Here is a 47654-nt window from a genome sequence, read left to right as displayed (position 1 = left end):
GGTGGGAACGCCGCAACAAGTGGCCGATCGGATTGAGGAGCACGCCCGAATTTCCGGCACCAGTGGCTACATGCTCAACCCGCTGATCAGCCCAGGCAGCCTCGAAGACTTTGTTGAACTGGTCATTCCTGAACTGCAAAAGCGTGGCTTGTATCGTACTGAACCACAGAGCGGTACTTTCCRTTCGCGGTTACGGGACGATGGCGCTAACCATTTACCGGATTCTGCCTACGGCGCCTCATTCCGCTTCGATGAAGGTTTTTAGGATGGAGGTGCCTGTCCCGTTGAATACAGACGCCTTCCTTTGACGTAGCTCCGTTGTAATCAATCGACTCGGTGTTGCTTGCTCAGTGACTGAGGCTTGTCCGTATTCTCACGGGCAAGTTCAATGCACTTCAATGCCAATATGGTTGTCGGGTCGACCAGTGCGACTTCATGATTTTTGATCATGTAGGATTCGCTATGATCGAGCACCAGCGGTAGCTCTGTACATCCCAGGATGAGCACATCTGCGCCCAGTTCACATAAGTGCTCTGCGGCGGTCAGAAGCTGGTCTTTGCATATGCCCTCTGTGAAACCTGCCTTGATGCCGTGCTCTCCGTAAATTGCCTCCATAACCAACGCTTGGTAATCCACACCAGGGGCAATTATTTGAAGCCCTGCTTGCCGAGCTGCCTCGTGATAAACCTGACTTTTGATGGTGCCGGAGGTCGCTAGCAGCCCGACTGTTTTGCCGACGCCGTATCGCTGCACGATAGCCTCTACCGTCTCGGTCAGCATGTTCACGATAGGCACACGTAGGTGCGCCTGGATGCGTTCGACGAAGGCATGAGCCGTATTGCACGGAATCGCTATGGCATTGGCTCCAGCACTCTCGAGTCGTTTGCATGTTGCGTACATCGCCATCGTCGGGTCGGTTTCGTCATACAGCAGGTTGGCTGTGCGATCAGGTATCTGGGGGTTTTGTTCGACCACCATTTTGATGTGCTCTTGATCTCGACCTGCCGGTGTATGCGCAACGACCTTGCCCATGAAGTCGACGGTTGCCGCAGGCCCGACTCCGCCCACGATCCCAAGTTTGAAAGGCGGACGGGTCGACTGGCCTTTCTCCAAGGTGGCGAAAGCGGCATAAATCTCGTTGATATCCAGAACAGTGATGCCACGCCGTTGAAGATCACCGCAGACCAACGACAGCTCAGTCATGCCAGGCAGGATGATTGTGGCCCCTTGATCCTGAAGCGAGAGGCAGGCCTGATAAACGCACTCCAGCGGTACCCCGTCAAGGTGTCCATCCTTGATGCCGTTGACTCCGTACATGGCGTCCATCAACCCGGATTGCTCGTTATCGTTTGGATAAACGATCTTGAAATCAGTGCCGAAATAGCGCTCAAACAACCCGGAGTGCCTGACATAGTCGGACGCGATGATGCCCAGTGTTGTACCGGGGGCAGCGACATGATCCACGTGCTTGCGTAACGACGCCATCATATCCAGAACGGGTATCCCAATTTCCTCCTGGATCTCCTCCCGAAAGGTGTGACTGGCGAAACAAGGTAGTAAGACTGCATTGACTTCGCTGGCCTCAAACGTCTGGCAAACCTGAAATACGTAGAACTTTCGGGAGGTCATGCTGGCGCCCCGATCCAGGGGCATCAGGACGTCTTTGAAGGGGTGTTGCTCAAAGAGGAAGTGATAGCGACCTTGATCCTCCAGAACAGCTCTGGACTTCACCAACTTGTAGAAAAGATCGCCGCCGGCCAGTGAGCCAAGCCCACCGACGATACCTAGTTTGCGTGCAAACGATGACCCACTGGACGGCTTCGATTTACCTTTCATGTTTAGGTTCTCAGGCGGTGGCTACAGTATGAATTGGGAGCGGAGACTCAGTGCCGGGCGCGTCTTCAGCTTCTTCATGTGGTTCTGATTTGGCAACCACAGCCGTCGCGATGCTATTGCCAACCACGTTGGTGGCAGTCCTGGCCATATCGAGGAATTGGTCGATGCCAAGGATCAACAAAATACCGGCTTCGGGAAGATTGAACATGGGTAGCGTAGCCGCCACCACAACCACCGACGCTCGGGCTACACCCGCCATTCCCTTGCTGGTGATCATCAGCGTCAGCAAGATGAGCAGTTGCTGTGTGAAGTTCAAGTCGACGTTGTAGGCCTGTGCAATGAACATGATGGCGAACGCTTGATACATCATCGAGCCATCAAGGTTGAACGAGTACCCCAACGGTAGAACGAAGCTGGATACGCGCTTCGGCGCACCAAACTTCTCCAGTGCCTCCATGGTTTTCGGATATGCGGACTCGCTACTGGCAGTGGAAAATGCCAACAGAACAGGTTCGCGGATGAGCTTGCCCAAGGTAAACACTGAGCGCCCCAGGAACAGGTAGCCGGCAGCGAACAACACGCACCACAGAATCACGATGCCCAAGTAGAACTCGGCAATCAGCTTTCCGTAATCGACTATCAAGCCAAGACCTTGAGTGGTGATCGCCGATGCGATGGCTGCGAAAACGCCGATTGGCGCGAAGGCCATGACGAAGTCCGTGACCTTGAACATCACCTTGGCCAGCTCTTCGATGCCATCGACAATCGTTGTGTAACCGGCTCGCTTCACACCCGCCAAGGCAAACCCGAAGAACAACGAGAACACCACGATTTGCAGGATTTCGTTGTTGGCCATTGCTTCAGCAATGCTGCGGGGAAACACGTGACTGATGAAAACCTTGAGGCTGAAATCCCCGGTGTTCACCACGGGGCTCGCCGCATGCTGGACGACCTCCATGTTCAGTCCTGCGCCGGGTTGGAACAGGTTCACCAGGCCCATGCCGATTGCCAGCGATATCACCGAAGCGGTTACGAACCAGGCCATGGCTCGCAGGCCTATGCGCCCAACGGAGCGGGAGTTTCCCATGCTGGCAATGCCGCCGACCAAGGTGGCGAACACCAGAGGCGCGATGATCATCTTGATCATGCGTAAAAATATGTCGGTGACCATCGAGAAGTAAGACGCGATCTCTTTGGCGCTTTGTTCGCTCCCTGCGAAGTGGTGGCACGCCCAACCGACAAGCACGCCTAAGGCAATGCCAATTGCGATCCGACGCGGAAGTTTATTTTTCTTCACGGAGCTTTCCTCAAGTGGTTTTTTTGCTTTTTTTACTTGGCAGGAGACAAGTGTCATTCGGTCGAAGCTCTGTGGCCTCGCACCAACGTTTTCGATTCTAGGGGCGGGCTTCGAAGGGCGTGATGAGTAATCCCGATAGCCTCATGCGCATTTGGAATAGTTTTCGAAACTGCTGCTTTTTCCTGATTAGGTCGCAGTAAACTGCTCATTCGGGGCATGAGGTGTCGGTATGCAAATCAAATGGCTGGATGATCTTCTGGCGGTCGCGGAGTGGAAGAATTTTTCTCGGGCTGCGGAGGTTCGCTGTGTGACCCAGTCGGCTTTGTCGAGGCGTATAAAGTCACTCGAAGAATGGGTCGGTGCGGAGTTGGTGGATCGTGGCACCTATCCTGTCCAACTGACCTCTGCTGGCCGCACATTTTGTGAAGAAAGTCGCGAGGCATTGGCGGGGTTAATGAGGCTGCGCTCAAGCCTTCGCGAGGTAGAGCGGATGCCTGGGCGATCCATCCAGGTCACTGCAGGCCACAGTTTGTCGATGACATTCCTGCCGAAATGGCTGAAGCAATTTCAGCAGCACAATGAGCAATTCAATGCACGGGTCGTTGCCGCCAACATCCACGACGCGGTCATATCTCTGGAGGAGGGTAGTTGTGATCTGATGATTGTCTATCATCACCCCTTGGCGCCCATTCTTCTCGATTCGGAAAAGTTCGGGAGTTTGACCTTGGGTCATGACGCGTTTATTCCTGTGTGCGCACCTAACGGCGATGGGAATCCGCTGTATCCCTTACCGGGTACCTCCAGCAAAACAGTTCCTCACCTCGCTTATACAGCTACGACTTTTCTAGGTCGTGTTGCCGACATCGTCATAAAGAATGGCCCGACTGCATGCAGTTTGGAGCGGTGCTACGAGGCGGATATGACGATGCTACTGATGCGAATGGCAGTCGAGGGTTATGGGGTGGCATGGTTGCCACAAAGCGCTGTCATAGACGAGCTTCAGCGAGGACAGTTGGTAAAAGCAGGTGGTGATGAATGGAGCACGCGACTGGAGATACGCTCCTACTGCTCTATCACGAATGAGAACCCTACGATGCGCAACTTATGGAAAACCCTCGAAGGAGCTTCCCGCGATCTTCATGGCAAAACAGCCAGTTGATCAAAGCTCCAAAGCTCGAAAAGCATCTCTCAAGTATGGGTAATGATATCTGTGCATCGGGTCATTCTGAATCGTCATCACCCCCTATTTTTTGCATGATAGTCTCGCCGCACTTTTGAGTTGGCACTGATCGTTCACACGATGACGGCCACAGTGAGGAGCGCTCATGCCCCGAGTTTCCCATCAAGCATTACGCCGTTCGTTTCGCGAGCTGCTGGCATCCAGTAACTGTTTTCAGACCGCTTCAGTGTTTGATCCGATGTCAGCACGCATTGCCGCCGATCTCGGATTTGAAGTGGGTATTCTGGGGGGATCAGTTGCATCCCTGCAGGTTCTGGCTGCACCAGACTTCGCACTCATTACCCTGTCTGAATTTGTCGAACAAGCGGCCAGAATAGGCCGTGTGGCGCAGTTGCCTGTCATAGCTGATGCCGATCACGGTTACGGAAATGCACTCAACGTCATGCGAACTGTCCAGGAGTTGGAGCGCGCAGGAATAGCGGCGCTCACGATTGAGGACACCCTCCTTCCGGCTCAATTCGGGTGTAAATCTACAGACCTCATCAGCACTGAAGAGGGTGTAGGCAAAGTGCGTGCCGCACTGGAAGCACGCATTGATCCAGAGCTTTCGATTATTGCTCGAACCAACGCATCAGCTTTACCGGTGCATGAGGTCATTTACCGAACGCACGCTTATCAACAGGCCGGCGCGGATAGCATTTGTATTGTTGGCATACAAGATTTTGCGCACCTCGAACAGATAGCAGAGCACATCACGATTCCACTGATGTTGGTCACTTACGGAAGTCCAAGACTCAACGACAACGAACGGCTAGCCAAGCTAGGTGTACGAATCATTGTTGCAGGTCATGGTGCTTATTTCGCCTCCATTAAAGCGACCTATGACTGCCTTCGTGAACAACGCCAGCTCACTCGCAGCACATCAAACTTAAGCGCTACCGAGCTGGCCTTTACCTACACGTTGCCGGAAACATATTTGAATTGGGCCAGGGACTTCATGGATGTTCAGGAGTGATGAAAATCTCCTGATCAGCTCCCGTTGCTCTGCCTACAGGTTTCCTCCTGCTTGAATCCGCAAGCATGATTTGCGTGCCGAGAAGAGCACTCGCACTCATGCGGTTTGGTCACCCTCGGTTGCGTATTCAGCAGTTTGCTTCCGGAGCGATCTGGAAGCTTTTTTCTTCTCAACAAAGCGCTCGAAGCCCTAAGTATTTTCGCCTTGCTCATTGGCTCTGAGCATGGGGGCGAAGTATTTTTCGAGCCGGAAAAACTTATGAGCGCTTCTAGCCAGTAGCTGTCTGTCTTAAAGAGTAGTCATCGATTGTGGATTCACTGATGGGTGCACCGATTGGTTTTAGCTGTCAGCGAGCGTTGTTACGCTCCGGAGATCTTCCAATGTTCGGGTCACAATCTGGGGCAGTTTCTATGCAAATCCTGATGCTTGAACACAATGGCTGGGTTCCCAATAACCCACGCCTACCTGTACTCATATACCTCAACGCGATTGTAAGTCGGCGCATCGATTTGGCTTCACAGTTTGAGGAAACCTTCAGCGCTAATGGCTGGCCACCGCAATGGCGTAACGGGGTATACGGCTATCACCATTATCATACTGAAGGGCACGAGGTGCTTGGTATCGCCAGCGGCCACGCTCGCTTGATGCTAGGCGGCCCTGATGGCTTTGTAGTTGAAGTCAGGGCAGGTGATGCGTTGCTACTACCTGCTGGTACAGGCCACTGCAACTTGGACTCCAGCGACGACTTTCTCGTGGTTGGCGCTTATCCGCCGGGACAGCACGCAGACATATGTCGTGAGGCACCAGGCAAGTCGCAACTGACGAGCATCAACGTGCTGCCGTTTCCAGATCAAGACCCGGTGCAAGGCGTGCATGGCGCCGTATGTAAGTATTGGGTCGGCCACCACATACAGTAAAACCGTGCGCATTGAGGCCAGGTCGAGCAGGGCTGATAACGCAGCCATTGGCTGCGATTAGCGGATACCTGCTTGGGAGTGTTTTGTAGGTTAATCGGACAACAACACTCAATGCTTAACCGCTTTTAGGTTTGCGACCGCGCGAGTTTGGCTTTACCGGCACGCTTTTCCCGTACTCGCTCCACCACAACGCGAGTGCCTCCATCGTCGGCCCGAGCGCACGGGCCTTTGCCGTCATCTCATATTCGACGCGCGGGGGCACTTCCGCGAAGACTGTTCGCGACACTAGGCCATCGTTTTCGAGCTCGCGAAGTTGTGCCGTCAGCATATGTTGGGTGATGCCGCTGATCGCCTTGCGAAGTTCTCCGAAGCGATAGATTCGCTGGTTCAACAACCACATGATTTCCAGCTTCCACTTGCCTGAGAGGAGCGCAAATGCACGGCGCATTTCCTCGTGCATGTTGATCTGATCGTCTTCAATAGTCTGGTTTTCCATACTAAGCACCACTTTTTCATCCTACTTGTAGCTTTTCATATTAGGCGACATCTTTGACCTAAGTCGACGCATTAACGCTTGCTTAGGAACACCCCATGATTGAAATCTACATTTATTGGATCAGTACGACACTGCTGTCGTTGTTGTATCTGGCCTCGGCGACTCTGTACCTGGTTAAAAGGGAATGGGTTCGTCAAGCACTTGCCGACCTCGGCTATCCCGCCAACCTGATGCCGATTCTCATTGCAGTGAAGATCCTGGCGGTGGGCGCCATTCTGTTGCGCATCAACGTGCCGCTAAGCGACCTCGCCTATGCCGGCATGCTTTATCACCTGCTGCTCTCGGCGTTAGCGCACATCAATGTCCGCAAGCCTCGTGGTGCCCTGCCGGCAGCTATTTGCCTCGTGTTGCTGGTCGCTTCTTTCCTCACCCAAAACGCTGCTCGTGAAGTGCCGTCACTCTACGGCCAAGTAACAACGGCACATCTAGTAATCCCTAAATAGCTGGAGATCCACATGTCCCGACTCAATGGAAAAGTAGCCATCGTAACTGGCGCAGGCCGTGGCATCGGACGTGCGACGGCCAAGCTGTTTGAAGAAGAAGGAGCGAAAGTGGCCGTTGTTTCTCGCACGGCTGAAAATGTCGCGGGTGTCGTCGCCGAGATCCAGGCGGCGGGCGGCATCGCTTTCGGAGTGGTGTGTGATATCGCCGACCCGGATCAGATCAAAAGCGCGGTGGAAAAGGTCGTTGCTGAATATGGCCGGATCGACATCCTGGTGAACAATGCCTTCGACCCTTCGGCGGTCTTTTCGTCGGTACTCGAACTGTCGGCCGAGCAATTGCAACGCAATCTAGAGATGGGGCCCATTGCCTATCTACGGACGATGCAAGCCTGCTACCCACACCTGAAAGCCAGCGGGGAGGGTAGAGTCATCAACTTTGCATCGTTGGCCGGTGTCATCGGCTTGCAGGGTTACGCCCCTTACAACATGGCAAAGGAGGCGGTGCGTGCCCTGACCCGTTCGGCGGCGAGGGAGTGGGGCGCTGACAAGATAACGGTAAACAATGTCATGCCGGTCGCAGACACTTGGGGGGCAGCGGTCAATGCGCCCGCACCCACTAACGCACTTGGCCGTTATGGATCGCCCGAAGAGGATATTGCGCCGGTCGTGCTGTTCCTTGCCAGCAAGGATGCGCAGTTCATGACGGGTTATAGTCTGACACCAGACGGTGGCCAAATCATCGACAGCGCACGTTGACGGTCACGTCCAATTTTCGAGCGTATCCTCCACCGAAACCGCAAGACATGCCTTGGCGTGTCTTGCGGTTATTTCAAGCAATGCTTACCGATGCAACAGGCTCCCGCGATGCTGCGCGTGCAGCCAGGAAGGCAAGAACGGCCGCCACGCCTAGCAAAGTGGCGCTCAATTCGAAGGTCGCTTGATAGCCGCTCGAGTCGAAGACCAGCCCGCCAACAGTTGCGCCAGACGCAATAGCGAGTTGGATGATCGCCACCATTAAGCCGCCTCCCGCTTCAGCAGAGTCTGGCAACGTTCTTGCCAGCCATGTCCACCATCCCACGGGCGCTGCAGTCGCAACCAGTCCCCATGCGCCAAGCAAGACGGTCGTGGTGGCCGTCGAGCTACCGAATGAAACAAGCGCCAGTGCAATCATCGCCATAACGATCGGGATGACGATGAGGGTTCGATGCAGGCCATTTTTCAAGAGCGCTTCAATCAGGAAGGTTCCGGCAAGTCCCGCCAGGCCCAGAACGAGCAACATAAAAGACAGCATGGAGACACTGACGTGCGTGACCGTTTCAAGGAATGGGCGCAAATAGGTAAACAGCATGAACTGGCCCATGAAAAACACACTGACCGCCACCATGCCTAGCGCGACCGGTACGCTTTTCATCAACCTGAAGACGTTTCCAGTGCCTGAACCGCTTTGCGATTTCATCGGTGGAAGGCTTACAGACAGCCATACACAAGCGACTATCGCGACTGGGATGATGCACAAGAATGCACCGCGCCAGCCAATCAAGGCGCCGAGAAAACTGCCCAATGGTGCTGCAATCACAGTCGCCAAAGCGTTGCCGCCGTTGACGATTGCCATGGCGCGTGTGACTTGGTCATCAGGCATGAGGCGCATGGCGGTTGCCGCTGACAGTGACCAGAAGCCACCAATCGCAACACCGATCAGCGCGCGCCCGATCATGAATACCCCGTAGTTTGGTGCGAACGCGACCACTGTTCCGGAAAGGATCATCAACAGCGTCAGTGAAAGAAGTAGCGGTTTACGGTCAACCCGCGCCGCCACCAAAGGGATAAGAAGGCTGGTGAATAAGGCAAACAGCCCCGAAACGGAAATGCCCTGACCGGCTTGTCCTTCGGTGATATGCAGATCGGCGGCAATTGGTGTCAGCAGGCTGACGGGCATGAACTCCGATGCCACCAGCACTAAGGCGGCGAGCGACATGGCGAATACGGCACCCCATGATTTATGGGGCGCTGGAATGATGTGTTCAGTCATTGTTTGAATCCTGTATTGCGCGAAGCATCGCAGCCCAGAAAACGAGGCTACGAAGGACTCGGTGCCCAGTCAGGACACCGAGGAGGCTACTTCAGGTTGCTTTTGAAGAACGTGGCCAGCTTGGCGAATGGAATAAGGCTGACCCGGTCGTAGAGATCGACGTGGTTGGCGCCCTGAATGATGACCAGTTCTTTAGGCTCCGCTGCACGCTTGTAGGCATCTTCACTGTATTCACGAGAATGAGCCTCGGAGCCAGTGATAAAGAGAAGGGGACGTGGCGAAATAGTCTCGATGTCTTCGAATGGGTAGAAATTGTAGAACTTCGCATTGGTGGTCAGCGTCGGCATGGTGGAAGTCTGCGGCGATGCGCCGGCAGGGGTAACCTCGCCGCGAGAAGTGCGATAGAAGTCAAAAAACTCATCGCCTATGGCGTTGCCTGTCAGCTTCAACGGGGCACCGGCGGTGTACTTGGTAGCGCCGCCAGTGAATTCCACATAGCGTTGTTCTGCAGCTTCGGCGAGTGCCGTGCGTTTCTGCTCTGGGGTCGTCGAATTACCCAAACCTTTGCGATAGAGGTCGCCGTGGTTGTACATGCTGACCGTTGCGATTGCCTTCAGTCGAGGGTCGATCTTGGCCGCGCTGATGACGAAGGCGCCGCTGCCGCAAATGCCGATGATGCCGATGCGCTCACGGTTAACGAAAGGCCGTGTGCCCAGGAAATCCACCGCTGCGCTGAAGTCCTCAGCGTAAATGTCCGGCGACACAGCTTGACGGGGCTGCCCCTCGCTTTCACCCCAGAACGACAGATCAATCGCCAATGTCACGAAACCTTGCTCGGCGAGCTTCTGGGCATACAGGTTGGAGCTCTGTTCCTTCACCGCGCCCATTGGGTGCCCTACGATGATCGCGGGGTTCTTGGTCTTGGGATCCACCCCTTTAGGAATGTAGAGGTTCCCTACAACGTTCATCTTGTATTGGTTCTTAAAGGTGACCTTTTCTGCGATTACCTTTTCGCTTTTGTAGAAGTTGTCAGCACCGTTAGACATATCAGCTCCCATTGATGAAAAAGAGGCGATAAGCAGCCCCAGGGCAAGAAAGAGTCTGTTCATTCGATATTCCTTACTTTTGGATGGTGTTCATTTGCGCTCTGGAATCTGAGGCGCTTAATCAACCAATGTGGAGTTGTCGATCACGAAGCGGTACTTGACGTCACCCTTGAGCATTCGCTCGTAGGATTCATTTATCTGGTCTGCTCGAACCAGTTCGATTTCGGCGACGATGCTGTGCTCGGCGCAGAAATCCAGCATCTCCTGCGTTTCGGGGATGCCTCCGATCATCGAGCCGGCAATCGTTCGACGCTTCATGATCAGGTTGAATACGTTCGGCGATGGGTGTGGCGAGGCGGGCGCGCCGACCAGCGTCAGCGCACCATCACGCTTGAGCAGCACCAGAAACGCATCAAGATCGTGGGGGGCTGCGACGGTGTTGAGAATGAAGTCGAAACTCTTGGTATGTGCAGCCATTTCTTCAGGTTTGCGCGATACGACGACTTCATCGGCGCCTAACTCCTTTGCCGCCTCGCGCTTGGATTCAGAGGTGGTGAACGCCACGACGTGGGCGCCCATCGCATGAGCCAGCTTGATGCCCATGTGGCCCAGGCCACCGATGCCGACCACGCCTATTTTCTTGCCTGGGCCGGCGTTCCAGTGGCGCAGAGGTGAGTAGGTGGTTATGCCCGCGCACAGCAGCGGAGCGACGGCAGCCAGTTGTGCCTCGGGATGGCGGATGCGCAACACGTAGCGCTCATGCACCACGATGTTTTGCGAGTAGCCGCCCAGCGTCCAGCCGGGTGCGTCCGGTGTCGGGAAGTTGTAGGTGCCAACCATGTCGTCGCAGTAGTTTTCTAGGCCAGTCTCACAGTCGTCGCAGTGTTTGCAGCTGTCGACGATGCAGCCTACACCGACCAGATCGCCGACTTTAAAATCCGCTACATGTGCGCCCACCGCTGATACGTGGCCGACAATTTCGTGCCCCGGTACGCAGGGAAATTGCGTGCCTGCCCACTCGGCGCGTACTTGATGCAAATCCGAATGGCAGATGCCACAGAAGGCGATATCGATCTGAACATCATGGGCTGCAGGCGTTCGGCGGTTGATCTGCATTGACTCAAGGGGTTTGTCGCCCGCGTGAGCACCGTAGGCTTTGACAAGCATGGGAGCATCCTCGATGGGTTTGTTGGATGAACATTCTCCCGCTCTGCCCAGACCCTCTGTAGTGCATTGCGCTGGATTACTTGCCTGATTCTATGAGTCTCTGTTTTTTTGCAGGACGGTCGGTAGCTGGCGAGTTAGAGTTCAGTGAAGAGGTACAAGACGAATATGAACAACAACCCCGATGCAGCTCCTCAACAGACATCGCCACAAGAAAAGCTTGCGCAGATCATCGGCGCGCAGATCTCGAAACCAGGTGATTTCGGAACGGCCATTACAGGTCTCGGCTTCTTCAGGCGCGAACATCCAGCACCGCCCATCGTCTGCATGGTCGAGCCAAGCATCATCCTCATCGCCCGGGGTGAGAAACAGCTCTGGGTAGGTGGCGAGGGTTACCCCTACGACACGTCGCGATTTCTGATCACCTCGTTGGACTTACCTGCCAATTCAGAAGTGCTAGCGGCAAGCCCGGAACAGCCATGCCTAGGGCTGACGTTGAAACTCGATCTGCGCATTCTGGCTGAGCTGATAGCGCAAAGTGACCTGCCGCCAACCCGTGATCGATCAGTTGTGAAAGGGGTAGGAATTGGTGCCGTGACACCAGCGATGCTGGCCTCATTTGAGCGCTTACTGGCACTGCTCGATGAGCCGGAGTCCATCCCTGTCCTTGCGCCCTTGATCCAGCGCGAGATTCACTACCGTCTCTTGCAGAGTGATCAGGCGAGCCGGCTTCGACAAATAACGTCTGTCGATGGCCAAGGTTATCGGATCGCGAAAGCCATCGATTGGTTGAAGTTGAATTACACCTTGGCGCTTCGCGTCGATGAACTTGCGGCCCGAGTGCAGATGAGCACTCCGACCTTTCACCACCACTTCCGCCAACTCACCGCGATGAGCCCCTTGCAGTATCAAAAGTGGCTGCGACTGAATGAGGCAAGGCGATTGATGCTCAATGAACACCAGGACGTATCCAGTGCCGCTTTCAAGGTCGGCTATGAAAGCCCATCGCAGTTCAGCCGTGAATACAGCCGGCTGTTTGGCGTACCCCCAAAGAGGGATATTTCGGCGTTGCGAGGGCAGGGGTAGGACCTTCAGTGCGTACAAGGGGCTACATCGACCGGTTAAATCCACAACCCATTGCGGACACTCAGAATGATGAGGGGCTATGGTTGCCTACACGAGGTGGTCGCGGTGATGACTGGCGTCAGAGGTGGTGTAGAAATGATCTGACATTAGATTTCGTAGCATCGCTTGGCGATTGTCGGGAAGGTCAACCAGGGTGCCTGGGCCGATAGCTGCCGGTGGGTTACGAGGAGTTCAACTGGCCGCGTTGAAGCTTCGATTAAATTCAACGACGTCATGATGAGAAGGGTTTTTGGCGAATAGTGCAGGGAGTTGCGCATAGAACACCTCTCTCTTCTGCGCGGCGGCTCCCTTGACTGCAGCATTCAGCGCCGGGCGCATCTCTTCAGCGGTGTAATCGCAGCAGTACGCTGGCGTGCAGGGCTGTTGACGCCATGAGTCTTCGAGGCTGCCGCTGTCGACCGGCTCGAATCCAACGTCATCGACAAGTTGCATCACGAGACGCTTATGATTTTCATCGTCCCCCGCAACGGCTACGCCCAGGCGGCCTTCGGCGTCTTTTGGCTTACCAAGATTTTCCAGCGAATAAGCAAGAATATTGTTGAAGGCCTTGATTACCGGTCGGCCAAGCTGCTCGCTGACCCACACGCTCTCGGTTTGACCATTTTCCAAAGCGGCGATGCGCTCGTCTCTCAGGCCCGGGTAGTAATTACTCGTGTCGACCACTGGAACCGAGGATGGCAATGCGGCCAAAAGGTTCTTGGGAAGAGTCGCCATGGCTGGTTGGGGAATGGAAATAATCACAGCATCGGCGCCGTCGAAGACATCGTTCAGATCGGAAGCAATAGCACCCGCTTCCTTGGCAAAAGCGCTTACCGAGTCCTTTCCGCGAGAGTTGGCGACGCTGATCTCGTGGCCAGCAGTGACAAGCTTTCGGGTAAGGGGGCCGCCGATAGATCCAATACCAACGATCGCAATTTTCATAATGCCTCCAGGGATTCAAAGTCCGGATACGTTAGTATCAGCACTGCAAGATCCGCAAGAACCGACGTTTTTGTCTGTAACCCACCAAAAGGTAAGTATCGATGGAGCGCGAGTGGGAATGTGAGAACCCTTTACGACGGCAGGCCTGGTCTGCCGCTATAAACGCTACGCTTCGCGTTCTGGAGGGGAAGTGGAAAATTGTGATCATCAATGAGCTGATGGCCGCTAAAGGCCGGCCGCTTCGGTTCTCCGAACTGGAAAAGCTCATTCCCGATGTCACGCAGAAGATGCTCATTCAGCAGTTGAAAGGGCTTCAGCAGGATGACATCGTTCAACGCACCGTATACCCAGAGGTGCCGCCGCGGGTGGAGTACGCGCTGACGGTGCTGGGTCATGCACTCGGCCCGGCTATGACTGCCCTTATAGACTGGGCTGAGCTTCGTCACCAGCACGAGGAGAAGGGGATGGGACTGTCTAGCGTAAGCGACAAGGAACTTTTGGAACGCTAATCCGCCATATGCGATTACTCAAAACGTCAACCCGTTTCAAATCTGATCAACTGTGGTTTTCAAACGTTCGATTTGTGACTATATATATAATTAGTCACAATTTGTAAGTCCTCGATAGGGTGAGTAAGCTATTTCCATGAATCAGCCATCAATATCTTCATCTTCGCCCAGCACCCGTGGCCCAGCCGATCACGACATTCGAGACCAGATTGTCGCGGCGGCCAACGAGCACTTCAGTCAATACGGCTACAGCAAAACCACGGTTTCCGACCTGGCCAAGGCCATCGGGTTTTCCAAGGCTTACATCTACAAATTCTTTGATTCCAAGCAAGCAATCGGTGAGGCCATCTGCGCTAATTGTCTGGCAGAAATCGTCGCGGCAGTGGAGCAGGCTATCAATGTAGAAGGCCTGTCTCCAACGGAGCGCTTTCGACGTTTGGTCAAAACTGTTATCGCCACCGGTGTGAATCTGTTCTTCAACGACCGAAAACTCTATGACATTGCAGCGTTCGCGGCGTCGGAAAGCTGGCCCAGTACGCAGGCTTATGACGCACAGATCAAAAGCTTCGTGTCGCAAATCGTTCGGGAGGGGCGAGAGATTGGCGAATTTGAACGCAAGACTCCGCTGGATGAAACAGTAGAAGCGATACATCTCGCGTTGCGACCATTCGTCAACCCATTGCTGCTGCAATACAACCTCGATTTCGTCGAGGAGGCGCCCACGCTTACCTCCAATCTCATCTTGCGTAGCCTCATGCCTTGACCTTTGGCTAAAGGTTTACCGCATACCGGGGGGGGGCGCGACAGATCACCAAACGGCTTTTCACTTTGCCCTTCTTCCATCCGTCGAAGGGCATTTTATTTATCTGTATTGTGACTATTTACTTATTTGGTCACATGAATAAATATGGTGGTCCATCGCTTCTAATGCTTCATCTCAGTGATACCCATAGAGTTCAAACAATGAAAAAAATAGTGCTCAAGACCCCATTTGGCCTTGCTGTCGTGCTCGCATCCTCAAACGTTTTTGCAAGCGGCTTCGCTCTCAATGAACAAAGCATCAGTGGGATGGGCTCCGGGTTTGCCGGTCGTTCTTCCGCCGCTGAAGATGCGAGCACAGTCTTCGGTAACCCTGCGGGCATGTCTCGCTTGAAAAGAGAGCAGGTCAGCTTGGGACGGCGACTCTTTTCGCCAAGTCCGACATAAGCCAAACCCGCAGTACATTCGGAGGCCAGGAAGACGGCGACATGGTGCCAACCACCACGGTACCTATGGGGTACTACGTCAAACCTATCGATGAGCATTGGGCGTTCGGTGTAGGTTTTTATGTACCTTTCGGTCTGATGACTGACTATGGCAGCGGTTTCGCCGGGCGCTACTACGCCAATAAAAGCGAAGTCACGACCCTTACGTTCCAGCCCACCATCAGCTATGCCTTCTACGATAAAGTTTCGATCGGGTTCGGTCCGACCATCAACCGTATCAGCGGTGAGCTGTCCGGTATAGTGCCCAATCCACTTAGCCCTGGTCGCAATGACGGAAAACTCAAAAGCACTGGCGACGACACTGCCCTCGGTTTCAACGCCGGTATCCTGGTGCAGGCTACAGACCGAACCCGTTTGGGCATGACCTACCATTCCAAGGTCAGTTATCAATTGGATGCCAAGACCAAGGTCACTGACGGCATCTTTAGCGTGTTGGGAGTCAGCGGCCGGAGTTATGACGCTTCGCTGGATGTGGATACCCCGGAGTCAGTGGATCTCTCGGTGACTCATCAGCTTAATAATGACTGGACCCTTTACGTGGGGAGCACCTGGACTCGCTGGAGTCGCTTCAAAGAATTAACCATCGAGAACACGGGTTTACCCCCTGCGTTGAGCGGCGCGCTGGGCACCATTACCGAAGAGCAGAACTGGCATGATACGTGGGCTCACGCCATCGGCACGGCGTACAAACTGAATGACGAGTGGGTGCTTCGCGCAGGCTTTTCGGTCGATCAGTCACCCACCAATAACACCAATCGTGGACCGCGCATTCCGACGGGCGACAGGAAGGTGATCAGCTTCGGTGCTGGCTGGACTCCGGCAGAGAATGTCACGATCGATGTGGCTTACTCCTACCTGTGGGAGGAGAGCGTTCAGGTCAATGACACCTCGGCGACCCGAGGTGCATACAGTGCCAACTATAAGAACGGTGCGAGCGGGCTCGGTACTTCTGTGAGTTACCGCTTCTAGTTGAGTGCTGTTACACGATAAGTGTCCTGTCGGGAGCACGCGTTGCCTCCCGACCTTCAAGCACACATCTCGGGCCTTTCCCCTCAAGCTTCATCGACTCGTCACCGTGACATCCCGAGGTTGCCAGCCACCACCGAGTGACTTGAATACCGCTACCGCCGCTCGTGCCGACTCCGTTCGCGCTTGCGCCCGAGCATCGGAAGCCTGCAGCATCGTCTCGTCAGCGTGCAGGACATCAATCAGGCTGGCCGTGCCTTTCTCATAGGCAATGAACGACGATTGGCGAGCCTGAGTAAGAGACGCCTCTCCCCCGGTGAGTGTGGTTGCTTGAGCCTCCCGATTCACCAGTGAGGAGAGCGCGTTCTCGACATCCTCGGTGGCGCGCAACACAGACTGACGGTAAGCCGCCAGGGTTTCGGCTTCCTGTCCCTTGGCCTGGTCGATTTGGGCGTTTATGCGACCGAAGTCGAAGAGCCTCCAGCGCAGTCCCAGCAGGCCCGCCGATTGGCTGGCGCCGCCGGTAAAAAGATTGCCGGCGGACACCGCCGTGGCACTGCCCAGCAATGCGCTAAGGGAGAACTTCGGGTAGTACTCGGCAATCGCCTCCCCGATGCGTGCGTTTGAGGCCGCAAGACGGCGCTCGGCCACAATCAGATCAGGCCTGCGGCGCAGCAAATCGGCCGGCGTTCCCATCGCTTTTAACGGCGGTGCTACAGGAATGCTCGCTGCCATTGCAAGTTGTGTGCGGTGAGTGCCTGGCGGGGTGCCGAGCATGACATCCAGTGCATTCATCGCAGCATCCAGACCGGTTTGCAGGACCGGCACTGTCGCTTGAACCTGTGATAGCTCACCCTCGGTCTGGCGAACCTGATAGTTGGCGGCAAGTCCCTTGCTGTAGAGCAATTGGACTTTCTCTAGCAACGCCTGCTGCGTTTTGACTTGCCTGTTGGCAATGTCCAGCCGTGTCTGCAATCCGCGAATAGTGATGTAGACATCGGCGGTCTGCGCGGCGATGGCCAGTCGTGTGGCCGCGACGCCCGCCTGGGACGCCTGGTACTCGGCCAGAGCAGCCTCGCGTCCGCGTCGCAGGCCACCAAAGACATCTGCCTCCCAGCTGGCATCGAGGTTGACCTCGTAGGAATTTCCGTACCGATCATAGCCAGGTGTCGAATTCAACACCTGGCCGAGTGGCGTCTCGATTGACTGGTACGAGCGCGCAGCCTGGCTGCTGATATTCCCCGAAGGCAGTAACGCGGCATTTGCAGCACCCAGTCCGGCCTGCGCCTGTGTGACTCGCGCCGACGCCTGCGCCAGGTCCAGATTCTGCTCTAGTGCCTTGGAAATGAACCCGGTCAGCACTGGATCACCAAAGCCTTCCCACCAAGCGACAAGGCTGGCCGGCATCGTTCCAGGCCGCTGTTCGACAGCAGCTTGACCCAAGTAACGATCCGAAAGCGGAGCGTCTGGACGATGGTAATCCGGACCGACTGCGCAACCGGCAATTAAGCCGGCGCTGACCAAAAGTGCAATTGGACGGAGGGGAGGCATTGAGATTCCTTCAATAGAGGATATTTGTGACCATATTACGTAATAGTCACGACCTGTCAATTGACGTTCTTTGAGCCGATTACCTTTTTCTCCGTGTTCATGGTGATTCATAAGCTTTGGTTGAAAACCAAAATGATTGACAGGATGTGACCATTGACACAAATCGTCACTAGATCGAGAATATGACGCTCGTCCTATTTTTAAGTAAGGGAACCTATGCGCCGGCTTCTACCTTTCCCCATTGCCGCTTGCTTGTTGCCTCTCGTCCTGACGGCATGTGGTGATTCATCCACCGCTGAAGATCCGCGCACGAATGCCCCTTTGGTGAGGTCCGCTGCTGTTCAGGCTTCGTCCGACGTCTCGCGTTCCTTCACTGGTGTAGTGGCTGCCCGCGTTCAGGGCGACCTTGGCTTTCGGGTGTCAGGAAAGGTGCTTGAGCGTCTGGTTGACACCGGTCAGACCGTTAAACGTGGTCAGCCGCTCATGCGCCTCGACCCAATCGACCTGGGGTTGCAGGCGCGAGCACAGCAAGAGTCGGTCATAGCCACGCGAGCCCGAGCCAAGCAGACAACAGATGACGAGGCTCGATATCGCGACCTGGTCGCCGCCGGTGCTATTTCTGCATCGGCCTACGACCAGATCAAAGCCGCAGCGGATACCGCGAAGGCGCAGCTCAGCGCCGCTGAAGCGCAGGCTGACGTAGCCCGCAATGCTTCTGGTTATGCGGTGCTGTTTGCGGATTCCGATGGCGTTGTGGTGGAGACGCTCGCCGAGCCCGGGCAAGTCGTCAGCCCGGGGCAGCCCGTGGTTCGACTGGCGAGGGCAGGGCAGCGCGAAGCCATCGTGCACCTGCCCGAGACATTACGCCCCGCAGCAGGATCCACCGCGCAGGCGACGCTTTATGGCAATACCACGGGTGCAGTTACAGCGAAGCTGAGGCTGCTGTCTGACTCGGCCGACCGTATGACGCGCACCTTTGAGGCGCGGTATGTGCTTGAGGGCGCGCTGGCCAATGCACCGATAGGTTCGACGGTCACGCTTCGGATCGCTGAAAGCGCCGCGCAGGGAAATTCGATGCAGGTGCCGATTGCTGCCGTTTATGACCCGGGTAAAGGCACTGGCGTGTGGGTCATCGTCGGTACACCGGCGAAGGTGGCTTGGCGACCTGTTCAAGTCTTGGGCTTGAGCGACGACTCAGCGCGAGTCGCAGGCGATCTCCAGGTCGGCGAGCAGATCGTGGCGTTAGGTACGCATCTGTTGCGCGAGGGTGAAGAGGTGAGACTGCCTCAACAGGATGACGCCAAAGTTGCCGGGGGTCGTCCATGAGCGAGGGCCGCTTCAATCTTTCCGCGATCGCCGTTCGTGAGCGTTCCATCACGGTGTTTCTGATCTTCCTGATTGCCGTCGCGGGCATCTTGTCGTTCTTTCAACTGGGCCGTGCGGAAGATCCTCCGTTTACGGTCAAGCAGTTGACGGTCATTACCGCCTGGCCGGGCGCCACGGCGCAGGAGATGCAGGATCAGGTAGCAGAGCCACTCGAAAAACGCCTGCAGGAACTGAAGTGGTACGACCGCACGGAAACCTACACCCGTCCCGGCCTCGCCTTCACGATGGTGTCATTGCTCGATAGCACGCCGCCCTCACAAGTGCAGGAGGAGTTCTATCAAGCGCGTAAAAAGCTCGACGATGAGGTCCGCAAGCTGCCAGCGGGAGTCATCGGGCCAATGGTCAACGACGAATTTTCGGACGTGACATTTGCGCTGCTTGCCCTGAAAGCCAAAGGCGAGCCTCAGCGACTGTTGGTGCGTGATGCGGAGTCGTTGCGCCAACAACTGTTACATGTGCCAGGCGTGAAGAAGGTCAACATTATTGGGGAGCAGCCCGAACGTATCTTTGTTTCCTTTTCCCACGATCGGCTGGCCACCTTGGGCATTTCTCCACAGGACATCTTTGCCGCGCTCAACAATCAAAACGTGCTCACGCCCGCCGGTTCCATCGAGACCAATGGGCCTCAGGTCTTCCTGCGGCTAGATGGTGCCTTCGATAAGGTGCAGAAGATTCGTGACACACCCATTGCGGTCCAGGGGCGCACGCTAAAACTCTCTGACGTGGCGACGATCGAACGTGGTTATGAAGATCCAGCAACCTTTCTCGTGCGTAACAACGGTGAAGAGGCCTTGTTGCTGGGGATCGTGATGCGTGAGGGCTGGAACGGTCTTGACCTTGGCAAGGCGTTGGACGCGGAGACAGTCAAAATAAATGAAGGCATGCCGCTGGGTATGACGCTCTCCAAAGTCACCGATCAATCTGTAAATATCGATTCGGCCGTCGGCGAGTTTATGGTCAAGTTCTTCGTCGCGCTGCTTGTGGTAATGCTTGTCTGCTTTCTCAGCATGGGCTGGCGTGTCGGTGTTGTGGTCGCTGCGGCTGTGCCGTTGACGTTGGCCGTGGTGTTTGTGGTGATGGCGGCCACCGGAAAGAACTTTGACCGTATTACCCTTGGCTCGTTGATTCTGGCGCTCGGACTGCTGGTGGACGACGCCATCATTGCTATCGAAATGATGGTGGTGAAAATGGAGGAGGGCTACGACCGCATCAAAGCTTCCGCGTACGCCTGGAGTCATACCGCTGCGCCGATGCTCTCCGGTACGCTGGTGACCGCTATCGGCTTTATGCCCAACGGCTTCGCGCAATCGACCGCCGGCGAATACACCAGCAACATGTTCTGGATCGTGGGCATTGCCCTGATCGCCTCCTGGGTGGTTGCAGTCGCTTTTACCCCGTACCTGGGGGTGAAGATGTTGCCGAACATCAAGAAGGTAGAGGGTGGTCACGCGGCCATCTACAGCACCCCTAACTACAACCGCTTCCGCCGGATTTTGACGCGGGTCATCGCTCGCAAATGGCTGGTCGCCGGCACTGTCATCGCTTCGTTTGTCGTGGCGATCCTCGGCATGAGCCTGGTCAAGAAGCAGTTCTTCCCTACCTCGGACCGTCCCGAGGTATTGATTGAAGTGCAAATGCCTTATGGGACCTCCATTGAGCAGACCAGCGCCACCACTGCCAAGATAGAGGCCTGGCTGCAAAAGCAGGGTGAGGCAAAAATCGTCACGGCCTATATCGGGCAAGGCGCGCCGCGTTTCTATCTGGCGATGGCGCCGGAACTCCCTGATCCGTCGTTCGCAAAGATTGTGGTGCTGACGGACAGTCAGGAGGAGCGTGAGGCCCTCAAGTTCCGTATCCGCGAGGCAGCTGCTGAGGGGCTTGCCCCAGAAGCGCGGGTCAGGGTGACTCAGCTTGTTTTTGGGCCGTACTCGCCATTCCCTGTTGCCTACCGGGTGATGGGGCCTGATCCGTCAACGTTGCGCGAGATTGCGGGCCAGGTACAGGACGTGTTGCAGTCGAGCCCGATGATGAGAACCGTCAACACCGATTGGGGACCGCTGACGCTGACGCTGCATTTCGCTCTGGATCAGGATCGCTTGGAGGCGGTGGGATTGACGTCAAACTCAGTCGCGCAGCAACTGCAGTTCCTGCTGGCCGGAGTGCCGATCACCGCGGTTCGTGAGGACATTCGTTCGGTGCAGGTGGTTGGTCGCGCAGCGGGTGATATCCGGCTCGATCCCGCCAAGATAGAAGGCTTTACGCTGGTGGGCGCGGCGGGTCAGCGGATTCCGTTGTCCCAGGTAGGAGAGGTCGATGTGCGTATGGAGGATCCGATCCTCCGACGTCGTGACCGCACGCCGACCATCACAGTGCGCGGTGACATTGCCGAAGGTTTGCAGCCACCGGACGTCTCGAGCGTGATCATGAAGGAGCTGCAACCAGTCATCGACAAGCTGCCTGGCGGATACCGGATTGAGCAGGCGGGTGCAATCGAGGAGTCGGGCAAGGCCGGTAAAGCGATGTTGCCGTTGTTCCCGATCATGATTGCCATGACGCTGCTGGTCATCATTCTGCAGGTCCGTTCGATCTCGGCGATGATCATGGTGTTCCTCACCTCGCCACTGGGGTTGATTGGTGTGGTGCCGACACTGCTTATCTTCCAGCAGCCGTTTGGTATCAACGCTCTGGTCGGTCTAATCGCCCTTTCGGGCATTCTGATGCGCAATACGCTGATTCTGATTGGGCAGATCCATCACAACGCGCAAGAAGGACTGGATCCGTTCCATGCGGTGATCGAAGCCACCGTACAACGTGCCCGCCCGGTGCTGCTGACAGCGCTGGCGGCAATCCTGGCGTTCATCCCCCTGACACACTCCGTCTTCTGGGGGACGCTGGCCTACACACTGATCGGAGGCACGTTCGTCGGAACCATCATGACGCTGGTGTTCCTGCCAGCGATGTACTCCATCTGGTTCAAGATCCGTCCTGACAATACGGGTCAAACTGAAACAGCGAATAAGCAAGCAAGCCTAGTGGATAGGGCGGCATTTCCCAATGCACCCAGCTGACCAATCACTCACAGGGGTACATGACCAGTTTTTCGGACGATTGAGGGGAGCGTTCGGCAAACACGCCTTTCTGACGCCATCGCTAAGGATGCCCCAGGGCTCGGTCAGTTGTAGTGCCCCATGTGAGCCCTGGAGGCTAAGCCAGTCCCGCGGAACTAGCTTGTGCGTTCCTTAGTTGAATACCTGACGCGATGCTCGCTCAACATCAACGTCGTTATAGCAACCAGCACAGGTACAAAGGCAAGCGCACAGATAACGGTCCAACCGTATCGATTCAATATACCTCCCGATGCAAACGAGCCGAGTACCATGGCGCCAAAGACAATGAAATCATTGAGCGCTTGGACACTGTTTCTTTCGCTTGTTTTATGGCTCTGAAGGACGAGCGCAGAGGCGCCGACAAAACCGAAATTCCAACCAATCCCTAGAAGCACTAAACATAGATAAAAGTGGTAGGACTGCACACCGGCAAGCCCGACAGCAACAGAAGTGCCGGTTAACATCAACCCCATCAACACAACGCGGTTTGCCCCAAAACGGTGGATCAGATTTCCAGTGATAAAACTGGGTGCGTACATTGCAATTACGTGCCACTGCAATGCCAGATTCGATGATTCCAGTGAAAGATCCTCATGCTTCATCGCTAGTGGGGCCGAAGTCATCAGGAAATTCATCAAGGTGTAAGTTATGACGCCACAGAGCATGGCGTTGATGAGTCGAGGCTGCCGAACAATCACCGCAAGCGGGCGACCTGGAGTACGAACAGCCGCCTCATGGCGTGGCAAATTGACACCTAGTAGCACCGCCGCCGAAACCACTGCCATTAATGCGGCCGCAACGTAAGTGGCGATAAACAGGTGTGACTCCCATAGGTCCATCGTATAGGTGACCGTCTGTGGGCCTAGTACACCCGCCACTAGCCCGGCAGCCATGACGATTGAAAGCGCCCAGGGCTGCCTGTTTTCTGGAACGCATTCTGCGGCGGCGAAACGAAACGTCAGCACCACAGCGGCATAAGCGCCACCAAATAGCATCGCAGTACAGAAAATGAAGAAGGAAGACAAATAAATGCCAATCGCAGCCAGCACTCCCATCAGGATGCCGCACAACGCTCCCAGCATAAACACGAGACTGCGCCCATAGCGCTGCGCAATGGCACCGGCAGGTAGCGTGCAGCTCGCCATGCCCACGACAAAAATGGAGATAGGCAGCGTCGCCAATGCTTTATCCGGTGCAAGCATGTCTCCCACGATAGCGCCGGTTGCATAGACGATGACTGAGTTACCACCCGCCAATGCCTGGGCGGTTGCCAGTCGAAAAATGTTGCTGTTCCCAGATGTGGCTGACACGACTTCTCTCCCTTGAATGAATCGTCCCTTAATGCAGCTGCAGCGTGCCGATTATCAATGAACACTAACGACCGCGCTGCCCCTTACGATATCCAAGCGCCGGTACCGGCGCACTTCATCGACAAGGGCCTCCCGACAGCGGGTCTGCTAGCCCACGTCATGATGGCCAAGTTCGCCGACCATCTGCCGCCTATTACACACCGCCGTACTGATACACGGTCGCACTCCAATACTGGCTGCCGTTACCTTTTTGGCGAGCCCATCCGTCGGCTACCAGTTGATTGGCGATCATTCGATTCATAAAGCCATGACCGAGCAGCAGAACCGGTCCATCGCTGGCAAGGGACTGCAATCGTTTGGCTGCGGTGCCGGCGCGGATCCTCGCAGTGCCGGCGGATTCGACGTTGCGTGAGTAACCGCACAGCCATAAGACTCGAAGGATAAATGCCCAGTTAAACGGCGATAGCCGTGGCAGTTTCCAATGACCACAAGGCAGTTGTGCTTCGCAGAAAAGTGCGTCGACCAGTGCAGGCTTCAGGCCGAGCGCTTGGACGGAGGTCAGCGCACGAGGCGCGCTGCTTGAAACAATCACCGTGGCGGTTGCGGCGAGTTGCATACTGGCATGCGGGACCGGGTGGTGGGTAATTTCCGATCGGTCGTATTGCTCGATCCAGTCTTTCATCTCGAGCGCTGAGATCTTGTCGGTTGCGGCGAGTTTTGGCTGGCCGTGACGCATCAGGATGATTTCCCTGTTCACCATTTTACGTCCTTGTTCTGGTGTGTGGTAAATGACCAGCAAGTGCGGTTTCGGGAGCTCAAGGTACGCCTCGCGTACCCGCATAAAACCGCACAATGAGGCTCGAGATTATCGGCTTTGGGACTAGACGGTAATCCCGTCTGCGAAAGTCAGTTGTCGACCATGACCGATGAGCTTTTTTTCTTCGAGGCGCGCGCACTGTGCTTTTCAAACCAGCCGTGATCGCGGTACCACGCCACGGTGTCAGTGATTGTCAGCTCTAGCGCCCGGAAACTCAGGCCAAGCTCCTGTTCACTCTTGCGGTGGTTGAAGCAGGTGCGGTACTCCTCTCGTATCAACAGGCGCAACGTGGCCATGCTCAACAGAATGGGCTTGCCGGTCAGGCGCGCATAGATCTCCTGCACAGTCGCCAAGGTGTATAGAAAGGGCAGCGGTAGTTGTCGAACGGGTGTCTTGACGCCAGCGATACGTCCTAGAACAGGGACCAGCTGACGCATCGTCATATGCCGGCCCGCCGCGAGATAGCGCTCACCTCGTCGGCCCTGTTTGGCGGCAGCAATCAGCGCCCCTGCCACATCACGGGCATCGACAACGGAGAAGGTGCCAGGGATCAGCCCGGGCAACTTGCCGTTCACGACATCGTTGACCAATTGTCCGGAGGAGGTCGGGCCAATGTCGGCAGGACCCCACATCCAACCGGGCAGGACCATGCAGGCATGCATCTCGGGATGTGCTTCCAGGAACGACAAGATGACACGGTCGGCGAGGATCTTGCTGCGGTAATAGTCATCCGCGTCGGCGTCGGCCCGCAGACATGTCTCATCGATGGACATACCAGGTGCGCCGTCGAGCACAGCAATGGAAGACGTATGGACGAACCGTCGTATACCGGCGCGGTAGGCCTGGTTAAGCAGGCGCCGCGTACCAGACACATTGATCTTTTCAAGTTCTTTCCAGTGGCTGCCGCCCTTGTAGTTATCGCGAAAGAACGCCGCGGTGTGAAACACCGTATCGCAGCCTTGCAGCGATGCTGCGAATCCGTCGACATCGGCCATGTCACCAACGACCAGCTCCACCCCCGGCAGATTGTTGAACTGCTGTTCACCTTTGGCTCTTGAGCGGACCAGGCCTTTGACCGTGTAGCCACGAGCGACCAATTCACGCACCAGGTTGTTGCCCAGCAAGCCGGTTGCTCCAGTAACAAATGCGCTACGCATGGCTCAACCCTCACCCTGTTCGGCTAACGGCATCAACACCGCACTGTCGAAGAAGGCCTCTTCACGGATGGCCAGCCCGTTTCTGAAGGTGAAGTGTGCGGCGTAGTGCACGGTAATATGGCGTCCATGGGGTGGAATCACCCGGCCTGGCAGCACCAAGGGTGCGGCGAAGGTGCCGGTCAGTAAGGCAGTCAGCGCCAAAAGATCGTCAGCGACCATGAATGGGGTGAAGGTCACTTGGGCATCAGGGAACGCTTCGAACAGCGCAGTCTCTCGTTTGCGCATGGATTCGCGACCGGTTTGAATCCCCATACCATCGAGGTAGATGAAGTCTTCGCAAACCAACGCAAGCATCGCCTCCACATCACGGCGATTGAAGGCTCTTGAGGCGCGCTCCGCATAGTCGTTGGGGCCAGTAGTCATACAATCCATTCCATTCGTTTCGAGGGCCTGTAGATATACCTTTGAGGCCTCTGCCGAAAAACAGCGACTACTGCATAATGGATTTGCACATATGCAGACCAGGGAGGACAGGACGCATGGCGTTGCAAGCAAATTGGGACGATCTTCGTCTGCTGTTGGCAGTCTCGCGGCGTGGCAGCTTCCTTCAAGCTGGCCAGTTGCTGGGTATCGCGGCGTCTACCGTGTCCCGCCGCCTGACCCAACTTGAGGTCGCACTGGGCGAGCCACTCGTCGAGCGCGGCGTTGAAGGATGCTGGTTGACCTCGCGGGGCCAATCCCTCGTGGAAGTTGCCCTGGCTGCGGAAGCTGGCTTGAGGCGTCAAACCGCTGCTGGCATATCCGAGCTGCACACAGAGCTATCTGGCAGTGTCCTGGTCAGTGCAGGAGAGGGGTTCTCGTCTTGTGTGCTGGAGGCCGCGAGTCGCTTCACTTCTCTGCACCCGCGTTGCTCGGTGGAGCTGATGGTAACAGCCGACTTTCACAAGATCGTCCGCGGCGTGGCAGACATTGCGGTACGTACAGCTCATCTGGGTGAGCCGTCGCTGATTTATCGACCAATAGGCCGGCTCGCCTACGGTGTCTTCGCTGATGCAGGTTATCTGAAGCGGTTTCCGGGGGTGACCCCGGCCACTGCGGTCAATATTGCCTTGCTTCCCCCGCTGGACATGTTGCCGCAAATGCGTGCGGTAAAGGCCGGTGGTCTGGACCGCGCGCAGATCAGCGTGAACTCGTTCGCCGTGCAGCTCGAATCGGTGAGGCGAGGTATGGGGGTGGCTGTACTGCCCCGTATATTGGCGAAGGATCTGATCGGGTTGTTCCCGGATCTCCACCTTCCAGATATGGAGGTCTATCTGGTGACCCGGCCACAGGCATTAAAGCAGGCCCACATCAAATGTTTTTTTGCCATCCTGGAGCAGGTGCTGCTCGAAGCCCTATCCATAGAAAATGTCGAAGGTTACCTCTTAGGGGGCGACCCGTGAGTATCGGAACAATAACGATCTCTACAGCGTATGGGCCACCGTGCTCGGGCATGTATGGCAATTCGAAGGAAGACGCAATTTATCCAACCTGTTTCGAGGATGAGCAGCATCAAAAGCTGGATGGCACTAATAAACATGCCCTGCGCTTTACGCCGGGCCAATTAGCGAGTGACTATTTCTGGCCGATTGCTGCCCGTAGAGAAGACCTCGCGCATCGCAGGTAATTGTCTCATTACACTGTGGTCAGCTTACTGAGCTTGCTCTGGTGAATTGCATGAAAGTCGGCGTGATTTCCGATACTCACGGTTTGCTCCGCCCCGAAGCCCTTGCTGCCCTGGAGGGATGCGAGCAGATCATTCACGCCGGCGACATTGGTAGCCCCGAGATTCTTGATCTATTGGCATCTATAGCGCCATTACACGTGGTGCGTGGGAACAATGATCAAGACGCTCCGTGGGCAGCCAATTTCCCTGATCTTCTACGCTTCGACGTCAACGGATGGCAGGCGCTGTTGGTACATGACATTGCCGATGTCCCAGTCGAACTAGATACAGGCATAAAGCTGGTGATCACCGGCCACTCCCACAAGCCACGGATAGAATGGCGTGGGGAACAGCTATTTCTCAATCCAGGTAGCGCGGGACGGCGACGCTTTAAGTTGCCAGTGACGCTGGCTCTGCTTGAGATAACGCCAACCTCAATTGAACCTCTACTGATCCACTTATTGGAGTGAAGAGCGAGGGGCTACAATCGATCACTAGTTGGCGCAAACCCAGCGGGTACAGAAATGACTTTTGCTCACGATGTGGCTCGACCATGCCTAATGCTCTTCGCGAGACGCCTTACTTCTGGATACCGCTTGGACTTCTCGATGTCGAGCTGCGCATGGAGTGTGTTGGAGATTTCTGCACCGATGATTCCATGTCGTGGGATGAACAACGCTCGGGAAAAAGTTATCACGCCGCCCCAGAATCACTTGGATTTCTTCTGCATGAACTCCAGGTCAACAATGATTGACTCAGGAACTTGGGGTAAACGGACAAATTGATAGCCTGGCCAAAACTCGGCTCTTCGATAAAAACGAACTGCAGGCCATGGGCAGTGAAGTACAGCGATAAGCCCCCGTTTTCCACTGGCCGCCGGTGGGCACACGACGTTACACGGTAGCCAGTCAGTCGAAGCCTGCGATCTGATTTGTTTTGCCCAGTTTTCAATGATGAGCGCCGCAGGGTAAGCACAGGCTCGCTCTGGTCTGTCTGTATGGACCACTTCCGATAGTGTAGTGTTGGCGCTACAAAGGATGCTCCAGGCTTTTCGTTTCTTCCCAGGATGGATGTATACTCAATGCTCAAGTTCAATGCTCATCTCGGTTTTCAATTCAATGAGTTGCCTTTTCTTCAACGCATCGAAGCCGCCGCTGCCGCTGGATTTCGGGCGGTGGAGTTTCCGTCGCCCTATGAATTCGACGCCAGTCTCCTGGCCGACCACTTGGCTCAATACGCTCTTCCTCTGATTCAGTTCGCCGCACCGGCGGGTGTCACCAAAGGCATTGCTGCCCTGCAAGGCAAGGAAGAAGAGTTTCGCGCTGGCCTGGTCCAGGCCGCCAGTTATGCAAAGGTGCTGGCTTGTTCGGATGTCCACATCATGTCTGGAATTACGACGCAGGAAGAGGCTGCGCTTATCTTCGGGAGCAACCTGGAGTATGCAGTCAAGTACTTCGAAGATCAGGGGTTGCGGCCCCTTATCGAAGTGATCAGTTCGAAGGAGATGCCGGGCTATTACATGTCTGACTTCAGCAGGGCGCAACAGGTGCTGGAGACCTTCCCGAGTGTTGGGCTGATTCTCGATCTTTACCATGCCCAGCTTTTGACCGGAGACGCAGCAGATGTTCTGGCTCGATTTTATGACCGAACCGTCCATGTGCAAATTGCTGACTGTCCGGGTCGTCACGAACCGGGAACGGGGAGCATCAACTTTGCTGCCTTGTTCACGGCGCTGGAGCAGCGTGGCTACCCAGGATGGATCGGGTGTGAATACCGTCCTTCTCGCTCTACCGTTGCGAGCCTTGACTGGATTAAGCAGCTAAGGACTTAGCACTTGCGGGCACGAGTTACCCTGATGCACTCCTCAGGTGGAGAATTTTGAAAGGCGCTTGATGGCCGATACCCATCGATCGTTGAGGCCCGCGATTCGATGGTCCGTACTGACGGCTATTGATCCAGTGCTAGTCGTGGCTCTGATTATGGGAAAATACTTCTTGAATGCCCGGCAATAGACTGGGTTTTGCGATGAGCGTGGAGCGCTTTTCAAATACCCACTCAAAGGATGAGCACATGAGCCGTACCGGCCATATCTGCCTGATGGCGACCTATAACAAATGGATGAACGTAAAGATCTATGGAGCGGCCAGGTGCTTGTCCGATGATGAGCTCTCAGCTGATAGAAAAGCGTACTTCAGGTCGATTCTCGGGACGCTAAACCACGTGGCAGCCGGAGACACTGTGTGGCTAAAGCGATTCGCCAAACATCCAGCGAACCACTCGGCATTGGAGCCGGTGAGGCGACTTGCTGATCCGAAAAACCTTGACCAAGCGTTGTTCTCTACTATTCGAGAACTCTCAGTATATCGAGAGTGGCTTGATCAGATAATTGTCGAATGGGCTAACTCTATTACAGAGTCCGATCTAGACCACACCCTCCATTACGCCAGCTTGAAGGGTGTAGTGTCCGACAAGGATTTTTACGGCCTGGTGATGCATTTCTTCAACCATCAGACCCATCACCGTGGCCAGGTTACTACGCTGCTTTCACAGGCCGGTGTCGACATAGGTGATACAGATTTAGTCGTCCTCATCCCATCCCGATCCAGCGTATGAAGAAAAGCTGGATACCAGTATTGAGAATTCACAGCCAAAGAGGGCAATTCGATTCGGATCGCACTGATTGCATGGCTATTGCCCTGGCTTAATCCATGACGAACACCTTCGCACTGAATCGCCCCGAGTTCGCCGCTGACATACATATCATCGGAATGCCAAGACATGCTCCTCAATCCGAAATCTGGTCATCGAGTGGTGGCGGGTAGTTATTTAATTTTAATGATGACCTTGCCTTTTGATCTTCCTTGTTCGACATAGCTCAACGCCTCGACTGTCGATTCGAAAGGGAAGGTTGTGTCGATCACCGGCTTAATGATGCCGGACTCGATGAGAGCAGTGATTTCACCCAGTTGAGCACCACTGGCACGCATAAAGACGAATGCATAGCTGACTTCTTTTTTGCGCGCTTTTCTGCGGATGCCGCTGCTCAAAATACGCATCACCAAACCCAATCCCCAAAACAGTTTTTGCTCTTCAGCGAACTGTGGCGTCGGCGGCCCGGAGATGGAAATGAGCTGCCCCCCAGGCTTCAGAATGGTGAGCGACTTTTCTAGCTCATCCGCGCCCAAGCTGTTCAATACGACGTCGTAGTCTTGCAAAACGGTTTCGAAGTTGTGCTTCTTGTAGTCGATGACAATGTCCGCTCCCAGTGCCTTGACCCAACCCACATTGTTTGTGCTGGTGGTGGTCGCGACGAAGGCACCCAGATGCTTGGCAAGCTGGATGGCGATGCTGCCGACACCACCCGAGCCGGCGTGAATAAACACCTTTTGTCCTTTTTTCAGCCTGGCGGTTTCAACCAGCACTTGCCATGCCGTCAGTGCAACCAGCGGGAGGGATGCGGCCTCTTCCATGCTGATGTTTTTAGGTTTCAACGCGAGTGCGTCTTCGTGCACCGCAATCAGCTCGGCGAATGTGCCTATGCGCTCCTGAGGAGGGCGTGCGTAGACTTCGTCACCTGGTTTGAAGCGCCGCACACCGGATCCAACGCTGACCACGACCCCAGCCAGGTCATTGCCCAATATCAACGGGAATGAGTACGGCAAGATCAGTTTGAATTCGCCTGTACTGATCTTTGAATCAAGCACGTTGACGCTTGTGGCATGCACTTGAACCAGGACGTCATGGGCACCCACCTCAGGTACGGGCACCTCGGCTACACGGCCATTATTCTTGCCGTAACGGTCGATTAGAAATGCCTTCATGTTGATTCAACTCTCGTAGTTTCAAATGGGAATGACGGAGCATCCTCAGGCATCCAGGAATGCCGTTGCTTTCGCCACGAAGTCGGCATGATGTTGGAAAATTCCGCCATGCCCTGCGTCTTCGTAAATGATCAGTTGAGAATTCGGGATCCGGTTCGCCAAGTCAGTAGAGTTCACCGTGGGCACCATGATGTCGTGGTCACCGTTGGCGATCAGCGTCGGTATCTGTATGCGACTGAGGTTCTGCGGGGGCTGCCTGCCCCATGCGTGAATGGCTTTCAACTGCCGCAAAAAAGCGGTTGGCGTTGGATTTTTGTCGCGATCTTTCCTGCGCTCCTTCAGGCGATTCAGAAAATCCTTGGCGGCTCGCCGGCCATTGACCGTCGAGGTGAAGAATAGGTAGGTCTTCGGATCGCGCAACGTCAGCAAACCTTTAAGCATCAATGGCCATGAAACTGACCAGACCTTGTCGATGCCGGTGCCGCCAGCAGGCCCGGTACCGGTCAGAATCAGTCTGCGCACCAGGTCAGGGGCGCTCAGGGCAATTTCCTGGGCCACGAATCCTCCGAGTGAAAAACCCAGCAGGTCGACCTTTTCGAACCCCAACGCACGAATCACAGCGATGGCATCGTTTGCCATTTCGCTGACCGTCGCAGGGGCGGTGCCACCTGATGTGCCGATGCCCCGATAGTTAGTGGCGATGATGCGCCTGGTGCTTGCGAGCCCATCGATGATCCGTGGGTCGAAGTTGTCCAGGACTGCGCCCCAATGATTCAACAAAACCAGCGGCAACCCGTCCTTGGGGCCTATATCACGGTAAACGAACGCCGCTCCATCAACCTTGATCGATTGGGTCGCTGCATTGACGAACGGCGTGCGCGATCCGGGATGAGGTTTTGTGTCTTGAATGTGCATGTTTGCCCCGTGCTGCGGATCGAAAGTGGCAAGTGAGACGCCATGTTGCAGGCGCTTTACATCGAAAGCTGCGCACCAGCGCCTGCTACACGATGATCACGCCTCGGCTTGATAGCGCTCGGCAACATCGGATTGCCGAATCTGCGACAGCAGGCCTTGACGTGCTGCCTGCAAGGCATCCCAGCAGGCGGCATCCTGCAAGGGGGGAATGGTCACAGGCTCGCGACGATCGAAACCGACCAGCGCCGCGTCGACCAGATCACCCACTTCCATGACGTCACTGAGGGTATTGATATCGATGCCCGCTCGCTCCCAGATTTCGGTACGAGTGGCTGCCGGCAGAACGGCTTGCACGTAGACGCCTTTGGGCGAAAGTTCCAGGCTCATACCTTGAGAAAGAAACAGTACAAACGCCTTGGTCGCGCCGTATACCGTCATGCCGAACTCAGGTGCCAGGCCAACAACCGAGCCTATGTTGATAATCGCTCCGTTTCCGGCTTGTGCCAGGCGTGGGGCGATGGCGCTGGCAAGCCGTACCAGTGCGGTAGTGTTGAGCGTGACCAACTGAGCAACGCTGTCGGTGGATTGTTCGATAAAGCTGCCGGATTGTGCGGCGCCTGCATTGTTCACCAGGATGCCAATACTGGCGTCGTCGCGCAGGCGAGCCTCGACCGTGGTCAAATCGCTGATTTGGGTCAGGTCAGCCTGGAGAACATCAATGGTGATGTTGTGTTTCTCACGCAGCCGGGCTGCAAGAGCATCCAGCCGCCCTTTGTCGCGGGCAACCAGTACGAGGTCGTGCCCGCGCTGTGCAAAGCGCTCGGCATAGGTAGCGCCGATGCCAGTGGAGGCGCCGGTAATGAGAACGGTGGCAGGGATGCTCATGAATTGATCCTCAGTTTCGGATATCGATAGGCGAGTCATGCGTGGTGTCCGGAGGACGTGTGTAGACGTGATTTTTAGCCGTGCCGGGTACTGGATTCAGCAAGGGTTGGGTAGTCGATGTAGCCTTCTGCACCGCCGCCATACAGGGTCGCAGGATCGAATGCCGACAAAGAGGCAGCGGTTTTAAGGCGCGCCACCAAGTCCGGGTTACCTATGAAGGGACGTCCAAAGGCGATCAAGTCAGCCTTGTCATCGTTGAGTTGAGAGGTGGCCAAATTCACGTCGTAGCCATTGTTCGCGATGTAAGTGTTTTTGAAGCGTTGGCGCAAAGAACCAAAGTCGAAGTGCGCAATATCGCGCGGCCCGCCAGTCGCACCTTCGACCACATGGAGGTACACAATGCCCAAGGCATCGAGTTGGTCGACAATGTAGTCAAACTGGGCCTGCGGTTCGCTGCTGGAGACACCATTGGCTGGCGAAACTGGCGATATACGGATGCCTGTGCGTTCTGCACCGACCTCGTTTACTACCGCCGCCGTCACTTCCAGCAGTAGGCGAGCGCGATTTTCAATCGAGCCACCGTAGGCATCGGTGCGGATATTGGCACCGTCCTTGACGAACTGATCCAGCAAATAGCCGTTTGCGCCGTGGATCTCCACGCCATCGAATCCCGCAGCGATGGCATTTGCCGCCGCTTGGCGAAAATCATTAACGATCCCGGGTAGCTCGCTGATATCAAGCGCTCGCGGCTCTGAAACGTCCACGAAGCTATTATTGACGAACACCTTGGTCGCGGGACGGAGAGCGGAGGGTGCTACCGGAGCGGCACCGTTCTCCTGCAGGTCAACGTGCGATACGCGTCCGACATGCCACAGTTGCAGGAAAATTCGTCCGCCTTTTGCGTGGACGGCATCGGTGACCTTGCGCCAGCCATCAATCTGCGCTTGCGTGTAGATACCGGGCGTATCCTGGTAGCCCTGTCCCTGCTGCGAGATCTGCGAGGCTTCGGAGATCAACAGGCCTGTAGAGGCTCTCTGGCTGTAATAGGTTGCAGCGAACTCGCTTGAGACGAAGCCTTCTCCCGCACGGTTACGCGTCAGCGGAGCCATCACGATTCTGTTGGAAAGTGTCAGCGAGCCGAGCGCGTACGGCTCAAATAACGTCTTATCGTTCATATCGTTTCCATACTCGTTGATTAATGAGGGCGACATGCGCCGTGCCAGGGAAGATTCGCGTTGGCGTATTTATGATGTCGATCATACTCAAAGCTGTCAATGCTTTTGATTATGATCGACATCAGAGTATGATGAGGGCATTGCTTTGAGATGCAGAGGCGCACGAAATGAAGATCACCAAGGCGCAATCACTCGCCAATCGAGCTCACATAGTTGAGACGGCTTCAGAGCTGTTTCGCGAGCGTGGCTACGATGGCGTGGGGGTGGCGGAGCTAATGGCTGCAGCCGGTTTTACGCAAGGAGGTTTCTACAAGCACTTCGGCTCCAAGGCTGATCTGATGGCTGAAGCGGCAGCGAACAGTCTTTCGCATTCGCTGACCAGTTCCGAAGGTCTCGACGTTGCTGAATTCGTCGATCTTTATGTGTCGAGGGATCACCGAGACGGCAGGGGCAGCGGTTGCACCATGGCGGCCCTTTGTGGAGACGCTGCGCGTCAATCAGATGAGTTGAAAGCCACCTTTGCCAGCGGGGTAGAAAGCACGCTGGCAGCGCTCGAAGAAAAGTACAACGCGAGGCAAGACGCGCCGCAGGATGGGGTACGGGCAAAAATGATCGACATGTTGGCGCATGCAATCGGTGCGGTCATGTTGTCACGCGCCTGCCCAGATGATTCTTCTCTGGCTGATGAAATACTCGAGGTTTGCCACGCTGAGATAATTGCTTCATTGCCGTTGGCTCAGCATTGCCCCGGAAAGTAGGCACCATCTTCCGTGAACGATATTCAGCAGTCTCTCAACTTCGCCCAAAATTCTTCAGCGGATTGGCTGATAGGAGCCGTTGGACGCGTGAGGTGAATTTCCAAGGGGATATCCCAGCTTTCATCAAGAGCTCGTACAAGACGTCCGTCGGTGACTTCCTGTTCGGTTAGGCTCCTTGGTAGCCAGGCCACACCTTTGTTTTCCAGGGCCATGGACATCAGTACCGCAGCGAGGTGACTACTGAATAATGGCTTGAGGTGAAGGAAATCTTCCTTTCCATTAAGCCGGTGAGCCACGATGCGTCCCAACCCGGACTCTTGGGTATACGCCAAGTACGGCAACGATGCGGGCGAACTTTCAAAGTTGGCAGAAGCGCTCGCCAATGGAACGAGAACATCTTCGCCAACCTTTTTGCCTATGAACTGATCAGGGGTCAACAGCGGTGGAACATCCGGGTGACGATGACAAAGCAGGAACTGCACCTGGCCCTGAATCAGCATCTGCTCGCAGACCGCCATGCTGTCGGAATGCAGCCGCACAGCCTCAATGGGAGCGCCGTTTTCCGTGCTTCTTAACCATCTCGGGAAGAAAGTGAACGACAGCGAATGGGTTGCAGCGAATTGCAGAGTCTTGGCAGCCATTCCCGCCACTTCCTGGGCTTCGCTGCGCATTCGGTACAAGCGCCTGGCAGTCTCCTGGGCACTTGGCAAAATCTGCTTCCCAGCCTCGGTCAGCGTTGCACCTTGTGGCGTGCGAACGAACAGTTCAACACCCATCCAATTTTCCAGTGAGCGGACTCTGCGACTGAATGCCGGCTGAGTAACGTGGCGCGCTTCAGCGGCACGAACAAAGCTGCCGTACTCTGCCAACGCTGAAAAATCTTCTAGCCAAACGAGTTCCAAGGGCCATGCCTCCTGTGCATAGGGCTCGGCATTAATAGCATTGGGCGGGTGTCATCGCAAAGCATAACGTGGGGCCACCAACAACAAGAGGAGCCCGTCATGCGTATCGTAGACATCCGTGAAAAAACTGTTTCTATTGCCTCCCCAATTGCCAACGCCTATATCGATTTTTCCAAAATGACCTGCTCGGTTGTCGCTGTCGTCACGGATGTGATTCGCGATGGTAAACCAGTAATCGGCTACGGCTTCAACTCCAACGGTCGCTACGGTCAAGGTGCACTGATGCGTGATCGCTTCCTGGCGCGTATCACGGAAGCTGATCCAGATACTCTCATCGACCACGAGAACAACAACCTGGATCCGTTTGCCATCTGGAAGACTCTGATGACTAATGAAAAGCCAGGTGGTCACGGTGAACGTTCAGTCGCAGTGGGTACCATTGACATGGCTGTATGGGATGCCGTTGCCAAGATTGAAGGCAAGCCTCTGTATCGCCTGCTGGCCGACCGTTATCGTGACGGCGTGGCAGATGACAAGGTGTGGGTCTACGCAGCGGGCGGCTACTACTACCCTGGCAAAGATCAAACCAAGCTCAAGGCAGAAATGCAGAGCTATCTGGATCGTGGCTACGACGTCGTCAAGATGAAGATTGGTGCAGTATCACTGGACGAAGATATCCGTCGTATCGAGGCGGTACTTGAAGTGGTAGGGGACGGTCGTCGACTGGCGGTCGATGCCAATGGCCGCTTCGATCTGAAGACAGGTATTGCATACGCGGAGGCCATCAAAAAGTACAACCTCTTTTGGTACGAAGAGATTGGCGATCCGCTGGACTACGCGCTGCAGGCTGAGCTTGCAAATCACTATGAACTGCCAATGGCTACCGGGGAAAACCTGTTCTCCCACCAGGATGCCCGTAACCTTCTGCGCCACGGCGGTATGCGCCCTGATCGCGACTACCTACAGTTCGACTGTGCTCTGTCCTACGGGCTCGTGGAGTACATGCGCACCCTGAAGGTGATGGAAGAAATGGGTTGGTCTTCCCGCCGTGTAGTTCCGCATGGTGGTCACCAGATGTCCCTGAACATCGCAGCGGGTCTGCACCTGGGCGGTAACGAATCGTACCCGGACGTGTTCCAGCCTTTCGGCGGGTTCGCTGACGGGATTCGTGTGGAAAACGGCTATGTCGGTCTGCCGGATATTCCAGGTGTCGGCTTCGAAGCCAAGTCCGCCTTGTACGCAGTAATGCGCGAGCTGGGCGAAGGCTGATAGCCCTCGAACGGCGGCCTCTTGCAGGAGGCCGCCGTTATCAGGCGTCACTCACTGACGCCACGCCACACGCCCATCACAAAAATAAAATGAGGTGCTCCCGTGGAAATCTCCAAGACCCGCTGGTACAGCCAGCTGTATGTGCAGGTGCTGATCGGTATCGTCATCGGTGCAGCAATTGGTCACTTTGAACCGCAATTCGGAGCCAAGCTCCAACCTTTTGCGGATGGCTTTATCAAACTCATCAAAATGCTGTTGGCGCCTATTATTTTCGGTACCGTCGTCGTTGGTATCGCTAAGATGGGCAGCATCAAGGAAGTCGGGCGGATCGGCGTCAAAGCGCTGCTCTACTTTGAAATCCTTTCAACCATTGCGCTGGTCATTGGCCTTATTGTGGTCAATATCGCAAAGCCAGGCGCTGGGATGAATATCAACGCTACCACGCTTGATGCCAGCGCTATCGCCAAGTACAGCCAAGCCGCCAGTGAGCAGGGCGGAACAATCGATTTCTTTCTCAACATAATCCCGAGTACCTTCATTGGCGCATTCTCGAATGGCGTCATGCTTCAGGTCATCTTGATTTCGGTTTTGATGGGCGTTGCCCTCGTTCAAATGGGCGAAACCAGCAAACCGCTGATCAATACCATCGACCTGTTTCTGCAAGGGCTGTTCAAGATCGTGGCAATGGTTATGCGTCTGGCTCCGATTGGTGCCGGCGCTGGGATGGCTTTCACTATAGGCAAGTACGGAATTGGTACCTTGCTGTCACTCGGCCAGTTGCTGGTCGCGCTCTACATCACGACCTTGATTTTCATCGTGGTAGTGCTGGGTACGGTTGCTAGATGGTCGGGCATGCCGCTTATGCAATTTCTTCGTTATTTCAAAGATGAAATTCTCATCACGCTTGGCACCTGCTCAACCGAAGCCGTACTTCCGCGAATGATGGTGAAACTTGAAAAGCTGGGCTGCAAGAAGTCAGTGGTGGGCATGGTGCTACCAACTGGATATGCCTTCAATGCGGATGGCACCTGCATTTACCTCACCATGGCGGCGATTTTTATCGCACAGGCAACCAATACGCCACTGACGTTTATGGATCAGATGATTCTGTTGGGCGTCTTCCTGCTGACCTCAAAAGGCTCCGCTGGCGTGGCGGGTGCCGGGTTCATAACCCTTGCGGCAACGCTCACAACCATCCACTCCATTCCGTTGGTAGGCCTTGTCCTGCTCTTGGGCATCGACAGGTTCCTCAATGAAGCGCGAGCTGTTACCAACCTGATTGGCAACGGTATCGGCACCATCGCCATTGCCAAGTGGGACAACTCGTTCGATGTAGAAGCCTGTGAGCGTGAAATTGCCGCGATGAAAAACGCAAAGGCGGAGCGTAGAGCGTTAGCAACGCAAAAGTAGTCAACATCGCTTACCCGGTCATTCCTCTTCGGATAGGGCGCAATGACCGGTAGCTATTCGATGCCTCGTTCACATAGAACCATTCAAGCGAAGTTCTCAGTTGAATTGCGATGGAGCCGAAAAAATGATTGAGCGATCCCATCACGAACTACGTAAGGCGTTCGGTGATTTACTTCATGGAACAGTTTGTAAATTTGCCGCATCAGTGTTCGATCCGATCTCGGTTCGAATGGCCTCTGACCTTGGCTTTGAGGTCGCCATCCAGGGTGGATCCGTCGCCTCGCTTCAAGTGCTCGGTGCCCCAGATATCTCGTTGCTCACTCTTGATGAATATGCGGAGCAAGTTTCCAGGGTCGGACGGGCCAGCCAAATCCCAATCATTGGAGACGCTGATCATGGGTTCGGCAACGCGCTCAATGTAATGCGAACGGTAACCGAGTTGCAGAAGGCCGGTGTTGCCGCTCTTACGCTAGAAGATACTCACCTACCGGCCAAATACGATGAGCAAGCGCACGTGCTTATCGAAATGGAAGAGGCCGCAAGCAAGATTTACGCTGCGCGATTTGCCCGGTCAGATGATGCCCTCAGCATCATCGCCCGTACGAATGTGGCCGTTTCCACTTTGGAAGATTCCATCGCACGCACTATGGCCTATCAAAAGGCTGGGGCCGATGCGATTTGCATTGTCGGAGTAAAGGATTTCCAACACTTGGAGGCGCTCACCTCGCATCTTTCCGTGCCAATCATGCTGATTAATTATGGAAACCCTGCACTGAGCGATGTTGAGAAGCTGAGCGCAGCCAATGTGCGGATCGTGGTCAATGGGCATGCCCCATTTTTGGCTGCGATCAAAGCAAGTTACGAGGCATTGCGCGAGCAGAGCGGATCCAAAGGCGCTGAGCTCTCGCTTCCAGAGCTGCTATCAAAATACACGCTGTCGGATAATTACCGTGAGTGGGCAAAGACCTATTTGAAGTCAGAACACGGTTCTAATTGAGCTTGAAGCAGGTGAAATAAAGCATCATGAAAAAAACGATCCTGGCCTTCAGTCGCGTCTCTCCAAGCCTGCTCGAGACTTATAAAGATCAGTACAACATCATTATCCTCAACCCAGAGGATGGTGATATGGACGTTCAGTTTCAAGCGGCTCTTCCCGAGGCCCATGGGTTGATCGGTGGAAATCGCCGTCTGGGTGAGGCCGAACTCGCGTTAGCAAAAAAACTAGAGATTATTTCCAGTATATCGGTTGGCTACGACAACTATGACCTCAGCTTTCTCAATAGCCGAGGAATCATGCTGACCAACACGCCGGATGTGCTGAACGAGACAACAGCTGATCTGGCTTTCGCTCTGATCCTCGCCACAGCACGGCGTATCCCTGAGCTGGATGCCTGGACGAAAGACGGAAATTGGACAAAGACCATCGATGCATCCCACTTCGGATGCGATGTGCATGGAAAGACCTTGGGCATTATCGGTTTAGGCAAAATTGGAGAGGCCATCGCCCGTAGAGGTAGGTTCGGTTTCGGTATGGATATTTTGTACAGCGGCAAAACCCGCAAGCCCAAACTGGAGCAAGAGCTGGGGGCAAGGTTTGTTACACAAGAAACGCTTTTGGGCGAATCCGATTTTGTGTGCCCGGTCGTTCCATTGACCTCCAATACCAGGAACCTCATCAGCCATTCCGAGTTGGCGCAGATGAAGCCTGAAGGCATTTTGATCAACGTGTCTCGGGGCCCAGTGGTTGATGAAGAGGCACTGATTCAAGCACTTGAAGCAAAGGCAATACGGGCAGCGGGATTGGATGTTTACGTGAAGGAGCCTTTGCCGGACTCCAGGCTCTTCAAGTTGAAAAACGTCGTCACTGTTCCCCATATTGGCTCAGCAACAAACGAGACGCGCAACGCAATGGCAAAGCGAGCCCTGGAAAATTTATTGATGGGACTTGAGGGCCAGTGGCCGCGAGACCTCGTAAATTCGCAAGCATTACGCCAATAAGAATTAACTCATTCTCCTCCTATGTGCGGTAGGCACACAGGCACTTATCTCAATGAAATAGGAACCGCTATGCCGCAAGTCATTGTCTATGCCGCTGCAGGTAAGACGGAGGAGCAACACCATCTGCTTCTGAAAAAGGTTACCGAGGCCGTGGTAGCAAGCTACGAAATACCTGCAGAAATCGTGACCGTGCAAATCGTCGAGGCGCCAGTCCATTTAAAAGCGAAGGGTGGCATTCGTTTCTGTGATCGATGAGCTGGAAGCACCGGGGAATAGCCGTGCGGCTTTGGAGGGCACGCTGTAGGTAGATCACTCCGGGGTCATGAGTACCGCCAACGTCATGTTGATGAACTCCTCATTCTTACTGATCGTTTGCAGCGCGCCGCGCACGTTGCCTCCAACCTCACCTGCGCCACGCTTTTCGACCCACAACGTCAGCTCCATGATCGCGGCTTCGAGGGCTAGCTGGTTCTGATTGATCTTGAAGAGCAGGGAAGGTAGTAAGTCAGCATTCGACATCGTGTTTCCTCCATGAAAAGAGGACTGCGTAGCAGGCGGGTGCTATTTCGATTCAAGCCACCTGGCGCCTGAGAAATCCGCTTCCCTAACAGAAAACAGGTATCCGGGCAGATCCGCATAGGTCAGTGTTCAATCGACGCCAACAATTAGGGCTCTTGCGGGCGAAACACATGCTTCTAGGCGCTAACTAAATGGCGAGCGACAGCTTACAGCTGTCCAGGATTTCGTCGGCTAGCAGCGCATCATCTGGGCAGGCCCGCGACAGTACAATGGCTCCGACCGCTTGTGCCAACAATGAAACTGCCTTCGTACGGGCTTCCTTTTGCTCGTTAGCGGATAGCCCGGAACTCAAGCCTGATTGTTGACGCCGATGCCGATTGCCCCACGTGCCGACGCAAGACTGACCCATCTTCAAATCCGCACAAATCCAGCACAGGTATTGGTTCGCGAGGAATCAGATTGGGTCAGTGACATCTCGGTAACTGGGTCAATTCTGCGTCGGCGCCAACACTTTTACTGTCCGCCGGTCCACCCTGTCACTAGCTGAACCAACCAATAGACGGCGATAGCTAGCTGAATGGCAAAACATCCAAAGCGAACATTCACTACTGGGATGCTCAGGGAGTATAGGTGCAGGGAAGATTGCGCGACGCGAGCAGCAAGCAAGGGAAAAGCAAGTGAATCGGTAATTGACGTCTGGTCGGTGGCAAGGGCCAATAGAAGTAGGCCGCCGAACAGGGGTAAACCTTCGACACAATTAGCATGTGCTCGCGCCAAGCGTTGCATGAAGGGTGAGAGATTGGAGTTATCTGGTTTGAACTCGTTTGTGGGAATTCGCTTTAGGACAGCAAGCCCGCCACGTAAGAGCTCCATTAGAATCAGCAGAGCCAATGTCCACCCAATAAAGCCAGTCAGAGCGATAGCAGTCGGGCTGGTCATATCTGTTACACCCATTCATCAACGAAGTAATGCGGTACGAAACCGGAGTGCTATTTCGTGCAATCAGAATAGATGCAAAACGGTTCTGCATCAGGAGCTGTCTGGAATCCCGGGTAGCTAGCTGTGCGACTCGCAAGCGGGCAGGGGAAGGGGGCATGGCAACAGAGCGCCCGCATTGGCGGGCTTCGATTTTTCGAGTGAGCGTCAGTCTTCAGGATCAATCTCTTCTTCAGGCTTCCACCTGGCTATAAGGTCAACCAACAGTTCGGCAATGGCATCACTGCTTTCTTTCAGCACCTCTAGATGCTCGTTGATACGATCTGACACTTCGGTGGAGCCGCGTTGGTCGATCCAAATACCTATCTCTTCAATGGCACAACCTAGGGCCATGATGTTCTGATTGAGTCGGCTGAGTAGGGCGGGGGTAGGATCGTCTGGTAGGGGCATGGCCGCTTTTCCTGTGTCTACGAAAAGCGTAGCAGGCAACAAAAAGCCCGCTCAGTGGCGGGCTTTCTGTACGGGGTCAAATCCTTTTGTCCGTTCAATCTGCGCTCCATTCTGTGAGCGTTTCGTGAAAAGCATGTCGCAGATACGAAAAAGCCCGGCACATTGGCCGGGCTCTCTGTAGATGGGCCAAATCCCTTTGGCTGACTGCATTGTGCTGGGTAAGTGTGACAAAGGTGTGACGAGGCAGATACGAAAAGCCCGGCACGGTTGTGCTTCATGCCGTACGTCTAATGCGGTGAATTCCCTTAAGTGTTCCGACTTCTATGCACCTCAAGGTACCGGATACCACCGGTGGGGCGACCCATTACTACGCGACCACCCTGCCGAAGCCACCTACCTGGGTGAATGGCGCCAAGGAGACGCTGAGGCTCGGTCATCACGTCTTCTTCAAGGATGTGCCGTGAACCCCGCGGCACTGAAGTTTGCGTTTTACCAGGTCGTGCTGAAGGCGCTGGCCTGAACCTTTCCCAACACCCGAGGCAACAAAATATGCAACTGACTAGTCATTGGAAAGATGCTTTGAAGATGTCCAGCGTTCAGGCTGGCGGTGCGATTGCAGCGCTGGGTATTCTGGTGATGCTGGCACGGGTGATCCTGCAGCCCAGGCTGAGTCCCTAGGGAGGGACTGGCGCGAGCTCAAAGAATTGGCGCTATCACCGGCGACGGCGATGAATGACTGATCGCCTTTATCGCGTGCCATTGCTTCGTGAAAGAGGTTTCAACCATGAACCAGAGACTTAAAACTCATTCAGGATTTATTGCTTGGGTAAGGCAGTAACCACGATTTCTTACTGAACGGAGGAGGTTGTCTCCTTTAGTGAGCTTCTTGAATTTCGCTTGCAGCCTACTGAGGCACATGGGCAGTCCTTTGTAACTATCAGGGTGCTTATTTAACTTTATAAAGATACTTTCGTTGCTAACAACGCGCTCCTCGCTGCTTGTTAATAACTCAAGCACTAAGCATTCCATGCGAGTTAAACTGATAGTCGTTAGATTGTTAGAAAGCAGGCGTTGGGGTTTGTTCAACGTCCAGGTTTGTAACTTTGGCATATTGCGGCTGGTTCGCTCTCAATGTAGTTGTCTGTTAGGGAAGGGCAGGATCCGATTGCTGACTGTCTGAGTTGAGCCGAGCAAGTTCGACGCACATCTTGTTGTTCTCTTTAGCACTGTAGGTCACACGGCCGGAGTTGCGAACCGCCGAGCCGAATAGCTGGGCTTACCGTGCAGCTCACGAGAAGGAGTTTATAGGCGGTGAAACTGTCAACCTTTCATTTGGCGACAGTGCCTTTTCATTTCATGACAATGCATTACCATTGATCTGGAATGGCACATAACGTTGCTTAAGTCAGTTTTTGCGTAGTAGTCATGCCCCTCTCTAGGCGTACCGATTTTCGTCAGTGGTGTGCGAATTTGCGGCTGGGTTTGAGAGTGCGGAATCCTGAGCGTCAGCTATGGGGTGTTGCCCTTTGCGGCAGGCAGCAATCGACCCTTTGCAGACATTGATAATCGCGCCCCCAGTGAGCGAAGCGAGCGATTTGAACCGTTTGTCAGGCAGTTTAACCAACCTTTGATTTTGGTGGGTGTTCAAGATGCCTTTCGTAGTACTCACTAAAGTATTTATGCTCATCTATTCTTGGGTCTTCTGAGAAGAAATATCCGAATGTTATCGGTCCATATTTCTCAATGATGTGGCTGTAAAAAGCACCGTTTTTATTTGAGGATAATGCCCGTGAGTGTCGGTAGTACCTTGAGTGTAAAGATGTACTTGTTTTTCCAATGTAAAGTATTCGAGATTCGCCTGAAACTCTAGGTATTGGTTTTTCTGACAGGAAAAAATAGACAATGCCTTTAGCCCTTTTAGATTCTTCGCTGCTAAAGGCTATTTTGAATTCGTTCTCTATGCTTTTTGAGCAAGAGATTTTATGTGGGAGGTATTGAAGGCTTGTATAAAGCATTAGGTGACCTCGACCTCGATGTTTTGGCAATGCTTAACCAACGCTTGCCTTAAAATGTGCGTTGTAGCGTTGCATGTGCTTTGGTCTTTTTGCTATGTGCGATAATGCACTTCACAAGGCTTGTGAGCGCTTCTGTGAGTTGCAGTTCGCTTAGTTCAATATTGTACCATTGCGACTGCCCAAATAAAATTACAATGACTGCATTAGTGGTCGGGCAGATGTCGCCACCAAGCTTACCTTTCTCACTGCACTCATCCGCTATAACTGCGCTTAAAAGAGACGAGTATCTATTCTTTAGCTGGATAATCTGGTGCTTTTGTTCTTCGTTAAGATTCACAAACTCACGGGTGATCAGAGCTAATTTGTATTTTTCATTACAGTTAAAGGCGACGAAGGCTTGAATAAACAGGTGTAGACGTTTGCAAGGGCTCCGTGCTCCTTTCATTCGACGCGTCGTGTCCAGCAATAAGTCGGATAAGGCGGACTCAATGAGTTCGAACAGTAAGGACTGTTTATTTTCGATGTGATGGTATAACGATCCGGCATGCAGTCCCAGGTGGTTCGCCAGATCTCGCAAGCCGATTGCCTGAAAACCGCGTGTGGCGAAAAGTTCGACCGCAGCGTCAAGAAGTCGATCGCGGGCGCTGTGTACTGGATTGGCTGATGCGATGGTAGTTAGCATGTGAATCCGTCAACTAGGAAAATGAGAGCGTGGCCAATACGCTTCGTGATTGATGCAGGTTCATTCATTTCCACATAGCGTGGGTATTCACACTCGCGCCGCGAGACTTATCCCGCATGGCGATAGCCCGTTCTGCAAGCATGGTTCGCGGTGCGCATCAGTAACAGCACCGCGCCAATCACTGGCAGGCTCAACAGCAGCAGTGCATACCGCAGCGACTCCTGGCCAAACAGCGGTAGCAACATATCGCTGAACAATCCGGTGATCAGTGGCCCGACGCCGATCCCGAGCAGTGTACTGACGATGGTTTGCAGGGCGCCATGGCGGTACCGCGCCGACCCGCCGGCACCAGTTGGGTGACGAGGTTGTAGGACGGGGCGAGCCACCACACGGCAAAGAAGGCATAGAGCGCGCACCAGAGCATCGCGGCCGGAATCGGTACATCGCCCAAGCGCACTAGCAGGGCATCGGACCAGAGCAGATAAGGGATCAGCGCAGCGATGGCCGCCAGGTGGCCCAACACTGGAATGGAAACCTGCCAGTGTGGGTGGCGGCGGCACAGTCGGTCACTTAACCAACCACTGAACAGACCACCGATCCCGGCCGAGAGACCGCAGATCACCCCGACCAGCAGCCCGGCGTGTTGCAGTGACATGCCGTGGGAGCGCACCAGGAAGCTGGTGTTCCACATGCCGATGGCATAGGAGCTGAGCGTGGCCAGACCGCCCGCGAGGATCAGGTAACGGTAGGCCGGCAAGGCCCAGAGCTTGCGGGCTTCAGCGCCCATGCCAAGCAGCGCAGGCTGCGCGTGAGTGTGTGGCGTGAGGTCCCAACGGCCACGCTGCGGGTCGCGCACGACAAAGGTCAGGAGGGTGCAAAACACCAGGGCCGGCACGCCAATGGCAATAAACGCACTGCGCCAGCCATAGTGCTCCACCACCCAGGCCCCGATACTCAAACCGATGATCGAGGAAAAGGTCGGTGCCGCGGTAAAACAACTGATAGCTAATGAGCGTCGTTGGGGTGGATACAGGTCAACGATCAACGACAGCGAGGCCGAGGTCGTCGGCGATTCACTGACTGCCACCAGCATCCGCGCAATGGCCAGCGCCAGGAAGCTGCCGGCCAGCCCGCAAGCCATTGTCGCCACGGCCCAGAGCAGGCACGACATGGCCAGCAGGCGGGTCCGCGGCATGCGGTCCACCAGCCGTCCCGCCGGCAGGCCCATGAGCGCATAGACTGCCGCGAACGCCAAACCGGAGATCAACCCGATGGCGGTATCGCTGACCCTGAACTCGGCTTTGATCGGTTCGATCATCACCGCGAGTATTTGTCGCCCGACAAAGTTGTCGGCGAACACCATGCCCAGCAGCAACAGCAAGCTGTGGCTGCCCCAGCCAACCCTGGCCGTCGGTATCGTAGCTTCGCGGGCGGTCATCGCGGAGCCCACAGATCCGGCAAGCCGGGGTCACTGACGACAATCAGGCGCTTGAGCAAGACCTTCAAGGCTTGTGCATCGGCAGGGCCGAGCTTGGCCGAGAGGTCCTCTTCCACGGCCTTGGCCAGCGCCAGTTGATGCAGTGAAACCTCGCGGCCCTGGGCCGTGAGGACAAACCGCAGCGACTCTGCCGAGCCCTCGATCGCCACCAGGCGCTGGCGTTCGAGAAAACGCATGCTGGCCAGCGTGACGGCGCGGCCAGTGTAGTTAACGAAGGTATTGATTTCCTCAAGGGTCAGGTTGTCGCGGATACACAAAATCGAAAGAACAAAAAAACGCCTGTTCGTCCAGTTGCTGATTATTCAGCATCTGCCGCAGGTTATTGAGCACTTGGTAATGTCCACGTCCCAACAGGTAACCGAGCAAGTCCTCGGTGTAGCTGCATTCCGGGGGCGGGGGCGTGGTGGCCAGACGCAGCTCGCTACGTGGCTTGCGGGTCGCCAGAGCATATTGGCCACTCTGGAACGCCAGCGGCGCGCGGTCGCTGTGATCGAAGGCGAGCACTTCACCGACAAAAATCACATGATCGCCGCCTTCGTACTGGAACGCGGTGCGGCATTGAAAACGCGCGGTACAATCTTGCAGCAGCGGTGCCTCGCTGACGCCATTGTCCAACTTGATTTCAGAAAACTTGTCCTCGCCCTGGGTGGCGAAACGTCCCGACAGGGTTTCCTGTTCGGTGGACAACACGTGGACGTTCCAGTGTTTGCCGCTGGTAAAGACCGGCAGGCTGCGGGCCTGCTTGGACAGGCTCCAGAGCACCAGCGGCGGATTGAGCGACACCGAGTTGAAACTGTTGGCCGTTATCCCCACGGGTGAGCCGTCTTCGGTCTGGGTGGTGATGATGGTGACCCCGGTGGTAAAGGTGCCGAGCGCGGCACGAAAAGCCTGGGGATCGAAACTGACGTTTTGCATTGCCATGACTGGCCTCATGGGGTGGGGTTTTCGTATGGCCAGTATTGGTCGCGGCAGACTGTTTAACATCGTCTCAACGGACTAACAGATTTGCTCGATCCTCGTCCGATCGGACGAGGCGTCGCGAGGGGTGCAAGGCTACGGTGGCCGCAAGCGCATCGGGCGCTTCCCGGCCATGGGGCC

General features: G+C 55.1%; 44 protein-coding genes and 5 pseudogenes. 24 read left to right on the top strand and 25 right to left on the bottom strand.

The window, feature by feature from the left end:
* A pseudogene (locus tag AC1DVE_RS19615) lies at nt 1-265 on the top strand (LLM class flavin-dependent oxidoreductase); the annotation flags it as partial.
* Between the two features lie 59 nt (nt 266-324).
* On the opposite strand, the gene cuyB reads toward AC1DVE_RS19615, so the two are convergent.
* Both cuyB and AC1DVE_RS19605 read right to left on the bottom strand, forming a co-directional pair.
* Nucleotides 325-1836, bottom strand: coding sequence for a cysteate racemase (gene cuyB / locus AC1DVE_RS19610; RefSeq protein ID WP_223455692.1), 1512 nt, complete (start codon nt 1834-1836; stop codon nt 325-327).
* A 10-nt stretch (nt 1837-1846) separates the two neighbouring features.
* The gene (locus tag AC1DVE_RS19605) at nt 1847-3133 is read right to left on the bottom strand and encodes a dicarboxylate/amino acid:cation symporter (protein WP_223455745.1); all 1287 of its coding nucleotides are present in this window, start codon (nt 3131-3133) and stop codon (nt 1847-1849) included.
* Between the two features lie 229 nt (nt 3134-3362).
* On the opposite strand from AC1DVE_RS19605, the gene AC1DVE_RS19600 reads away from it, so the two are divergent.
* The 3 genes from AC1DVE_RS19600 (at nt 3363) to AC1DVE_RS19590 (ending at nt 6245) form a co-directional block, all read left to right on the top strand.
* Nucleotides 3363-4292 (top strand): LysR substrate-binding domain-containing protein, encoded by a 930-nt coding sequence (locus tag AC1DVE_RS19600; RefSeq protein WP_223455693.1) that lies wholly within the window; start codon nt 3363-3365, stop codon nt 4290-4292.
* A gap of 166 nt (nt 4293-4458) precedes the next feature.
* A complete protein-coding gene (locus AC1DVE_RS19595) occupies nt 4459-5328 on the top strand; it encodes an isocitrate lyase/PEP mutase family protein (protein ID WP_223455694.1) in 870 nt (289 codons plus the stop codon).
* Between the two features lie 380 nt (nt 5329-5708).
* Nucleotides 5709-6245, top strand: a complete 537-nt coding sequence (locus tag AC1DVE_RS19590) for a cupin (protein WP_223533624.1) — start codon at nt 5709-5711, stop codon at nt 6243-6245.
* A gap of 115 nt (nt 6246-6360) precedes the next feature.
* On the opposite strand, the gene AC1DVE_RS19585 is transcribed toward AC1DVE_RS19590, so the two are convergent.
* Entirely contained in the window at nt 6361-6693 is a 333-nt protein-coding gene (locus tag AC1DVE_RS19585) for a winged helix-turn-helix transcriptional regulator (RefSeq protein ID WP_411741653.1), read from the bottom strand.
* Between the two features lie 143 nt (nt 6694-6836).
* On the opposite strand from AC1DVE_RS19585, the gene AC1DVE_RS19580 reads away from it, so the two are divergent.
* Nucleotides 6837-7244 carry a DoxX family protein gene (locus AC1DVE_RS19580; RefSeq protein ID WP_223455696.1) on the top strand — a complete coding sequence of 136 codons (408 nt, stop codon included), beginning with the start codon at nt 6837-6839 and terminating at the stop codon, nt 7242-7244.
* Nucleotides 7245-7256: 12 nt separating this feature from the next.
* Complete coding sequence (locus tag AC1DVE_RS19575) at nt 7257-8000, top strand: SDR family NAD(P)-dependent oxidoreductase (protein WP_223455697.1); 744 nt, start codon at nt 7257-7259, stop codon at nt 7998-8000.
* A gap of 73 nt (nt 8001-8073) precedes the next feature.
* Here the strand turns inward: AC1DVE_RS19575 and AC1DVE_RS19570 are convergent, their stop codons facing one another.
* The 3 genes from AC1DVE_RS19570 to AC1DVE_RS19560 form a co-directional block, all read right to left on the bottom strand.
* Nucleotides 8074-9273: an MFS transporter gene (locus AC1DVE_RS19570; RefSeq protein WP_223455698.1), complete on the bottom strand. Its 1200-nt coding sequence runs from the start codon at nt 9271-9273 to the stop codon at nt 8074-8076.
* A gap of 86 nt (nt 9274-9359) precedes the next feature.
* Entirely contained in the window at nt 9360-10382 is a 1023-nt protein-coding gene (locus AC1DVE_RS19565; RefSeq protein ID WP_223455699.1) for an alpha/beta hydrolase, read from the bottom strand.
* Between the two features lie 54 nt (nt 10383-10436).
* Nucleotides 10437-11486: an NAD(P)-dependent alcohol dehydrogenase gene (locus AC1DVE_RS19560; RefSeq protein WP_223455700.1), complete on the bottom strand. Its 1050-nt coding sequence runs from the start codon at nt 11484-11486 to the stop codon at nt 10437-10439.
* 165 nt (nt 11487-11651) lie between these two features.
* On the opposite strand from AC1DVE_RS19560, the gene AC1DVE_RS19555 reads away from it, so the two are divergent.
* The gene (locus AC1DVE_RS19555; RefSeq protein WP_159389636.1) at nt 11652-12569 is read left to right on the top strand and encodes an AraC family transcriptional regulator; all 918 of its coding nucleotides are present in this window, start codon (nt 11652-11654) and stop codon (nt 12567-12569) included.
* 231 nt (nt 12570-12800) lie between these two features.
* Here AC1DVE_RS19555 and AC1DVE_RS19550 read toward each other — a convergent pair whose 3' ends face one another.
* Nucleotides 12801-13550 (bottom strand): NADPH-dependent F420 reductase, encoded by a 750-nt coding sequence (locus AC1DVE_RS19550; RefSeq protein WP_223455702.1) that lies wholly within the window; start codon nt 13548-13550, stop codon nt 12801-12803.
* A gap of 101 nt (nt 13551-13651) precedes the next feature.
* On the opposite strand from AC1DVE_RS19550, the gene AC1DVE_RS19545 reads away from it, so the two are divergent.
* From AC1DVE_RS19545 to AC1DVE_RS19535, 3 genes and pseudogenes are all read left to right on the top strand, one after another.
* Nucleotides 13652-14059 carry a winged helix-turn-helix transcriptional regulator gene (locus AC1DVE_RS19545; protein WP_223542957.1) on the top strand — a complete coding sequence of 136 codons (408 nt, stop codon included), beginning with the start codon at nt 13652-13654 and terminating at the stop codon, nt 14057-14059.
* A 136-nt stretch (nt 14060-14195) separates the two neighbouring features.
* On the top strand, nt 14196-14822 hold the full coding sequence (locus AC1DVE_RS19540) for a TetR/AcrR family transcriptional regulator (RefSeq protein ID WP_090454520.1): 627 nt from the start codon (nt 14196-14198) through the stop codon (nt 14820-14822).
* Between the two features lie 200 nt (nt 14823-15022).
* A pseudogene (locus tag AC1DVE_RS19535) lies at nt 15023-16293 on the top strand (OmpP1/FadL family transporter).
* Between the two features lie 90 nt (nt 16294-16383).
* Here AC1DVE_RS19535 and AC1DVE_RS19530 read toward each other — a convergent pair.
* Nucleotides 16384-17841, bottom strand: a complete 1458-nt coding sequence (locus tag AC1DVE_RS19530) for an efflux transporter outer membrane subunit (protein ID WP_223535143.1) — start codon at nt 17839-17841, stop codon at nt 16384-16386.
* Nucleotides 17842-18057: 216 nt separating this feature from the next.
* Here AC1DVE_RS19530 and AC1DVE_RS19525 point away from each other — a divergent pair, with 216 nt between their 5' ends.
* Together AC1DVE_RS19525 and AC1DVE_RS19520 are read left to right on the top strand one after the other, a co-directional pair.
* Nucleotides 18058-19167 (top strand): efflux RND transporter periplasmic adaptor subunit, encoded by a 1110-nt coding sequence (locus AC1DVE_RS19525; protein ID WP_223455704.1) that lies wholly within the window; start codon nt 18058-18060, stop codon nt 19165-19167.
* The gene (locus AC1DVE_RS19520) at nt 19164-22295 is read left to right on the top strand and encodes an efflux RND transporter permease subunit (protein WP_223455705.1); all 3132 of its coding nucleotides are present in this window, start codon (nt 19164-19166) and stop codon (nt 22293-22295) included. The genes AC1DVE_RS19525 and AC1DVE_RS19520 overlap by 4 nt, the downstream gene beginning before the upstream one ends.
* 155 nt (nt 22296-22450) lie before the next feature.
* Here AC1DVE_RS19520 and AC1DVE_RS19515 read toward each other — a convergent pair whose 3' ends face one another.
* From AC1DVE_RS19515 to AC1DVE_RS19500, 4 genes are all read right to left on the bottom strand, one after another.
* On the bottom strand, nt 22451-23644 hold the full coding sequence (locus AC1DVE_RS19515) for an MFS transporter (RefSeq protein ID WP_223455706.1): 1194 nt from the start codon (nt 23642-23644) through the stop codon (nt 22451-22453).
* A 193-nt stretch (nt 23645-23837) separates the two neighbouring features.
* The gene (locus AC1DVE_RS19510; RefSeq protein ID WP_223455747.1) at nt 23838-24380 is read right to left on the bottom strand and encodes a histidine phosphatase family protein; all 543 of its coding nucleotides are present in this window, start codon (nt 24378-24380) and stop codon (nt 23838-23840) included.
* Between the two features lie 170 nt (nt 24381-24550).
* The gene (locus AC1DVE_RS19505) at nt 24551-25618 is read right to left on the bottom strand and encodes an SDR family oxidoreductase (protein WP_223455707.1); all 1068 of its coding nucleotides are present in this window, start codon (nt 25616-25618) and stop codon (nt 24551-24553) included.
* Between the two features lie 3 nt (nt 25619-25621).
* Nucleotides 25622-26041 (bottom strand): nuclear transport factor 2 family protein, encoded by a 420-nt coding sequence (locus tag AC1DVE_RS19500; RefSeq protein ID WP_159389643.1) that lies wholly within the window; start codon nt 26039-26041, stop codon nt 25622-25624.
* Nucleotides 26042-26157: 116 nt separating this feature from the next.
* Between AC1DVE_RS19500 and AC1DVE_RS19495 the strand changes: the two genes are divergently transcribed.
* The 5 genes from AC1DVE_RS19495 (at nt 26158) to AC1DVE_RS19475 (ending at nt 29936) form a co-directional block, all read left to right on the top strand.
* Nucleotides 26158-27060 carry a LysR family transcriptional regulator gene (locus AC1DVE_RS19495; RefSeq protein WP_223455708.1) on the top strand — a complete coding sequence of 301 codons (903 nt, stop codon included), beginning with the start codon at nt 26158-26160 and terminating at the stop codon, nt 27058-27060.
* 274 nt (nt 27061-27334) lie between these two features.
* On the top strand, nt 27335-27793 hold the full coding sequence (locus AC1DVE_RS19490; protein ID WP_223455709.1) for a metallophosphoesterase family protein: 459 nt from the start codon (nt 27335-27337) through the stop codon (nt 27791-27793).
* 83 nt (nt 27794-27876) lie between these two features.
* Nucleotides 27877-28077 carry a hypothetical protein gene (locus AC1DVE_RS19485; protein ID WP_223455710.1) on the top strand — a complete coding sequence of 67 codons (201 nt, stop codon included), beginning with the start codon at nt 27877-27879 and terminating at the stop codon, nt 28075-28077.
* A 327-nt stretch (nt 28078-28404) separates the two neighbouring features.
* Nucleotides 28405-29154 (top strand): hydroxypyruvate isomerase family protein, encoded by a 750-nt coding sequence (locus AC1DVE_RS19480; RefSeq protein WP_223455711.1) that lies wholly within the window; start codon nt 28405-28407, stop codon nt 29152-29154.
* Between the two features lie 239 nt (nt 29155-29393).
* Nucleotides 29394-29936 (top strand): DinB family protein, encoded by a 543-nt coding sequence (locus AC1DVE_RS19475; protein WP_223455712.1) that lies wholly within the window; start codon nt 29394-29396, stop codon nt 29934-29936.
* A 209-nt stretch (nt 29937-30145) separates the two neighbouring features.
* On the opposite strand, the gene AC1DVE_RS19470 is transcribed toward AC1DVE_RS19475, so the two are convergent.
* The 4 genes from AC1DVE_RS19470 to AC1DVE_RS19455 form a co-directional block, all read right to left on the bottom strand.
* Nucleotides 30146-31144: an NADP-dependent oxidoreductase gene (locus AC1DVE_RS19470; protein ID WP_223455713.1), complete on the bottom strand. Its 999-nt coding sequence runs from the start codon at nt 31142-31144 to the stop codon at nt 30146-30148.
* A gap of 45 nt (nt 31145-31189) precedes the next feature.
* Nucleotides 31190-32059, bottom strand: a complete 870-nt coding sequence (locus tag AC1DVE_RS19465; protein WP_223455714.1) for an alpha/beta fold hydrolase — start codon at nt 32057-32059, stop codon at nt 31190-31192.
* Between the two features lie 96 nt (nt 32060-32155).
* A complete protein-coding gene (locus tag AC1DVE_RS19460) occupies nt 32156-32944 on the bottom strand; it encodes an SDR family NAD(P)-dependent oxidoreductase (RefSeq protein WP_223455715.1) in 789 nt (262 codons plus the stop codon).
* A 74-nt stretch (nt 32945-33018) separates the two neighbouring features.
* Entirely contained in the window at nt 33019-34119 is a 1101-nt protein-coding gene (locus AC1DVE_RS19455) for an alkene reductase (protein WP_223455716.1), read from the bottom strand.
* Between the two features lie 167 nt (nt 34120-34286).
* On the opposite strand from AC1DVE_RS19455, the gene AC1DVE_RS19450 reads away from it, so the two are divergent.
* Entirely contained in the window at nt 34287-34877 is a 591-nt protein-coding gene (locus AC1DVE_RS19450) for a TetR/AcrR family transcriptional regulator (protein WP_223455717.1), read from the top strand.
* A 23-nt stretch (nt 34878-34900) separates the two neighbouring features.
* Here AC1DVE_RS19450 and AC1DVE_RS19445 read toward each other — a convergent pair whose 3' ends face one another.
* On the bottom strand, nt 34901-35779 hold the full coding sequence (locus AC1DVE_RS19445) for a LysR family transcriptional regulator (RefSeq protein ID WP_159389630.1): 879 nt from the start codon (nt 35777-35779) through the stop codon (nt 34901-34903).
* A gap of 99 nt (nt 35780-35878) precedes the next feature.
* Between AC1DVE_RS19445 and AC1DVE_RS19440 the strand changes: the two genes are divergently transcribed.
* The 5 genes from AC1DVE_RS19440 to AC1DVE_RS19420 all read left to right on the top strand — a co-directional run bounded on the left by AC1DVE_RS19440 (nt 35879) and on the right by AC1DVE_RS19420 (nt 40711).
* On the top strand, nt 35879-37048 hold the full coding sequence (locus AC1DVE_RS19440) for a mandelate racemase/muconate lactonizing enzyme family protein (RefSeq protein WP_159389631.1): 1170 nt from the start codon (nt 35879-35881) through the stop codon (nt 37046-37048).
* Nucleotides 37049-37150: 102 nt separating this feature from the next.
* On the top strand, nt 37151-38458 hold the full coding sequence (gene dctA / locus AC1DVE_RS19435) for a C4-dicarboxylate transporter DctA (RefSeq protein WP_223455719.1): 1308 nt from the start codon (nt 37151-37153) through the stop codon (nt 38456-38458).
* A 124-nt stretch (nt 38459-38582) separates the two neighbouring features.
* The gene (locus AC1DVE_RS19430) at nt 38583-39455 is read left to right on the top strand and encodes an isocitrate lyase/PEP mutase family protein (RefSeq protein WP_223455720.1); all 873 of its coding nucleotides are present in this window, start codon (nt 38583-38585) and stop codon (nt 39453-39455) included.
* Nucleotides 39456-39481: 26 nt separating this feature from the next.
* On the top strand, nt 39482-40456 hold the full coding sequence (locus AC1DVE_RS19425; protein ID WP_223455721.1) for a 2-hydroxyacid dehydrogenase: 975 nt from the start codon (nt 39482-39484) through the stop codon (nt 40454-40456).
* Between the two features lie 69 nt (nt 40457-40525).
* Nucleotides 40526-40711 (top strand): tautomerase family protein, encoded by a 186-nt coding sequence (locus tag AC1DVE_RS19420; protein ID WP_223455722.1) that lies wholly within the window; start codon nt 40526-40528, stop codon nt 40709-40711.
* Between the two features lie 54 nt (nt 40712-40765).
* Here the strand turns inward: AC1DVE_RS19420 and AC1DVE_RS19415 are convergent, their stop codons facing one another.
* From AC1DVE_RS19415 to AC1DVE_RS19405, 3 genes are all read right to left on the bottom strand, one after another.
* A complete protein-coding gene (locus tag AC1DVE_RS19415; RefSeq protein ID WP_223455723.1) occupies nt 40766-40975 on the bottom strand; it encodes a hypothetical protein in 210 nt (69 codons plus the stop codon).
* Nucleotides 40976-41488: 513 nt separating this feature from the next.
* Nucleotides 41489-41914 (bottom strand): MAPEG family protein, encoded by a 426-nt coding sequence (locus AC1DVE_RS19410; RefSeq protein WP_223455724.1) that lies wholly within the window; start codon nt 41912-41914, stop codon nt 41489-41491.
* 204 nt (nt 41915-42118) lie between these two features.
* The gene (locus AC1DVE_RS19405) at nt 42119-42361 is read right to left on the bottom strand and encodes a hypothetical protein (RefSeq protein WP_223455725.1); all 243 of its coding nucleotides are present in this window, start codon (nt 42359-42361) and stop codon (nt 42119-42121) included.
* Between the two features lie 335 nt (nt 42362-42696).
* Here AC1DVE_RS19405 and AC1DVE_RS19400 point away from each other — a divergent pair.
* A pseudogene (locus AC1DVE_RS19400) lies at nt 42697-42825 on the top strand (cell wall hydrolase); the annotation flags it as partial.
* A gap of 340 nt (nt 42826-43165) precedes the next feature.
* Here AC1DVE_RS19400 and AC1DVE_RS19395 read toward each other — a convergent pair.
* The 5 genes and pseudogenes from AC1DVE_RS19395 to AC1DVE_RS19375 all read right to left on the bottom strand — a co-directional run bounded on the left by AC1DVE_RS19395 (nt 43166) and on the right by AC1DVE_RS19375 (nt 47477).
* A complete protein-coding gene (locus tag AC1DVE_RS19395) occupies nt 43166-43471 on the bottom strand; it encodes a winged helix-turn-helix domain-containing protein (RefSeq protein WP_223455726.1) in 306 nt (101 codons plus the stop codon).
* Nucleotides 43472-43977: 506 nt separating this feature from the next.
* Nucleotides 43978-44376 (bottom strand): hypothetical protein, encoded by a 399-nt coding sequence (locus AC1DVE_RS19390; RefSeq protein ID WP_223455727.1) that lies wholly within the window; start codon nt 44374-44376, stop codon nt 43978-43980.
* A gap of 49 nt (nt 44377-44425) precedes the next feature.
* The gene (locus tag AC1DVE_RS19385) at nt 44426-45058 is read right to left on the bottom strand and encodes a TetR/AcrR family transcriptional regulator (RefSeq protein WP_223455728.1); all 633 of its coding nucleotides are present in this window, start codon (nt 45056-45058) and stop codon (nt 44426-44428) included.
* 107 nt (nt 45059-45165) lie between these two features.
* Nucleotides 45166-46496: pseudogene (locus AC1DVE_RS19380) on the bottom strand (spinster family MFS transporter).
* Nucleotides 46493-47477 (bottom strand): annotated as a pseudogene (locus AC1DVE_RS19375) (flavin reductase). Before AC1DVE_RS19375 ends, AC1DVE_RS19380 begins: the two co-directional pseudogenes overlap by 4 nt.
* Nucleotides 47478-47654: the final 177 nt, after the last annotated feature.

It is taken from the genome of Pseudomonas sp. P4_B4 (assembly GCF_056402255.1).
This window is presented reverse-complemented; position numbering and strand designations above follow the sequence as displayed.

Excerpts from the sequence above, each read along its gene's own strand:
- cuyB (WP_223455692.1), bottom strand. The coding sequence starts at position 1,836 with ATGAAAGGTAAATCGAAGCCGTCCAGTGGGTCATCGTTTGCACGCAAA.
- AC1DVE_RS19600 (WP_223455693.1), top strand. The coding sequence starts at position 3,363 with ATGCAAATCAAATGGCTGGATGATCTTCTGGCGGTCGCGGAGTGGAAG.
- AC1DVE_RS19595 (WP_223455694.1), top strand. The coding sequence starts at position 4,459 with ATGCCCCGAGTTTCCCATCAAGCATTACGCCGTTCGTTTCGCGAGCTG.
- AC1DVE_RS19590 (WP_223533624.1), top strand. The coding sequence starts at position 5,709 with ATGTTCGGGTCACAATCTGGGGCAGTTTCTATGCAAATCCTGATGCTT.
- AC1DVE_RS19585 (WP_411741653.1), bottom strand. The coding sequence starts at position 6,693 with ATGCGCCGTGCATTTGCGCTCCTCTCAGGCAAGTGGAAGCTGGAAATC.
- AC1DVE_RS19580 (WP_223455696.1), top strand. The coding sequence starts at position 6,837 with ATGATTGAAATCTACATTTATTGGATCAGTACGACACTGCTGTCGTTG.
- AC1DVE_RS19575 (WP_223455697.1), top strand. The coding sequence starts at position 7,257 with ATGTCCCGACTCAATGGAAAAGTAGCCATCGTAACTGGCGCAGGCCGT.
- AC1DVE_RS19570 (WP_223455698.1), bottom strand. The coding sequence starts at position 9,273 with ATGACTGAACACATCATTCCAGCGCCCCATAAATCATGGGGTGCCGTA.
- AC1DVE_RS19565 (WP_223455699.1), bottom strand. The coding sequence starts at position 10,382 with ATGAACAGACTCTTTCTTGCCCTGGGGCTGCTTATCGCCTCTTTTTCA.
- AC1DVE_RS19560 (WP_223455700.1), bottom strand. The coding sequence starts at position 11,486 with ATGCTTGTCAAAGCCTACGGTGCTCACGCGGGCGACAAACCCCTTGAG.
- AC1DVE_RS19555 (WP_159389636.1), top strand. The coding sequence starts at position 11,652 with ATGAACAACAACCCCGATGCAGCTCCTCAACAGACATCGCCACAAGAA.
- AC1DVE_RS19550 (WP_223455702.1), bottom strand. The coding sequence starts at position 13,550 with ATGAAAATTGCGATCGTTGGTATTGGATCTATCGGCGGCCCCCTTACC.
- AC1DVE_RS19545 (WP_223542957.1), top strand. The coding sequence starts at position 13,652 with ATGGAGCGCGAGTGGGAATGTGAGAACCCTTTACGACGGCAGGCCTGG.
- AC1DVE_RS19540 (WP_090454520.1), top strand. The coding sequence starts at position 14,196 with ATGAATCAGCCATCAATATCTTCATCTTCGCCCAGCACCCGTGGCCCA.
- AC1DVE_RS19530 (WP_223535143.1), bottom strand. The coding sequence starts at position 17,841 with ATGCCTCCCCTCCGTCCAATTGCACTTTTGGTCAGCGCCGGCTTAATT.
- AC1DVE_RS19525 (WP_223455704.1), top strand. The coding sequence starts at position 18,058 with ATGCGCCGGCTTCTACCTTTCCCCATTGCCGCTTGCTTGTTGCCTCTC.
- AC1DVE_RS19520 (WP_223455705.1), top strand. The coding sequence starts at position 19,164 with ATGAGCGAGGGCCGCTTCAATCTTTCCGCGATCGCCGTTCGTGAGCGT.
- AC1DVE_RS19510 (WP_223455747.1), bottom strand. The coding sequence starts at position 24,380 with ATGCGTCACGGCCAGCCAAAACTCGCCGCAACCGACAAGATCTCAGCG.
- AC1DVE_RS19505 (WP_223455707.1), bottom strand. The coding sequence starts at position 25,618 with ATGCGTAGCGCATTTGTTACTGGAGCAACCGGCTTGCTGGGCAACAAC.
- AC1DVE_RS19500 (WP_159389643.1), bottom strand. The coding sequence starts at position 26,041 with ATGACTACTGGCCCCAACGACTATGCGGAGCGCGCCTCAAGAGCCTTC.
- AC1DVE_RS19495 (WP_223455708.1), top strand. The coding sequence starts at position 26,158 with ATGGCGTTGCAAGCAAATTGGGACGATCTTCGTCTGCTGTTGGCAGTC.
- AC1DVE_RS19490 (WP_223455709.1), top strand. The coding sequence starts at position 27,335 with ATGAAAGTCGGCGTGATTTCCGATACTCACGGTTTGCTCCGCCCCGAA.
- AC1DVE_RS19485 (WP_223455710.1), top strand. The coding sequence starts at position 27,877 with ATGCCTAATGCTCTTCGCGAGACGCCTTACTTCTGGATACCGCTTGGA.
- AC1DVE_RS19480 (WP_223455711.1), top strand. The coding sequence starts at position 28,405 with ATGCTCAAGTTCAATGCTCATCTCGGTTTTCAATTCAATGAGTTGCCT.
- AC1DVE_RS19475 (WP_223455712.1), top strand. The coding sequence starts at position 29,394 with ATGAGCCGTACCGGCCATATCTGCCTGATGGCGACCTATAACAAATGG.
- AC1DVE_RS19470 (WP_223455713.1), bottom strand. The coding sequence starts at position 31,144 with ATGAAGGCATTTCTAATCGACCGTTACGGCAAGAATAATGGCCGTGTA.
- AC1DVE_RS19465 (WP_223455714.1), bottom strand. The coding sequence starts at position 32,059 with ATGCACATTCAAGACACAAAACCTCATCCCGGATCGCGCACGCCGTTC.
- AC1DVE_RS19460 (WP_223455715.1), bottom strand. The coding sequence starts at position 32,944 with ATGAGCATCCCTGCCACCGTTCTCATTACCGGCGCCTCCACTGGCATC.
- AC1DVE_RS19455 (WP_223455716.1), bottom strand. The coding sequence starts at position 34,119 with ATGAACGATAAGACGTTATTTGAGCCGTACGCGCTCGGCTCGCTGACA.
- AC1DVE_RS19450 (WP_223455717.1), top strand. The coding sequence starts at position 34,287 with ATGAAGATCACCAAGGCGCAATCACTCGCCAATCGAGCTCACATAGTT.
- AC1DVE_RS19440 (WP_159389631.1), top strand. The coding sequence starts at position 35,879 with ATGCGTATCGTAGACATCCGTGAAAAAACTGTTTCTATTGCCTCCCCA.
- AC1DVE_RS19430 (WP_223455720.1), top strand. The coding sequence starts at position 38,583 with ATGATTGAGCGATCCCATCACGAACTACGTAAGGCGTTCGGTGATTTA.
- AC1DVE_RS19425 (WP_223455721.1), top strand. The coding sequence starts at position 39,482 with ATGAAAAAAACGATCCTGGCCTTCAGTCGCGTCTCTCCAAGCCTGCTC.
- AC1DVE_RS19420 (WP_223455722.1), top strand. The coding sequence starts at position 40,526 with ATGCCGCAAGTCATTGTCTATGCCGCTGCAGGTAAGACGGAGGAGCAA.
- AC1DVE_RS19415 (WP_223455723.1), bottom strand. The coding sequence starts at position 40,975 with ATGTCGAATGCTGACTTACTACCTTCCCTGCTCTTCAAGATCAATCAG.
- AC1DVE_RS19410 (WP_223455724.1), bottom strand. The coding sequence starts at position 41,914 with ATGACCAGCCCGACTGCTATCGCTCTGACTGGCTTTATTGGGTGGACA.
- AC1DVE_RS19405 (WP_223455725.1), bottom strand. The coding sequence starts at position 42,361 with ATGCCCCTACCAGACGATCCTACCCCCGCCCTACTCAGCCGACTCAAT.
- AC1DVE_RS19395 (WP_223455726.1), bottom strand. The coding sequence starts at position 43,471 with ATGCCAAAGTTACAAACCTGGACGTTGAACAAACCCCAACGCCTGCTT.
- AC1DVE_RS19390 (WP_223455727.1), bottom strand. The coding sequence starts at position 44,376 with ATGCTTTATACAAGCCTTCAATACCTCCCACATAAAATCTCTTGCTCA.
- AC1DVE_RS19385 (WP_223455728.1), bottom strand. The coding sequence starts at position 45,058 with ATGCTAACTACCATCGCATCAGCCAATCCAGTACACAGCGCCCGCGAT.